This window comes from Frankia sp. AiPa1 (genome assembly GCF_023243075.1).
Lineage (GTDB): Bacteria > Actinomycetota > Actinomycetes > Frankiales > Frankiaceae > Frankia.
This window is the reverse complement of the sequence record NZ_JALKFZ020000002.1, coordinates 1-57,671: the sequence shown is the minus strand read 5'-3', so window position 1 is coordinate 57,671 and position 57,671 is coordinate 1. Positions and strand designations below refer to the sequence as shown.

The window sequence follows — 57,671 nt, the reverse complement described above, 5'->3', positions numbered from 1 at the left end:
GGCCGCCGGGCGGGTCTGCGACCAGGGGGAATCGGACGTGGACCGAGGGGTCGTCGACGTCGGCGTAGCCCTGGGAGACCTCGTGGTCGGACAGCGGCGTCTCGTCCCGTGGGCAGTAGGGGGTGACGCGGAAGTCCTCGACCAGCAGGCCCTTGTCGAAGATCTGCCGCAGAGACCACCAGACGCTCTCGATGTAGCTGGTGTCCATGGTGCGGTAGGCGGTGTCGAGGTCGACCCAGTAGCCCATCCGCTCGGTCATCGCGGCGAACTCTTCGACGTGGCGCTGCACCGACTCGCGGCAGCGGGCGTTGAACTCGGCGATCCCGTACGCCTCGATGTCGTTCTTGCTGGTGAAACCGAGCTCCTTCTCGACCGCGAGCTCGACGGGCAGCCCGTGGCAGTCCCAGCCGGCACGGCGGGGGACGTGGTAGCCCTTCATGGTCCGGTACCGGGGGAAGATGTCCTTGAAGACCCGTGCCTCGACGTGGTGGGCGCCGGGCTTGCCATTGGCGGTCGGCGGGCCCTCGTAGAACATCCACAGCGGCCGGTCGGTGCTGGCGGAAAGCGAACGGTCGAAGACCTTCGCGTCCCGCCAGCGGGCCAGCGTCTCGCGTTCGAAGGCGGGCAGGTCCACCTGCGCGGGCAACGGCGCGTAGGTCGGGCGGCGTGGGGCGTCGTTCATCGTGGCGGACCTGGTCTTCCTCGGTCGTGGTCGCTCCGTCGGTGGCCAACGGAGGGACGACGCCGCCGGATCTCCACGTGGGAGACCGGCGGTACCGCGGTACCACCCTCCTTGCGCGCCCCAGCGCCGGGTTCCCACACACAGCGGGTTCCGCGAGGCCTGGGACGGCCTCTCTGGTTTCACGCGCGCGACGACCGGGTCTACTAGGGGCCTGCGGCGGGCCGCGGGCGTGCTGCCACGCGCCGCGCCGGGCGGGCCCCGTTCTGCCGGCAGCTCGGGGGTGATCTTCGCAGGCGTGCTGGCCGCCGGGCTTCCACCAACCCCGGCTCGCTCGGGCTGCACCCGCCGCTACTCGTCCCCGTCGACGCCGTGTCGCGCGCTGCCGAGTCTAGTCGACCCGGCCGACGGATCCGTGGGGCGTGGGGCGGACGCACGTCATCGGGCGGGCCGTAGAGTGAACCCGATGGGGCAGTCGACAGCCATCGGGAGCAGCGTGTCCGAAGATCCCGCCGGCCGCGGGGCGGCCGACCCGAGCCACGCGGCGACGGCTGGTGCGTCCCCGCGTCCGGTCGCCATCCTGGCGGCCACCGCCGCCGTGCTGCTCGGGCTCGACGTGGTCACCAAGCATCTGGCGGTGGCGAGGCTTTCGGGTCGCGGCCCGTTCACGCTGATTCCCGGTGTGCTCGATCTTGAGCTCACCCGCAACTCCGGCGCCGCGTTCAGCCTGGCCGGAGGGGCCACCGTGGTACTGAGCCTGGTCGCCCTCGTGGTGATCGCGGTGGTGGTCTTCTCGGCCCGCCGACTGCGCTCGGCGGGCTGGGCCGTCGTGCTCGGCGCCCTGCTTGGCGGGGCCGTCGGCAACCTCGCCGACCGGATCTTCCGGGATCCCGGGCCGCTGCGCGGGCACGTCGTCGACTTTGTCCACCTGCACCACTGGCCGATCTTCAACGTCGCCGACTCGTCGATCGTCTGCGGCGGGATCCTCGCGGTGGTGCTGTCGCTGCGCGGCGTCGGCCTGGACGGCACCCGCTATGGCCAGGCCACCGCTGCCGCGGCGCCGGCCGGTGTGGGCGGTGAGGGCCGATCACCTGCTGGCCGCCCCCCCGAGGAAGGGCCACCCACCGGCCGGTCATCCGGGGGCCAGGCGTCCGAGGCCCGGTCGGGCGAAGCGTCCTCCGGCGATGTCCCCGGGTCCGACCTCCCCGAGTCCCAGGCCCGGTCGGCCGGGGGACAGCCGCCCGAGGGGAAGGTTCGCGGGCGGTGAGCGGCACTGAAGGTGATCTGCGCAGCGTGCCGGTGCCGGACGGTCTGGACGGCGTCCGCCTCGACGCGGCGATCGCGCGGATGTTCGGGCTGTCCCGCACGGCGGCCGCCACCCTCGTCGATGACGGGCAGGCAAGCCTGGACGGCCGGGTCCGCGGCCGTTCGGACCGGGTCCGCGGCGGGTCCTGGCTGGAGGTGTGCCTGCCGGGGCCGCCCCGGCGGGTCACCGTCGAGCCGACGCCGGTCGCGGGGCTCGGCATCCTGCACGACGACGAGGACATCGTCGTCGTCAACAAGCCGGTCGGCGTGGCAGCCCATCCGGCACCCGGGTTCACCGGGCCGACCGTGATCGGTGCGCTGGCCGCGATGGGATATCGCGTGTCGACGTCGGGGGCAGCCGAGCGTCAGGGCGTGGTGCACCGCCTCGATGTCGGCACCACCGGCGTGATGGTCGTCGCGAAGAGCGAGCGGGCCTACACGCTGCTCAAGCGCGCGTTCCGGGAACGTGAGGTCGACAAGCGCTACCGCGCGGTGGTGCAGGGGCATCCCGACCCCTCGAACGGCACGGTCGACGCACCCATCGATCGCCATCCCCGCCGGCCGGGCCTGTTCGCCGTGGTCGCGGACGGTCGGCCCAGCGTCACTCACTACGACCTGATCGAGGCCTTCCGGGCGGCATCGCTCCTGTCGATCCGGCTGGAGACGGGCCGTACTCATCAGATCCGGGTACACATGTCCGCACTGCGCCATCCATGCGTCGGCGATCTGGCCTACGGCGCGGATCCGACCCTTGCCGAGCGGCTGGGTCTTGCCCGCCAGTGGCTGCACGCGGCGTCACTGTCGTTCGAGCATCCGGGTCACGGCGGTCAGGTCACCTTCACCAGCCCCGATCCGGACGACCTCGCCGAAGCGCTGCAAAGGCTGCGGGACCAGGCGTGACGGAGACGGCGGCGGAGCACCGCCCCGGCGCGGGGCCCGCTCGCCTGCCTGCCACCGGCCACCCCGCTGCCACCGGCCATCCGGCTGCCACCGACCATCCGGCTGCCGTGGACAGGCCGGCCGCCGTGGGCGTCCCGGTCGCCGCGATCTCGGCCGGGCGCGGGCTGTTGGAGGCGCTGGACCGGCTTGACGCCGCGATGCTGGCGGGAACCCACCGTGTTCTCGAGGCCGGCCGGCGCAGGGTGCTCACCACCGCCGAGCCGGCGGTGGGCCGGGCCCAGAAGATCACGCGGCGGCTGCGGATCGACGAGGACGGCGACGGTCGCGAGCCTGGTTTCGCGCTGCCGGCCGGGCGGGGCGGGCGGATCGCGGTGCTCGGCCTGGTCGCGCTGATCGTGGTGAGCGCGGTCGCGGCGATCGTGCGGGGCGCCCGGGATCACGCCCCGCACCTGGTCTTCACCGGTCGAGCTCCCACCAGCGGCGCCTCCGCCGGTGGGACTGCCGTGGGGGGCGGATCGGCGGCTGGCTCGGCGTCCTCTTCGGGCTCGTCGTCCGCGGCGGGCGCGGTGACGCCGACGGTCCGGATCGGACCTGGCGTGCATGACGGGGTCGCGGACTATCTCGCTGCCAGCCGGGAGAACCTCGCCGCGCTGACCGCGGCCGCGCCCGCCGCGGACCTGTACGCCGTGGCCAGCCTGTACGCCCCGATCGTCCCCGACCGGCTGCTTGACGTCGTGGGCGGCTATCGGGTGGTTCAGGTGTTCTTCACCGCCGGCGTCGGTGGGGAGGTCGAGCAGGCCACCGTGCGTGATCCGGTGGGCGACGTGCGGGCCGCCTTCGCCTCCGCGGCGAGCCAGGCCGCGGCCCGGGCCGTCACCGACGGCCGGGCGGGCGACGCGCATGCCCAGGAGCGTGACGACCACACCGCGGCCGAGTTGCGCGGCGGCTGTGCCTGCCTGTTCTCCGTCGTGGTCCGCGCCCCGGCGGGACGGCTCTCGGAGCTTGCCGCCGACCCGCGGATCCGGGTGGTCGACCCCGCACCGCCCGGCACGGCTCCACCGGCTGTGACCTTCATCCCACTGTCGCCCGATCGGCGCTGACCTCGGCCGGGTCGTCCCGCATCATCGGCGCGGACCGCGGGCAGACCCGGCGCCGTCTGGCTGGTACTGGCAGGGCAGGATATGGGCAGGGACGGCTTCGGTTCCGGACCATGACGGGGTTTCGGGAAGCGGTTCCGACGGCGAGTGTCGGACGGCGACAATCGGACGGCCGCAACGGACGGCCGCAATCGGACGAGGACAAGGAGCCCAGGGGTGAAGCTGGCGAGAGGGACCCGGGAGGTCTTCGACGCGGAGAGCCTGCTGCAGGAGTACCTGGGCCCCCGTCGGCGCGGGCTTCGCTACGCCTACCCCTACTACGACGGCCTGGTCACCAACAACGACCCGGACCTGCTGTGCACCGGTGACCTGCTCGCACCGACCCTGCTCGGCGTGCACGTGGACGTCGACCGGATGCACACCCTGACCGCGCTCATCCCCCTGCTGCAGCGTGCGCTGGACAAACTGCCACCCGGCATCGACCTCATCGAGGCCGACGAGGTCACCCTGGATCTCGTCGCCGCCCTCTACGACCCGCTCGATGACCCGGACGTCTCCGACCGGGACGTCAAGGGCTCCCTGATCGCCAAGGTGCTGCACCGCAAGCGGCCGGCACTCGTCCCGCTGTTCGACTCCAAGGTGCGGATCTTCTACCAGCATGAGGACTGTGTCCCGCCGTCGCCGCGCGACGGGCGCAGCTGGCGGCAGTACATGGGGCTGCTGGTGCGGGCCATGCAGGACGACCTTCGGGAGAACGCCGAGGAGTTCCGCCGTCTCTCCGCCCTGGTGCCCACCGGCGGCCCGCCCGTCACCCCGCTGCGCATGCTCGACATCGTCGTCTGGATCAGCAGCGCCGTCTGAACAGCGGTGCCGGGCCGCGAGGCCGGGGCCGTCCCAGGGCGCCGGGCGAACGCTGGTGCCGCGGCTGTCGGGACGTCGCCGGACGTCTGTGGTGAACTGAAGGCCCAGTTGGGCGGCCCGTTCCGGAGGGTGTGAGGCTTCCCCGGCGCCCGGACGGGTCACCACGGCGGAGCGGCTGCGAGAATGGGCGGCGTGTTGAGCTACGCCATCCGCGGGCTCACCCGGCGACACGGGGTGGGCGAGCACTCCGTCCTCGCGAACGATCGCATCGACCTGGACGTGCGCCAGGGCGAGGTGTTCGGGGTCCTCGGGCCCAACGGCGCGGGCAAGACGACCCTGGTGCGCCTGCTGATGGGCCTGCTGCGGCCGGACGCCGGCACCATCATGATGTTCGGCCGGGACGTGCGCGCCGCCCCCGACCTGCCCGCCCGCCTCACCGGCTATCTCGGCCAGGCCGATCTGGCCCTCGCCGAACTGCCGGTGGCCACGGCGGTCGGCACCACCGCCCGGATGCGGGGCCTGTCCCGGGGCGAGGCCAGGGCAGCTCGCGACGCCGTTCTGGACGAGCTCGGCCTCACCGGCGTCGCGCACCGGCCGCTGGCGCGGCTGTCCGGCGGGCAACGGCGGCTGGCCTGCGTGGCGACCGCGCTGGTCGGCGACCGTCCGGTGCTCATTCTCGACGAGCCGACCACCGGCCTCGACCCGGTGGCGCGCCGGGCGGTATGGGGGGCGCTGGAACGCCGCCGCGACACCGCCGGCACCACCGTCGTGCTCATCACCCACAACGTTCTGGAGGCCGAATCGGTGCTCGACCGGGTCGCGGTGCTCGAGGCCGGGCGGGTCATCGCCTGCGACACGCCAGGCCAGCTCAAGGCGTCCGTCTCCGGCGACGTCCGGCTCGATCTCGCCTGGCGGCACGACCCACCCGCCGCCGACCCCACCGTCGCCATGCTCGCCGGGCTCGCGACGGTCAGCGGGCGGCGCTGGACGGTGCGGCTGGCGCCGGCCGCCGCCCGCGACGCGCTCGGCCGGCTCACCACCGGAGCGGCCCTCGCCGCATTGGACGACTTCAGCCTCGCCACGCCGTCCTTGGAGGACGTGTATCTCACCCTTGGCGGGGCCTCCCGAGACCTGGAGCGGACGTGACCGAACGTCTCTGTCGTCCGGGCCAGCAGGTGTGGTCCCGATGAGCATCGTTCCCGAGGCCCGTGGCACCGCGGTCAGCCGCGCCTCCCGCGAGGTCGTGGTGAGCGCGCCCGCGCGCGATGCCACGGTGGGCGCCGCCCGCGTCCGGTCGGAGCCGCACCCCGCGGCGAACCTGCCTGGGCTGGGCCTCGCGGACCGACCCCTGCCCGCCTCCGAGGAACTGGCCCCAGCTGACGAACCGGCCGCCGCCGAGGAGCTGGCCGCGGCGCAGGAGCGGTCAGCATCCCAGGGGCTGCTGGCGCCGGTGCCGCCGCGGATCCCGGCGGCCGCCGGGTTCGGGGCGGCTTTCGGCGCGGTGTACCGCGGTCAGCTCGCCCGTTCGAAGGTGGGACGGATCCCGCTGCTGTTCGTCGCCTCGTTCCAGTCGATCGGGATCCTGGTCCTGCTGCGCGGCATCCTCGACGTCGGGAACACCACGGCGGCCGGGCAGGTCGTCGCTGGCTCCACGGTGCTCGTCGTCGCGTTCGTCGCGCTGAACCTGCTGGCCCAGCGGTTCGGCGCGCTTCGGGCCGCCGGTGCCCTGGACTACTACCTGACGCTGCCCGTCCCGCCGGCGGCGGTGGTGCTCGGCACCGCCGCCTCGTATGCGACCTTCGCGGCTCCCGGCACCCTGGTCACCGCCGTGTTCGGCAGCCTGCTGTACGGGCTGTCGCTGTCGGGACTCTGGCTGCTGGCACCGGTCGTGCTGCTCGCCGGGGTGTGCCTGTCGGGAATCGGGGCGGCGGTCGGCCTGCTGGCGCCGCGTCCCGAGCTCGCGACGATCGCGGGCCAGCTCGGGATGAGCATCGTGCTGTTCCTCGGGGTCATCCCGGCCGACCGGCTACCCGAGGTCGGCCGCCTCGCCCGCGATGTCCTGCCGAGCACCTACGCCGTCGACGCGCTGGCCGCGGCCTTCCAACGCAACGTCGACTGGGCGACGGTGCTCGCCGATCTCGCCGTCTGTGCCGCGGTGGGCGCCGGCGCTCTGGCCGCGGCCGTCCTGGCCCTGCGCCGCGTCGGCACTTCCTGATTCCGCCCCGGCCGGGTTGGGCGGGTGCTGGCTGGGGCTCCTGGGCTGGGGCTCCTGGTCGGCACGGGAGGGTAACGTCGCTGGCACGATAGGGTCAGGTGTCGAGAGCGGCCATCCGGGGGTGCCCGCGATGTGGTCGTGCAGCGGGCAGGCGGTGGCGGGCATGCGGTGGCGGAGCGGGGCGACGTGACGGAAAGACCATCTGAATCCGGACGGGTCTCGGCCGGTTCCGTCGATCCCTCGGTGACACCCGCATCCCCCCTTGGCTCGCGCGGAGCAGATGAACGGTACGGATGGCCCGCCAGCACCGGGTGGTTCGGTCGCCCTGGGAGAGCCGGGCGGGCCGGGCGGGCCTGGCGGGCCGGGTCGCCGGGGCGAGGCGGGTATCTCGCCGGGTTGATCTGCGCTGTGGCGATGGCGGTGGCTGGCTTTCCGCTCGGCCTGCTGTGGGCGGCTGCGGCGCCGCATCTGAACATGGCGGGGGTGCTCGCCGGCAACGAGTCGGCGTTCGCGGTGCAGAGCGACATCGACGCCCGGTTCGGGCTGATCTGCGCGGTCGCCGGGGTGATCGGTGGCGGGGTGGCGCTGTGGCGAGCCCGGGACGCCGGCTGGCCGGTACCGCTCGGACTCGCCGCTGGCGGTCTCGGGGGTGCGCTCATCACCGGCTGGATCGGCCATCTGCGCCGCTCGGCAGGCGCCCTGCACGGGCTGCCGGCGAACGCGTCCTCGGTGCTGGTGGACCTGGTCGACGTGCGGGTCCGCGCGCACGGGCTCTACCTGGTGATGCCGGTGGCAGCACTGGCCGTGTTCGCGCTCGGCCTGTGGCTGGCGTCGCTGAAGGTCAGTTCGGGCTGGGGTCGACGCGGCGCAGCTCGCTCGACCCGATAGTGGTGATCTTCCCCAGCAGCCCGACCTCGCGGTGCAGCAGTGCCCGTTCGGCCCGCAGCCGCTGGGCCGCGTCGGTCTGCGCGAGCAGCCCCTGGCGTTCGGACAGGTCGGTGACGGCGGCGGCCGCGACCACGTAGGACAGCGCGATCGGGTCGTCCGGGAGGTCCGGCAGCGAGATCTGCACGGTGCCTGTGGCAGCGAGCCGCTCGGCGTATGTCCGCATCAGACGTTGCACCGGCGCGACCGTCTCCCGCGCCACCTGCTCGTCACCGACCTCGTCCGGCAGGAACTCCACCTCGCCGAGCAGGTAGGGCGCGCCCAACGGATCGAGCTCGTCGACGCGGAATCGCCGTCCGCCCACCGTGAGCAGGGAGAACCGCCCGTCCGGATGCTCCTGGACGCGCCGCAGCACCGCGGTGCAGCCGACCTGGTGGATCGCTGGCAGCGCCGGCCCCACCTCGCGCCCGCGGCGGATCGCCACGACGCCGAACTGGCGGATCTGGTCGTCGGGCTGGGCGAGCAGCTCGCGCACCAGCGTGCGGTACCGTTCCTCGAAGATCTCCAGCGGCAGCACGAGCCCCGGCAGCAGGACGGTTCCCAGCGGGAACAACGGCAGTCGGGTGCCCATCGCCGGTGTCCTCCCCCCTCCGGCGGCCCGCACCGGTGCACAGCCGAGCGTCACCGGCCCCGGCATTTCCTCAACCTTGTCCCTCGGCGGGCGTGGTGTCCACGCGGCCGACCCTGTGATTCTCCCCGATTCGCCGCCCACCGTCGTCCCACGCTCGTCCCAGGGTCTCGCGCCGTCCAGGACCGTCCCGCGCCAGCCGATCGGGGTGGCGCTACCGGGCGCGGAAGGTTCCCGCAGGGGCAGCCACGGGGATCGCCAATGGGAGCGGGTCCTGGTCCCCGGCTCCGGCCCGCCGGCGGGGACGCCGGTGGCCGCGGGATGGGGACGCCGGTGGGCGCGGGATGGGGACGCTCGGACGCGTCTCCGGGAAAGGCCGGGTCGATAGCCGGGACAACCGCCATCGTGCGCCGGACAATGGGCGCCGTGTGGGGAACCGAACCGGAGCTGCTCGTGGTCCTGACCCAACCAGGCGACCCGAGCCCGGACGTCCCGCCCGACGCCGCCGACTCGCGCCGTGACCGCGGTGCCGGCGTGCGGGATGTGGCCACGTTCGGGCGCATCACCTCGACGCTGCCGCCGCGCCTGGTGCTGCTGGCGGCGCCGGCCTCCCGGGCGCGGGAACTGGCCGCGCTGCCGGGTGTGCGTGCGGTCTGCGTGGACGACGTGCCGTGGGCACTGCGCGCGGTGCTCGACCCGGCCGAGACCATCTTCGTCGACGGTTGGCTCGCCCGGCACACTGACAAGTCCCGCGGCGAGTCCGACGGCATCCCCTGGGACGCGCCCGGCTTCCAGCCCCCTGACCCGACGGCCCGCTGACCGCCGAAGGCCTGAGGCGCCGGCGAATTCTCCGTTGAGGCCCATCCTCATCATGACCATGAAGGCGAGGTCGCCGAACCGGTACAGGCAGTTGTCGGTGCCGGGTACGCCGTTGAACTTCTCGGTTCCCAGGCAGCCTCGCAGGGCTATCGGGAGTGCTCTGGCGAGGCTGATCTGGGCCTGGGCCGGGTCTGTCCAGGCTTTCGGGACCGGCGGTCAGAAGACGCGGCGGGGGGTGGACCAGGCGGCGGTGGCGCCGGAGGAGCGCCAGATCATGTGCAGCTCGTCGCCGATGCGGGCGAGAACCTCCAGATGACCGTCGAAGTTGCTCTGGATCATGGCGACGGCATCGACCTTGCCGAGAGCGGCGCCGAACGGACGGGGGCCACTCCAGAACGGGGTGGAGGCGTTGTTGTTGCGGTAGTAGTGGATCAGGCCGCCGCCGGCGGCGGGGACGACGACCTCGAAGTTCCGCGCGCCGGGGAAGGTGCTCTGGATGAGCGCCGGGTTGCCCGAGACGCCTTCCCCGAAGGTCGGTCCGGTGCGCCACACGGCGGTGTTGTCCCGGGTGAGGTGAACCAGGCGGGTGCCGACGAGGGCGACGGCCTCGAGCATCCCGGTGCCGCCACCGAGGGTGCCGTGGATGAGGCTGACCGCGTCGACCTTGCCGAGGTTGGCGCCGAACCGGGCGGGGCCGCTCCACGGGTAGCCGTGCACGTCATGGTTGCGCCACAGGTGGATGAGGCCGACGTCGGCGGCCGGGACGAGCAGCTCGAAGTTGCCCTTGGTGCCCAGTCGGCTCTGGATCAGCGACGGGACACCGCGGACTCCCTGGGCAAGCGCGGTGGGCGCATGCCAGGCGAACGTCCCGGAGCTGTCGCGCCAGAGGAACGACAGCGCGTCACCGACCCGGATGACCATCTCCAGCGGACCGGGGTTCGCCAGCGTGCTCTGGATCATCGAGACGGCGTCGACGGGGCCGAGGGCCTGCGCGGTCTGCCAGGGATCGCGCCACGGGTAGTTGGTGGCGTCGTTGTCCCGCCAGACGTGGGTGAGCCCGGAGAACGCGGACGGGACGACGACCTCGAAGTTGCCGGCCTTGCCGAGGCCCTTCGACTGGATGAGCGCCGGGTTGCCGGCGACGCCGTGACCCCAGCCGACCTGGCCGGGGGTGAAGCGGCACAGCGCGAAGCTGTTGGAGCGCATCAGGCAGTCGGCCGGGGTGGGGGCGCAGCCGTCGCAGTTGCCGTTCGGGGTCTGGAAGACCCCCCACTGGCCGCCACAGTCGCAGCCGGCGCCGGCGTATTCGTCGGGAGCGCCGAAGATGTGCCCGGTCTCGTGGGTGAAGACCCGGTCGATGTTGTCGGGGCCCCAGCCGTCGTTCTCGTAGGACAGGACGATTCGCGGGCCGCCGATCGACGAGTACGCGAAGTAGCTCACCGGGTACTTCGTGAAGAACGCGCAGTAGGCCCAGGTCGTTCCCAGCCGGCCGCGCAGCGCGTCGACATAGTCGTAGACACCGTCGAAGTTGGCCTTGTGGCCGAGCCGGTCCATCGTCGGGTCGCGCCAGAGGGCCTCGAGGTCGGTCGCGTTCGGGTTGGCCGCGACCGACAGGCGCACGATCTGGATGTCGTAGTGGAACGCGAGCCCGGCCGCCGGGTTGGTGCTCGCGTACCAGGACAGCCCGTTCTGCACCTCGGCGACGACCTTGGTCCGCTCGGCGGCGGTGAACTGCAGGTCGGCGGTGGGGCCTTCGACGAGGATGAGCCCGACGGCGACCGAACCCTCGAGCCGGGAGCTCGTTGGCGTGCTGGCGGCGCCGGCCGAGATGCCCTGGCCGTCGGCGGGGGTGGCATGGGCGATCGTGCCCGTGCCAAGGGCGCCCGCGCTGCCGTTCGCCACGCCGCCGTTCGCACCGGTGCCGTTCGCCGTGCTGGTGGTCGTGGCCCCGCCAGGGATGAGGGCGGCGGTGGGGGACAGCGCCGCGGCCGGGGCCGCGTGCGGTGGGGCGCTCGGCGGGGACGTCCGCGGTGGGGGGACGTCGGTGCAGGGCCGGTCCATGTCCCAGCCGTGACCGTCGCGGGGGCGGTCGGCCTTGATCTGCCGGTAGGCGGAGCTCGCCCGCAGCCGGAAGGCGTCCAGGCCCAGGGTCTCGGCCCGGCTCAGGCCCGGGGACACCCCGGTCGTCGACACGACGCTGCCGTCGGCCGGGGGCATCAGGGCAGCCAGGCCACGCACGCCGGGCTGGCCGGGCGTCGCCGGCGGGCGCGAGGCGCCGCCCGCGTCCCTGGGCCGGCCGAGCACCTGGACTCGTCCGTAGTGGTGCAGGGCCCGCTCGCCCCGCAGGTCTGCCGGGGTCCCCGCCGCGGGGCCGTCACCCGCCGGGCCCGCTGGCGTGGTCGGTGTGCTCGCTGTCCACTGTGCCTGGTCGGGACTCGCCGCCGCTCGCAGCACGCCGGCGGTGCCGGCGACGGAAGGAGTGATCAGCGCACGCTCGTCGACTGGTACGTCCCCCGCCATGCGTGATCATTGTCCTTTCGGTGGGAATGGCTGTGCGGAGTTGTATCGCGCTGGGCGGTCGTTGTGTCGGGTTTTTGCGGAAGCGAGCGCGTTCCGTGGCCGATCCCGCCCGTTCGCCAGCCTGAATCCGCTGGTGCGCCGGCGGGTGGCTCTCCCGCCGTCTCGGCGGTGGCTGGCCCGCTGGATCGGCAGGTGAGGGCGGCGGCGCCGTTCACCGAGTGGGCGGCATTCCCTGCCCCGAAGGAGGAATCTCCGGCCAGGTCGGGCCCACCGCGGCCCGCTGCACGCCCAGCTGCTGGCCGCCCATGCCCGGATTCCCCAGCGCCTGTCCGCCCGGCGCCGGATTGCCGAGGCCCGAGCCGCTCATGGCCTCGGCGACCTTGCGCATGATGGCCTCCACCAGGCGGACCGCCTCGGCTGTCCCGAGGTTCAGCACGATCTCCGAATCTCCCGCGACCTGGAACCGCACCGACACGTCCGCCATGACCGAGCACCCCTTCGCCGTGGCCGCCCGCACCGGTGCGGGCCTGTTGCCATCGGTGACGTTACGGGGGGAACCGGACGACGCGCACGGCGCCTCGGCATCCGGGTCGCGCCGGAGCGGCATCTGCCCGGCGCCGGTGCTGCCGGCGTGACCACCCGCCAGATCGCTGCGACGGTCCGGGTAGGGTCTTCCCGATGGACGAGGCAGCGGCGACGGTCCGTGACTGTATCGCGGTGTTGGAGAGCGTCTACCCGTCGAGCTGGGCCGAGGGGTGGGACGCGGTTGGGCTGGTGGTCGGCAACCTCGACGCACAGGTCGGCTCGGTGCTGTTCGCGGTCGACCCGACACCGGAGGTGGCCGCCGAGGCGGCGCGGGGCGCGGGTCTGCTCGTCACCCACCACCCCCTGTTCCTGCGCGGGGTACACGGTGTCGCCGAGACGTCCCCCGGGGGCCGGGTGGTCGCGACGCTGGTGCGTGCCGGCGCGGCGTTGTTCACCGCGCACACCAACGCCGACGTCGCCGCGCCCGGCGTGAGTGACGCGCTTGCCACGGCCCTCGGGCTTCGTGACGTTCTTCCCCTGGAAGTCGAGCACGCCGCCGAGCCCATACCCACCGCCGACGCTCCCACGATGTGCCGGGGCCTGGGGCGGATCGGGCAGCTGCCGGCGCCGGAGCCGCTCGGGGAGTTCTGCGCCCGGGTAGCCAGGGCGCTGCCCGCCACCGCCGGCGGGGTGCGGGCGACCGGTCCGGCGGACGCCCCGGTGCACCGGGTGGCGGTATGCGGCGGCGCCGGTGGTGAGCTCGCCGGCGCGGCCCGGGCCGCCGGCGCCGATGTGCTGGTCACCGCGGACGGCCGACACCATCACGTGCTCGACGCGGTCAGCGCCCATCCGATCGCGGTCGTGGACGTGGCGCACTGGGCCAGCGAATGGCCGTGGCTCGAACAGGCCGCGGCCCGGCTGACGGCGGGTCTGGCCGCCCGGGGACGTACGGTGAGTACGGCGGTCTCCACTCTCGTGACCGATCCCTGGCGCCTGCACGTTCCGTCCCACTAAGCCCGTAAGCCCGGCTCCGCGTCGCCGGTGGAGCGTCACCCGAGGAGTCGTCACCCGTCGAGTCGTCGACGTCGTTCGTCGCCAGCAGTTGTCCGTCAGACGTCAGGCCGTGTCGGCGAGGGCACGCCGCATCCCGAGGGCGCGCCGCATCCGAGGGCACATTGGTGAGGAGTCCATGAAGGCCGATCCAGCAACCCAGCTCCGCCTGCTCGACCTGCAGGCGCTTGACTCCGGGCTCGACCGGCTGGCCGCGCGCCGCCGTTCGCTGCCGGAGCTCAAAGTGATCACCGCGCGCACCATCGATCTGGACGCGGTCGGCGACGACCTCGTCGGGGTGCGTACCGAACTCGGCGACGTCGCCCGCGCCCAGCGCCGGCTCGAGGACGAGATCGAGCTGGTCCGCACCCGCGCTGCCCGCGACACCGACCGGCTCGGGTCCGGCGCTGTCACCAACGCTCGCGAGCTCGAGAACCTCCAGTCCGAGGTCACCTCGCTCGCCCGCCGCCAAGGTGTCCTCGAAGACGAGGCGCTGGAGCGGATGGAGACGGTGGAGGGCCTACAGCGCCGCGTCGCCGAGCTCGAGCGCCGCCAGGCCGACCTGCAGGCCGAGGTCGACGCGGCGAGCACCGCCCGGGACAAGGCGAACGGCGAGATCGACGCGGAGGCCGTTCGGCTGCGGGAACGGCGCGCCACGCTCGTCCCGTCGCTGCCCGAGCCACTGGTCGCCCTGTACGAGCGCATCCGCACGTCGTCGGGCGGCGTCGGGGCGGCGCCCCTGGTGCATCGGCGCTGCCAGGGCTGTCACCTGGAACTGTCCGGAGGTGACCTGCGCGAGGTCGCCGCGGCACCCGCCGACGAGGTGGTGCGATGCGAGGAATGTCGGCGCATCCTGGTTCGTACCGCCGAGTCAGGGCTGTAGGCGAGTCGATGTCGCCGGCCGGGCGGCCGATGTCGCCGGCCGGGCCGTCGTCCGCCGGGCAGTGTCGCCGGTCGGGCAGTGTCGCCGGTCGGGCAGTGTCCGACCTCGGGGCGGTGTCGTCAGACGGACGGTGTCGGTGGCAGGGTTGCGGTCAGGCACGGTGTGAGGGGAGTTGCAGATGGGCGCCGAGCGCACACTGATCGTCGAGGCTGATGGCGGGTCCCGCGGCAACCCGGGACCGGCCGGCTACGGCGCCCTTGTCCGGGACGCCGCCGACGGCCAGGTGCTCGCCGAGCGCGCCGCCTCGATCGGGACGGCGACGAACAACGTCGCCGAGTACTCCGGGCTGATCGCGGGCCTGCGGGCCGCCGCCGACCTCGATTCGTCCGCCGTTATCGAGGTCCGGATGGACTCCAAGCTCGTCGTCGAGCAGATGAGCGGCCGGTGGAAGATCAAGCACCCGTCGATGCGCCCGCTGGCCGAGGAGGCCGCCGGGCTCGCGCGCGGTTTCGCCACCGTCCGCTACCGGTGGGTGCCGCGCGCCCGCAACGCCGACGCCGACCGTCTCGCCAACGAGGCGATGGACGCGGCCGCCGCCGGCCGTACCTGGGAGCCCTCCGTCCCCCAGTCGCCCGACCCGATGCCCCACCGCGCCCCCACCACGAACCGTCTCTCCGGCTGGATGGCCCCCCCGGCCCCGCCGACCACCACCGTGCTGCTGCGCCACGGCCAGACCCCGCTGTCCGCGGAGAAGCGGTTCAGCGGCACCGTGGAGGCTTCCCTGACCGACCTTGGCCTCGAGCAGGCCGCCGCCGCGGCTCGCCGGCTGCGCGACGAGCCGTTCGACCTGATCGTCAGCTCCCCGCTCAAACGCGCCCGCCAGACCGCCGAGGCTCTCGGCTGCGACTACACCGTCGACGACGACCTGCGTGAGTCCAGCTTCGGCGCCTGGGAGGGCCTGACGTTCGCTGAGGTGCGCGAACGTTTCCCCGAGGATCTGAACGCCTGGCTCGCCGATCCCGCCGTCCCGCCGCCCGGCGGCGAGAGCCTGCTGGACACGGTCGCCCGGGTCGGACGGGTCCGGGACCGCCTGCTCACCGCGCATCCCGGGGGCCGGATCCTGGTCGTCTCGCACGTCACCCCGATCAAGGGCCTCACCCAGCTGGCCCTGGCCGCCGAGCCCACCGTCCTCTACCGCCTGCACCTCGACCTCGTCGCCCTGACCACGATCGACTGGTACTCCGACGGCCCCGCCGTCCTGCGCGGCTTCAACGACGCCCACCACGTCGCCGGTCTCACCACTCCCGGCGAATAGCCCCGCTGGCCCGCTCGTCCGCCCGCCCGCTCCCCCGGGCAGCCCGGCGAGGGCATCCGAGTCCCATGATCGACACGCTGCGTCGCCAGTCGTCGAGCAAGATCAGCCCAAGTAGGTCGCCGTGGGGGGCAAATCGGACAGAAACAGCCCCACGACGACCTGTTTGGATCTTGGCTCCAGCACCTCCGTCGCAGAGGGTGACTTTTGGCTGCGAGGGAGCTCTGTCGCGCCTGCTGAGGGGATGAGGGCCCTTGGCCCCGCGATTCTTTCCATCGGGCGCCGAGTGTCCGATTCGCGATGGTGGTGCGAATCTCGGCCGGGAGCCGGGAGCCGGGAGCCGGGAGCCGGGAGCCGGGAGCCGGGAGCCGGGAGCCGGGGTAGGGGCGTTGGTGGCGTCAAGCTGGTGCCAACGGACCTAGAAATGGCGCCAGAGCGCGGTTGACTTGGCGCCATCCATGGCGCCATTATGGCGTCATGGACCTCACGCCGTATGTGGAGAACCTCCGAGGCGAGCTGTTGGCCGCGGCGGATTCGGGCGAGGCTCGGGCGCTGGCCGAACGGCTGACGGCGGTGGTGGCCTCGGCGTCTCGGCTCACCATCCTCGAGGTGCTGTCCGCCGCCGCCGAGGAGGTCACCCGTGACCTTGCTCCCGGCTCGGTGGAAATCCGGTTGCGCGGGCGAAACCCCTACTTCGTCGTGACCCCGCCGGGCTCGTCCGCTTCCTCGGGCGGCCAGTGGGCGCCGGACGACCAGCGGGTGTCGGGCGGCCGAGGAGCGGATCCGGGGCTGGCGGACGGCCCTGGAACGCAGAACGCTCGCGGCGCGTCCGGCCCGCCCGCTGGTTGGGACGAGCCGGACGCGGAGGACTGGCGGGCCGCGCCGGACTGGCGGGACACGTCGGGAACATGGGTCCGGTCGGCCCCGCAGGGGCGGGGTGGTGGACCGGGCGGTGCCGGTGCGTCGTCGGCCGGGCTGCCGCCGATGCCAACGGAGTTCGCCGACGGTCGGGACGGCGCTGTCTCGCGGATCAACTTCCGGCCGCCCGAGCAGCTGAAGCTACGGATCGAGGCGGCTGCCGCGCAGGAGGGGCTGTCGGTCAACGCCTGGCTTGTCCGGGTGACCAGCGCTGCGGTGACCTCTGGCATCCCCGCGGATTCGGGCCGCCCGGACTCGGGCCGGCGCCGCCCGCGGCGCGACTCGGGTGGTGGCGGTCGTTTCGTCGGCTGGGTCGGCTGACTCGCCCGAGATCGCCCGCAGGTCGCCGGGAACCGCAGTCGCCGACGGCCGGGAACCGCTGCCGGCCGCAGGCAGACATCGCAAACGTGGCACATCGAGAAGTGCTGGAGAGATCGAGAAGTGCTGGAGAGATGGAAGAGGGAGGTCGTCGCATGCCCACGTTCAACACGCCTGATCCGATCACGGTGGACGTCAAACTGGTAGGCGGCCGCGTGCGGATCATCGCCAGTGATCGTCAGGACTCGGTCGTGCGGGTCGAGCCCGACCTGCCCAGTGCCACGTCCGGACGGGTGCGGGTCAACCTCACGGGCAGCACGTTGAAGATCAGGTCAGCCCAGTCCGGTGGGATCGTCGACAAGCGTGGCGCGGTCGAGGTGACCGTGGAGGTTCCGAGCCGGTCCAGCCTGGTGGCGAGGACGGCGAACGCCGAGATCCGCGCGCGTGGGGTTCTCGGCACCTGCCGCCTGCACGGTACGGCCGGGCTGGTCGAGCTTGATCGGACGACGGGCCCGGTGCACGCGCACGTTGCCGACGGCACGCTGCGGATCGGCCACGCTGGCGGGGACGTCGACGTGCGCAGCGGCCGTAGCGCGGTGCACATCGACGAAGTGCGCGGCGACGTCACGGTGAGGGCCGCGACCGGCCCGGTCGTCATCGGCACGGCTGGCGGCGACCTGACCGTGGCAACCGCCGGTGGGGATGTCGCGGTCGAACGCGCCGCCGCGAACGTGACCTTCCGCACCGCCTGGGGCAACCTGCGGGTCGGCGAGGTGGCCGGCGGACGGGTCGACGTCGCGACCGGAACCGGCAACATCGAGATCGGCATCCGGGCGGGTCTGGCGGCCTGGGTGGACGCCTCCAGTAAGAGTGGCGAGGTCCGCAGCCTGTTGCCGGCCCGCGGTGGCCCCCCGTCCACCGAGCACAAGGCCGAGGTCCGCGCCCGCACCCAGCACGGTGACATCCTCATCCGCTCCGCCGTCGACCCCGCCGCGCCGTCGGGTTCCGCGGAGCCGGACGGTCCCACCACGCCGCGGGGAGGTGGCGAGCCCGCTGCCTCGGCCGGTCCCGTGGTGGCAGGCCGCGCCGTCAAGACCTTGTGACGGACGGTTCCGCGGAACCTGGGTGGCCGCGCGGGCGGAGGCGGTAGGTGCTGCTCGGCCGTTTCGGCCCGTGGCTACCGTGACCGGGTTGCGGCCAAGGCGGCGGCGACGCGTTCTTTGGATGGCGCCTCATATCGAAAATCCCGCCCGCGCAGATACTCGAGGAATGCCGGTTCCGGCGGCAGGTCATGCTCCTCAAGATAGTAGACGACGGATGCGGTCCAGATCCATTCGCCATCGGTGAGGGCGACGATGGGGACCTGCTTTCCACGGTTCGGCTCCAGCTGATCTGTACCGAGCCCTGCGGCGCGGAAAACAAGTGCTCCGGCGTTGAGATACCTCAGGAATCGGCCGCGTTCAGGTCCGGGTGGCAACAGCGGCCGGTCGATTATATACGGAACGCCATCCGCGGTACCGTCGAAGACGTTCGCCAACCTGAATTCGCCGCGGATGTCAGGCATTCCACTCGCCTTCTGCTCTGGGATGGAAATCGAGCCAGACGCCATCATGGGGCTCGGTCTGCTCCGGGAACCCCCGGTCGTTTTCGCGGACGGACGTGGTCCATATCCTACCGGTGTCATCGGAGAAGGCGATTTCGGTGGGTGCCGTCACTGTGACACCGAGTTTGTCGGCAAGTCGTTGCGCGACCGGATTGTCGCCCTGGCCGGTCTCGCATGACATCAGGCGGACGGGCCGTCCACCCCACGTTTCGTCCGCCCGGATGAGTTTGGCGAGCTGGCCGGCGTCGAGAGTGCGTTTGCCGACCTGGAAGGCATCAGGTGAGCCGTGCAGGTCGGCGGTGAATCGTTCTTCCTCCGGCTCGACTCTCGACGCGTAAAAGTGCATATTTTCGTCGTCTTTTTCGAAGAAAGCTCGGCCGGCGTCGGTGGGGCGACTTTCGTTCCAGACACGTGACAGTTTCCAGCCCAGGCGGTCCGTGCCCGGTGTGTCGTCCCGGGGACGCTCCTCGGCCTGGGCCCGCAGAGCTGCGGCTTCGAAGAGCGCGAGCTTCTTCTCGAGGGCCGAGGCAGGTTGCGGGTCCTTCGCGGCGACACGGTCGGCGGGGCCATCGGTGGCGTCGGTGGAGGTGGCGGCCCGGTCGGCAGGCCGTACGGCAGATTCGATGGGACGCGTTTTGCCGAGATCTGTCGCCGGTTCCTGGGCGCTGCCCTCAAACCTGACCGGGGATGGGGGACCGGGACGTTCGGTGCGTGTGGCGGGCAACTCGGGAGCGTCACCGCTGGTGCCGTCACGTCCGTCGGAACTGTCGGAACTATCGGAACTATCGGAACTGTCGAGCGCGCGCACGGCTGCGTGCTCGAGCAGCTGGGCCTTCAGCTCCGCCCGGCTCGGCTCACGTTCCGGCGTGGCGGAAGGTGAAGGCCCGGTCGGGCCGTCCGGCTCGGCATGCGGTCGATCGATCGCCATTGATGCATAACGTAGCAAAGACGTCACCCTGGCGCGGGGAGAACGGAGTACAGGTGCGCGGTGCCGTGGCTGGCATCGCCGGGCGGGTCGGTGCCGATGGGCCCGGGTCCGGAGAAGGCGATTGGCCCAGGGGCACCGACCTGGCCGGCCAGCGACGGTGTGGCATTGCGGACGGGTCAGGCAGTGACAGCAGGCAGGTCCCAGGTGTCGAGACGGGTGGCGATGTCAGCCAGGCCACGGTGGTGGCCGACACGCCGCCGGGCGTCGGCCAGGAAGCGGCGGGCGCGACGGGTCATAACCGCGTTGGGGCGGTGGGCGGAGATGTCGAGCGCCTCGATGACCAGGGCCTCGGCCCGGTCGGCGTCGCCTTGGTGCAGTTCGGCGGTGGCGGCGGCGATCCGGGCCATCGAGCGCAGGCCGGTGGCGCCGGCCCGGTCGAGACGGGCCAGCGCGGCATCGGTGTAGATGCGGGCGGCGTCGGGCTGACCGAGCTCCACATAGGCGGCGGCGGACAGTTCGGCGAGGGTGAGCGGATTCAGCGTGTCGATGGAGAAGCCGGGTTCGCCCTTCTGCTCATCGCTCAGTGCGCCCTCGATGCGCCATGCCCGGTTGATCGCCAGATGGACTCCGGCCCGGTCTCCCCTCGCACCCAGTACTCGGGCCTCGATTGCGGCCGCCCGGCCCGCGACCGCCGATTGACGTCCGACGTGGGCCGATGCGTCCCGCGCGAGCTGCAGCGCCTCGTCGAGCCGTCCGGCCTTGCGGGCCAGCGACGACTGCCACAGCCGCACCCAGGCCTGCAGCGAGCGGTCCCGCGCGAGTTCCGCGTGCTCGAACGCCTCCGTGAACGCGATCCCGGCGTAGTGGGTGTCACCGAGGTCGTGTCGCGCGGTGGCCCATAGCGCGGTCAGACGGCCGGCGGCCCACTGCAGGCGCTCGTCGACGGCGCTGGGATGCCCGCCCTCGACGAGCGCCGTCCGTATGGCCGGAAGATGGCGCCGCAGATAGACCGCTGTTGCACCGATGGGAGCCCTTTCGTAACCAGCCGTGATTTGGCCGATTCGGTTCTCGACGTGAGTGAGCACATCGTGTGATGGGATCACGCGGATACCCCGAACAGCGAGGAGGCTCGCGGGCACCGCTGCGGCCGCGCCCGCGGACAGACGGAAGAACCGCCGTCGACTGATCTCACCCATGGTTTACCTGTGCCCTGGTAGTTTGCCCGCTTGGCGGGAAAGCCGTCCGTCTGCGGACGGACCCAGACCGGAACAACTTCCATGTGCGCCCCCGTACGATGCCTGACCACGTACTGTGTTGAACGTTAGCTGGGCCCGGGTGCCGTCCACGACAATTACGCGTAGCCGCCTGTGGTCTCCTGGCTTGGTCGGAGTGACGCGTGACTCGTTTCGCTGACTGATTTGTTTCTATGTAATGAACGGGCAGAGGAGTGGCGGTTTCCGTCGTGCTTCGGCGGGCGGAGATCGGGTCGTGATTGGCATCGCGCCCTTTCGGGAAGGCGACGGCGACGCTTGGCTGCGGTAGCCGTCCGGGCGCGGTCCTACTACCTGCTGAAGGGGAGTTCGACCCTCTGAGCTGGATGGACGCCATTCTCCTTGGTGAGATTCGGGACTTTCCGAAATGGTTCGGAGCGCAGTCGAGTCGGTCCGGCTGCCCGTTGCCGGCAGCACCCGCGAGCGGGTCGTCGCCCTGGTCGAGGCCGCCTGGGCGGCGTTCTCGGCGCCGACGTCCATGGCCAGCCTGGAGATCTCCCTTGCCACCCGGACCGGGCGCTCCGCCGCCCAGGATGCCCACCTGAACAACATCGCCCGCCAGCTCCACCAGCTCGGTGCCCGGCTGACCGGCCAGCCCGACGACCGTCTCGGCGACGTGCTCTGGGCCGCCCTGCGGGGCATGGTCCTCAGTCAGATGGTCGCCCGCGAGCCAGTGGAGTTCGGCCAGGAGCGAGCCGTGCTCGTCGACGTCCTGGTCGCCTACCTCGAACTGCGGCTTGACCAGGAGCGCTCGGCGGCGCTCGTCGGCGGTGCCGCCGGAGACGGCGCGGACGCAGTCACCTGAGGGTGGTCATCGCGGGCCAGGACAGGCATGCGTACTGGTGGCTGGGCAACGGGTGCCGCGGGTCAGTCGGTCGTCGTCGCTCGGGCGCGGGAGACGGTTCCGCGCGCCCTGGCCACCAGCACCCGTCCGGTGCCGCGCAGGCAGCTGGCCAGGAACGTGGTCCAGTCGAAGTAGTCGCGCCAGAGCGTCACACGGCCGTCGTGGACCTCGAAGGTGCCGCACACCCAGAACTCGGCCTGCCATGAGCCGATCCGCAGGACGTCGGTGCGTTCGGTGAGGACGACCGGCCCGTCCGCGGCCAGGTGATGGGTGCGGGCCTCGAACCCGGTGCAGCGCCGGAACAGCCCGCGCAGCTGCCGGTCCACCGCGGCGCGGCCACGGGCGGGCGGCAGCGGGACGTTCTGGTAGACGACGTCGTCGGAGGTGAGCCGCAGCGCCGCGTCCAGGTCGAGGCGCTCCAGTGCCGCCAGGAATGCGATCACCGTCTCCCTGGGATCCGGCGAGATGTGCGGATGTGACGCTGCCTTCGGATCTGGCATCACGGGTCCTCTTGTGGCTGCGGACGGATGGCGGGTGGAGGTTCCGGTGGTCACGGCGACGCCGGCGAGCCCGCCGAGCGCCTCGGCCGCCTCGGCCGCCTCGGCCGCGATCCGTCGCGCCTCACCCGGGCGGCTGACGCGGATGCCGAGAACCAACGCGCTCTGCAGCCTCTGTGGCTCGCCTTGGCCGACTGGCTCCAGTCTGAAGGGAAAATATCTAGATGTTAGGCATCCTGGCGGCGGTGCGGGTATCGGTGCAACGCGTCTCGCCGGGTCCACCGGGGACGTGGTGTGGCTGTGCGCCTGGGAGCGGGCGCCGGTATGAGGATCAGCTCAGCCACCAGCGCGTTGCAGCAGCAGAACGCCGGAGGGCGTGCCGCCGCCCGTCGTCACGACGGCGGTCCGGGCGTCGGTGACCTGGCGGGCGTCGGCCTCGTGGCGAAGCTGGGCGACCGCCTCGTAGACGAAGCCGAACCCGTGTGTGCGGCCCTCGGAGAGCTGGCCGCCGTGCGGGTTGACCGGTAGCTCGCCGTCCAGGGCGATCCGCCGGCCGCCCTCGAGCCAGTCCTGGGCCTCGCCCAGTCCGCAGAAGCCGAGCGCTTCGAGCCAGGAGATGGCGTTGAAGGTGAAGCCGTCGTAGAGCAGGGCGACGTCGACGTCCGCGGGGCGCAGGTCGGTGCGGGTCCACAGGTGCGCGGCCTGGCCGAGAACCTGCGGCTCGTGGGTGATCGTGCCCTGGTCCCAGGAGACCCGCTCCAGGATCTGGGTGCCCACGGCCTCGACGCGGATGGCTGGCCGGGGCCGGTCGGCCGCGGTCTCGGCGGCCGAGACGATCACCGCGATCGACCCGTCGCAGGGGACGTCGCAGTCGTAGAGCCCGAACGGCGAGCTGATCGGCCGGGCGGAGAGATACTCGTCCATGGTCAGCGGCTCGCGGTAGATCGCCGCGGGGTTGCGGGCGGCGTTCGCCCGCCCGTTGAGCGCGATGGCGCCCAGCATCTCCCGGGTCGCGCCGTAGCGGTGCAGGTACTGGTTCGCGTTCACGCCGATCCAGTTCGCCGCCGACATCGCCCCGAACGGCGCGCGGTATTCGAACATCCCGCCCACCCGTGAGCCCATGCCGCCACCGAGCCGGAGCGCGGCGTGCGTCGACGCCCAGACGGTGCGAAAGCACAGCACGTGCCGGCACAGCCCGTTCGCCACCGCCAGCATCGCGGCGACCACGGCACCACCCGGGCCCGGCAGGTCACCCCCGCCGTTGATCCAGGTCGGTTGGAGGCGCAGCGCCTCCTCGAGGGCGCTCACCCCGCCCTCGGACATGCCACCGGCGGTGCCATCTCCGCCCGGGTAGGTCGAAAGCCCGTCGATGTCGGCGAGGGCGAGGCCGGCGTCCGCGACGGCCTCCAGACAGGCATCGACGGTCAGCGACAGCGGGTCGACCATCAGCCGCCGGCCCAGCGCGGAGCGCCCGATTCCGGACAGGACCACGCGGTGCTCGAACCGGTCCGCGCTCGCCGGCGGCCGTGGGACCGGCCGGCGCGGCGCGGGGACGCGGTCGGTCGAGTCGATGGCGCCGGTCGGCTCGAACAGTGGCAGCCATACGTCCTCATGCTGCTCGAACCGGACGGCGACCTCCTGGCCGATCCGCACGTCCTGGGGCGAGCAGCCGACGATGTTCGTCGTGAGCCGCACGTCAGGCTGCTCCGCCAGCGCGACGACCGCGACCACGTAGGGCGGCTCGAAGCCGGGAAGCCACTGGTGCGCGTTCACCGTGTAACCGACGACAGTGCCACGTCCGGACACCTCGATTGGCGTGGATCTCCGGCCGCGGCAGTGCGGGCAGATGGGCACGGGTGGGTGGACGAGCGTGCCGCAGTCGTCACAGCCCTGGATGCGCAGCCGGCCGTCGGATCCCGAGGTCCAGAACCATGTGTTCGCGGGTGTCAGCTGGGGAAGAGGCCGCACGTCTTCACTCCTCAGGAAACCGTGTGCGGAAGGCGCGGCCCGCCGTGGGGCCTTCCACCATCGAACTTATGCACATCGGGAGACCGGCGTCGCCGGGCGCCTGTGACCCTCGCCGAGAGTGGGTGCGCTGCGCTGGACGGGCCGCTCACCGTCCTTCTACACCGCATCGCCACCGTTGTGACCCTCGCCGAGCGTGGGCGCCCGGCGCTGCTCCACGACCCGAACGGCGCCCCCGTGATCGGCCAGTGGGTTGTGACCCTCGCCGAGCGTGGGCGCCCGGCGCTGCGTGATGGAGCGCATCCAGACGGTGTACGACCGGGAGGTTGTGACCCTCGCCGAGCGTGGGCGCCCGGCGCTGCATCAGCGATGCCATCCACGTCGGTCGCGAACCGCGCGTTGTGACCCTCGCCGAGCGTGGGCGCCCGGCGCTGCCGCTGTAACAGGGGTGGTGCTGCGCTTCTCCCGACTGGTTGTGACCCTCGCCGAGCGTGGGCGCCCGGCGCTGCCTCGCGACAACGACGAGATGTGAGGGAACGAAGTCGTTGTGACCCTCGCCGAGCGTGGGCGCCCGGCGCTGCTGGGATGCCCTATCTACCACGTACAGACGCCGGTTGGTTGTGACCCTCGCCGAGCGTGGGCGCCCGGCGCTGCATTGTTTCGTGAATTGCCACCCGCATTGGTAGTGGATGTTGTGACCCTCGCCGAGCGTGGGCGCCCGGCGCTGCTGGGTGGGGGTCCGGTCGGAGACGTGGCAGGCGACGGAGTTGTGACCCTCGCCGAGCGTGGGCGCCCGGCGCTGCTGGCGCGGCTGCGGGTGCCGTCGGGGTCGTCGTCGTGGCCGTTGTGACCCTCGCCGAGCGTGGGCGCCCGGCGCTGCCCGGTCATCGGGCGCAGCGTCTGCCACCGACGCAGGTTGTGACCCTCGCCGAGCGTGGGCGCCCGGCGCTGCTACACACTCTGCCGAGAGGACTGCCCCGGGTAGCGCCGTTGTGACCCTCGCCGAGCGTGGGCGCCCGGCGCTGCTCGCACCAAGAGGACGCGCCATCACGGGCGTAGGCGTTGTGACCCTCGCCGAGCGTGGGCGCCCGGCGCTGCACCCGAGGCACCGATCTGGGGCGGCGGGCATACGCGGTTGTGACCCTCGCCGAGCGTGGGCGCCCGGCGCTGCATGCTCTCGGCGAGAACGGCGCGCACCTGCTCCTGGGTGTTGTGACCCTCGCCGAGCGTGGGCGCCCGGCGCTGCTGGTCGAACGAATCCGCACGCCCGCAGCGTGCGAATGTTGTGACCCTCGCCGAGCGTGGGCGCCCGGCGCTGCTAGAGGAGGAGGGTCCGTGGCGTCTGCCGAATACATGGTTGTGACCCTCGCCGAGCGTGGGCGCCCGGCGCTGCCTCGCGCACTTCGCCCCCGATGGTTACCTCACCGCCGTGTTGTGACCCTCGCCGAGCGTGGGCGCCCGGCGCTGCCCTCAAGGTCGGCGTATGACGGGGCCAGTTCGAACCGTTGTGACCCTCGCCGAGCGTGGGCGCCCGGCGCTGCCTGTGCGCCAAGTTCTCGTCGTCGTCTTCGGGGATGTTGTGACCCTCGCCGAGCGTGGGCGCCCGGCGCTGCGAGCGTAAAGGTGGTGGCGCCGGTCCTCGTGATGGTGTTGTGACCCTCGCCGAGCGTGGGCGCCCGGCGCTGCCCGTCTCCCGGGGTGGAGCGTGGCGATCGATCTCGTTGTGACCCTCGCCGAGCGTGGGCGCCCGGCGCTGCCCTGCCTGGGCAGGGGTTTCGTCTGTCAGCCGATGGGGGTGTCACCAATCTGGCAGCTTTTCGGTCCGTTTTGGGTGTTTTCTGGGTTCGGGGGGTGGCGGTGGGTGGGCGGGTGCTTGGGGTTCCGAGGTGGTCAGATGATGTGGTCGGCGCGGTGGGTGGGGTGGGGGCCGGTGCCGAGGTGGTGGACGGTGTCGAGGGTGTGGTGGGGGAGTTGGTAGATGCGGATGCTGTCGAGGGTGTCGTCGATGACCTGGCGGATTGTGTGTTCGAGCTGGATGCGTTGGGGTTCGGTGCAGACGATTTCGAAGACGGATTTTTGGACGCGGATGCCGTGGCCTTCGCAGATTTTTGCGACTTTGCGTAGGCGGCGGTTGCCGTCGGGGGTGGTGGTGTCGACGTCGTAGGTGAGGAGGAGGTCCATCAGGTGGGGCTCCAGGGGATGTACTGGGGGATGTCGCCGCGGAGGTGGCGGGCGAGGATGCGTGCCTGGAGCAGGGGGAGGGTGGCGGCGGGGGTGTCGTGGGCGAGGAGGGTGTGGGGCCAGGGGCGTGCGCGGGCGGTGCTCCAGAGCGCGAGGTAGTTTTTCCGGCCTTTCTCGGTGAGTTCGCAGGATCCGCCGGGGCGGTTTTCGAAGTCGGTGTCGGTGAGTTGGCGTTGGTTGAAGGCGGTGAAGACGAGCCGGTCGACGAGGAGAGCGCGGAACTCTTCCATGAGGTCGAGGGCGAGGGCGGGTTTTCCGGGGCGGATGCCGTGGAGGTAGCCGATGTGGGGGTCGAGGCCGACCTGGTCGAGGGCGCCGTGGACGGCGACGCGCAGGATTCCGTATCCGAAGGAGAGGGCGGCGTTGAGGGGGTCGGTGGCGGGTCGGCTGGCGCGGCCGGGTGGGGCGCTGATGGTGGCGTGGCTGGTGAGCAGGTGCGGCCAGGTGGCGATGTAGCGGCGGGCGGCCTGTCCTTCGACGCCCATGGTTTCGGTGATGCTGGTGGTGTCGCGCAGGGTGGGGAGGGCGTCGGCGAGGTGGGTGGCGGTGTCGCGTAGGGCGGTTTGGCGGGTGCTGGTGGCGTCTCGGGCGGCGCGTAGGAGGACCTGGCGGCTGTTGTGGAGTTTGCCGGCGACGAAGGCTTTGGCGAGGGCGAGTCGCTGGGCCGGGTCGCGGTGATGGTCGTGCTGGGCGATGCGTAGGTGCGGGTTGCCGCCGGTGGGGCCTTCGACGCGGGCGCGGAACCGTCCGTTGCCGGTGAGCCAGGTGACGGAGCGCCGGTCGGTGGCGCAACGTTGCAGAAGATCGTCGGTCACGGTCACACCGCCGAAGGCGACGATGTGATCGATGCGGATGAGGGGGAGGCGCCGGCGGCCTTTCTCGTCGTCGGGGTGCCAGATGCGCACGGCGTCGCCGTCGAGGTGGAGGCTGGTGCCAGGCGTGGTGGCGTACAGGGTGTTGAGGAGTTCAGCCATGCCAGCGTCCCGCGGGTCGTGGGGTGAACAGATCGTCGGTCTCGGCCGCTCGGGTGGTGAGGCCGGGCAGGCAGTCGGGTTCGAGGGAGCAGCGCCGGCACCGCCGATCGGCGACGGCGCCTGGCAGGACGGCGTCGGTGAGGATGTCGCGCATCTGCTCGGCGGTGCGCAGGATCTGGGCGGTGAGGCTGTCGGTGAGCTCGACGCGGTGGCGGCGCCGGTCGGCGTGGGAGAACACCTCGGCGTAGGGGACGTCGAGGGGCAGCATGTCGCGCAGGCAGAGGGCCTGGGCGCCGGCTTGCAGGTCGGCGGGTCCGCCGGGAACGTAGCGGCCGACTTTGTGTTCGACGGGGATCGCGGTGGTGGCGTTGATCTCGACGACGTCGCAGATTCCGTACAGGCCGAGCCGGTCGCTCCACACTCGTAGCCCGGTGACCTGCCGCATCCCGCTGGTGGGCGGTATGGGCAGGGCGGGGGAGGGCTCGTGGACCTGGGCGTGGGCGACGTTGCCGCGCATGGTTTCGACGTTGTCGGCGAAGACGTTGTCGAGGTGGATGAGGGCGGCCTGGCGGGGGCAGTAGGCGTGGTGCTCCAACGCGGAGATCGCAAGCCGCGCGGCCTGCCGGTCCCCGTCGGGCCACCAGGTGGCCGGGTTCATCCCAGGATGCGGGTGAGGGTGACGCCGTCGGGCAGACCCGTCTCGTCGACCTCGATCTTGTAGTCGTTGAAGCCGCGGGGTTCGCCGGTGGAGATCTTCTGGCCGGTGATGCGGGCGGACAGCGTGTGGGCGGGGGCGACGCCGAAGGCGTTTCGGTGGCTGAACACGTACAGGCCGCGGGTGGCCATCTCGCCGCGGGTCGCCGACCGGTCGTGGTCGAACATGTTGACCAGGGTGGTCAGGAACAGGTCGAGGTCCTCGGCGCTGACACCGGTCTGCTGGCCGCGGACGGCGGAGTAGTGGATCTCCGCCCGGTACAGGCCGTAGGGGACGGTCCACTTGCCGCCCATCTCGGTGCTTTCTCCCTTGTCGATGTCGGCCTGGGTGGTCTGGGTGACCCGGGTGATGGCATGGTCGACGGTCAGGACCGGGTCGAGGGAACGGGCCATGCCAACCTGCAGCGGCCCGCGGATCTGGCCGAGGGACTGGGTCTTACCGGTCGACATCACCGCCCCGAACAGGCGGATGTCGACGTACCGGTCGGTGAGCCAGGCGCGGGCCTTCGCCGCCTTCGCCTCGTCGATCTTCTTGCCGAGTTCGAGTCCCTTGACGACGTAGGACTCCTCCAGACGGGTGTTCAGCGCGTGCCCGGCCTCGACGAAGATCTGGAACCGGGCCAGGTCCAGACCCTGCGCCTGGGCGGCAAGTCCGATGGTGTCACGGACTTTGCGCTTGAGGGCGACGTCGGTGATGAGGCCGTGGCCGGTCTCGTCGTCGACCCGCGGGCGGTTTCCCTCGTCCGGGTTGCCGTTCGGGTTCCCGTCGGTGACGTCGATCAGGAGGGTCAGGTCGTGCTTGACACTCGGGTCAAGGGCGATGCTCATCGGTTGTGCTCCTTGAAGCAGAATCGGCGCCGGTCTAGCCGGCTGGTCCACAGGTGCTGTTATTCCGAGCGCGATCTAGGAAGGTCGGCGAAGTGGCGGGAGAGGCGGCACTCAGGCTGCGGGAGGCTGCGCGGTGGCTCCGGGCGTCGCGGGGCCGGCCGGCGGGGGCGTGAGCTTCGCCGCGTTTGCCGCTTGGCCGCGCCGCATCGAGTCGGACTTGTGATGGTGATAGCCCAGGACGAACCGGCCCTGTTCGTCCAGGGTCGCGCGGCCGGGAAGACCCCCGGTGGCGTGGAACATCGCGAACAGGTCGGACAGCTGCCGGCCGAGCGCGATGGCGGTGTCGGGTCGGCCGCGGCCGATCTTCTTCAGCCACGGCTGCGCGAGCTTCTGCCCCTGGATGATCGAAGCTGCGGGGTTGGCGATAGCGCCGGCGAGGTAGCGGTCGGCGAAGGTGGCGTTGAGCCGGTCCTCCTTCTTCCGGCCGACCCGGGCGGCGTAGTACTGGATGGTCTCGAGCTGGGCGAAGACCCTGCCGGCGAGATAGGCGGGATCGTGGTTGTCGGGGTCGAGTCCAGGGCCGGGCACGGGGAACGTCCTTTCAGGCTGGGTGCGCGGGCGGGCACGGCGGACCAGGGCCAGGCGGATAAGCGCGGCGCGAGGGTCGTCGATGTGCCCGTCGGTGCGGATCCTGGTCAGCAGATGCGCGAACAGCGCGGGCGGCAGCGGGAAGCCTTTGATCGCTGTTCGCAACAGGTGGCGTTGCACGTCGTCGGGCCGCTGGGCGTTCTTGGCGCCGAACCGGGCGTACTCCCCGGCCAGGCCTGTGCCCGCCTCCGTGCCCTTGGCGCGGGTGGGGATCCATCGGCCGGTGGCCAGCTCCAGGCGGACGAGTGGTAGATAGCCCTCGCGGGAGGTGTCGACGCCGAGCATCCGGTGGTCCTCGAACCACCGGCCGATGTTGGCCTCCAGCGCTGGCAGGGGCATGTCGATCCAGTCCCGGACCACCACCCGGGACACGTTCCCGCTGATCGTCACCGAGCAGAACCGCTCGCGCTGGTCGAGCTTCGCCGGGCCGGCCCCGGTCCGCGTGCGGTTGATCAGCTCGGTGACAAGAGCCGGCGGCGGGTTACCGAGCGTGCTGGTGAGGTCGAACTCCGAGTCGATGGTCCACCAGGTCATCCGGCTGTCGCCGCCGACGAAGGCATGGTTGGTGTCGTCGAGGAGGTACTGCAGGTTGGCCACCGACCGCTGCGCACAGTCCAGGCAGATTGGGACCGTGGTCAGATTCTCGCCAAAGTCGTAGGTGTGGATTCGCTTGTTCGCCGACACGAGCGCTGCCGATGCCTGGGTGCAGCCGGGCACCAGCCGCCGCGGGATCTGCTGGGGGAACCGGTCGACCAGTACCGCGACACGCCCGCAGACCAGGCAGGGACCGCGTCGCTGGCCACCACTCCCACTATCGTCGCCGTCGGTGCCAGTCGAGCCGCCGCCGGCCTTGCGGCGCTGGACCTCCAGCCCCCAGTAGGCCCGTAGCGACGGCTCCTCCGTCACTGGATGCGCATCGGCTCCGACCAGCAGGATCACCCCCTGCTTCGACGTCCAGGTCGCCGGGCGAGCTACCGCCGCGTACGCGCCGGTTTGATAGAAGCGGGCGCAGGCCTGCGCGACGGGATCGTCGGGCGCGGCTCTTGCCCAGCCCTGAACCAGCGCGATGGACGCGGCATGGCATTTCGCGACTCGGTCCGGCTTCGCCGCGTCGTCCGCCCAGCCCAACGCGTACTGGATGTCGTCCGCACCAAGAAGCGGCGAGATCCCAGCGGCCCGGGCGATGTACGGAACGGCGAAGGCCTCGCCGTTCTTTCGCGCACGATCGGTCGAATCGGACAGATCGATCAGATCGGAAGCGCCAAGTTCACCCGACGATGTGACACGCAGTCCCCACTTCATGGGCCGCACCTGGAAGAACGGCGGAAGCGCCGCATCCTCGAAACCGACGACGACCGGTTGCTCGAAAGCAGCGAGCCTGGCCAACAGCATCACGCCACCACCGGAACGTCACCACGCACCCCGCGGCGCGGGATCACTATCACGCCCGACTCGAGGCGGGCCTGAAACCAGTCAAAGGTCGGCGGAGTGGTGTGATGAATGCGGTGTAGCATCAGACCCAAATCCTCAGTGTGCTCAAGACGAGGCGAGTCGTCCGGGGGCCCGAAGTACGCCGGGAACTCGCGGGTGCCCATGCTCGGCTGCTGGAAACAGGCACCCCGATCCACCCGTCGACGGAACTGGTCACGGTAGGCGGCGGCCGTCTTCGTCGCGTGGGCACGAAGCTCGACATGCGCATGGATGCGGTAGGCGACATCCTTCAGGCACACTGCGTTCCGCTGATCCCGACTGCCCACCGTGTCGATTCGCCGTCGGCCCGTCGCTGCCTCCGCGAGCGAGGGAAGGTCATGGGTCTCGTTGCGCCGCAGCAGAAACTGCTTGATCGGCTTCAGAACCTCGATCGCCACCGGCACCCAGCTGAACTCCGGCTTCCAGAAGATCGACTCCAGGATTCCGATCGCTGCCGTCGGCGTCAGTGCCGGATAACTCACCCGCTCAACCCCATGCTCCGGCCGCGTGAACAGCCCGCCCTCGGACCAGACCTGCACCGAGACCGGCGGCTCCCCTGACGGCGACCGCGACAGGAACGACTCCATTCGCCCCAACTCCCTTCACCTGAGAAGAAACACAGGCGCAGCAGAATGCCATGACCTGGTATCGAATCGATGCGCCCGTCTGGCGAGCGCACTCAAAACTCGGGCCGACAAGCGTGAAACGCGCCTGATGGGCCCGCGAACCGAAGGCTGGGACTGCCCTTGCAACCCTGCCTGCAATCGTCTATCGATATGCGCTACTCGCGGATATCCCCGATCGGTGGCCGGCCAGGAACGAACATGCTCCTTGGCTGCGTGAGCGAGAGTCTCGGTGTTGACGAGCCCGAGCCTCTCGCCGTGCCCGTGCCCGTGCCGAAGGAGGCAACTGTTATGAGCCTCGCCTGACCGGTAGCCAGTCGGCGCTGGGCGCCGCCCAAGAAAGACCCGCCATGGGCAGTGTGGCATACCTCTGGGTGAACTTGCCAGGCACCCCATCGAGATAGTGCCGGATGAGACAACTGAAGTAGGAACGTCTTCTGAGCTTTGGGTACTGTGACCAGGCGCGATGTACCTCCGTAGCCTTGGGACGGCGTCATGCGATGAAGTCCTCACCGGTTGGGGTGAGGACGAGGCCGGCGCCGTCGTATGTGCCGACCCACTCGACGAGGTCACCGACCAGCGGTCTGCACAGCGCGGCGACGTCGGCTCGCTCTCGGGTCCGCCGTTTGACCATGGCGAGGTACGGCTGCAGCTGGCGGAACAACTCGGGTTCTGGCCGCGGACTGGCACGCAGCTCGGCGACGAGGTCGTCGATGACCTGCTGCGCAGGCTCGTAGGGCACCACGATCGGCACCGTGTCGTCTTCGATCATCCGGAAGGCGCGGGACCGGTCCCTCCCCTCGCGGCCATCCACGCGTCGTGGACCCTCAGTCACCGTGTGGAAGTCGAGGCTTCCCCGTGCGGCCTGGACCGCGTAACCCCGGCTTTCGGGTCCCTTGACCGGCGGCTGCCCGAAGTAGCTGCGGTAGTAGTCGCGCAGGGCCTTCAAGTCGTCCGGGTCCGCGGAACCTGGGCCGATCCGTTCCCGGGTCAGTCGCACCGGCAGCGTGTAGCTGGGTGGGGATCCGACCTCATCTGGGTCGAACACGACGACCCGTCCACCGGCCTGGCCCAGGACGCCTTCGCGGTTGGCCCGGCCGGCGGCCTGCTGAAGCGAGTCCGCCGGGGCCATCGCCCGGTAGACGGTGGGGAAATCGACGTCGACGCCAGCCTCGATCAACTGCGTGCTGACCAGCCGGACCGGTTTGCCATCCGCCAGCAGGTCGCGCACCTCGGTGAGGACGTCTCGGCGATGCGCCGGGCACATCGCCGTCGACAGGTGGAACACGGACATGTCCGCCGCGACCTGCTCTCTCAGGAGCTCCCACATCCGACGGGCGCTGCCGATCGTGTTCATGATCGTCAGAATTTGGTCGTGTCCAGAGGGATTGGGAGCGGACACCCGCTCGGCGACCTGCTCCAGTGAGGGCTTCGGATCCGTCCACCATTCGTAGCGCACACGTCGCAGAGCGTCATATAGCCGCTGCGGCTCGTTGATGATCTCTGTTGGTTGGGTGTTCTTCAGCGGGTTCAGTGACCACAGGTCCGGCTGTGTCGCTGATGCCAGCAGAACCGTGGTTCCGAACCGGTTGGTCAGCTGCCGCAACCCGTGGACGATCGGAACCAGCAACGGCGCGGGCAACGCCTGCACCTCGTCCAGCACGATCACCGCGTTTGCCAGCCGATGGACCTTGCGCATCGCCGCTGGCCGCCGGCCAAACAGCGATTCGAACAGCTGCACCGTCGTGGTCACGACGAACGGCGCGTCCCAGTTCTCCGCTGCCAGCCGGGCCCACCACGGCCCCGGCCCGTCCTCACCCAGACGAACCTGGGAATGATGTTCCAACACCACCGGGTCGCCGCCGCCCGGACCGTCCGGGTCCAACAGCTGCCGGTAGACCGCCGCGTTCTGCTCGGTGATCGTGATGAACGGCACCGCCACGATCACCCGAGACTTGCCGTGCTCCAACGCGTGCCGAAGCCCGAACGCGCCCGCCGCGATCGTTTTCCCTGATCCGGTCGGAGCTGGCAGTCGGAAGAATCCCCCAGGCCCCGAGGCGGCCGCCACGCAGGCATGGAAGACTTCTTCCCGCCACTTGTCCACTGTGGACGCGCCCCGACCTGCCAGCATCCGTTCGCGGCGCCGGACGAACCGGTCCCACAACATCGCCATGTCCGCGGGCGGCGTGACATGCGCCTGCCCGCCGGCGCGATGCGCGGCCGTGTCCAGCCCGTCGGCATCCACCAGCGCCGAATACAGCAGGCGGAGCAGCATGTCGAGCTCTACCTTCACGGAGAAGCCGGGCGGCAGCGGCACCTGCGGACCCTCGAACAGAGCAGGCAGCAACGGCCGCAGTGCCGCTTCGGCCTCCAACCGTGCCCGCGCATGCTCCGCGGGTGCGTTGTTCACCTCGGTGTCGACGAAGGCCGGGCTGGTCAACCCACCGTGATGGCCGTGCAAAGGGAGCCCCAGGGCGGCTGCTCCGCGGCGTCGGGCCAGCAGAACTCCCAGCGACTTGTGTTCGAAGCCCACCCGGCCACCCGTCGACTCCGCCAGCAGCAGACGCTGCTGCCACGCACACGACGCCTTGCCCGTGTCATGGGCCAGCCCGAGGAACCGGCCCGCCGGCCCTGCCCCGAACACCGATGCGAACCGCTCGGCCAGCGACGCCGTCCCCTCAAGATGATCGACAAGGTGATGGCGAACTCCCGTCGAGTTGACACTGTGTGCCCACATCTCCAGACCCCCGATCCAGAACATCATCCGGCAGCTCATGGCACGGACGGCGATCACAACCTCACGTGCGCCATCCAATCTGGCGGGTCTGACAAAAACGCCGCCCCGTTGAGACCGGACGGTCACCACAGGCGCATCCACTCGAGGTGATCGACACGACGGCTTGATCTACCCGTCAGGGATCTCGAGCTCCCACCGGGTGCCCGTGCCGTCGTCAGGGCCCCCGAGCTGCCAGCTCACAGCTTCGGAACCCCAAGCACGCCGCTAAGCCCCGGCACCTTCCGAACCCAGAATCTGCACAAAGCGGACAGATATAGTGCCAGAACGCTGCCATCCACAGCGGGATCGAAGCGAATAACCTGTTCAAGCAGGGCAGCGCCGGACGACCACGCCCGGCGAGGATCACAACACCCTGTCCTCGCAGGCCGCGCCGACCGGCTCGGCAGCGCCGGACGACCACGCCCGGCGAGGATCACAACTCCATGAGCTTCGTTGCCCATTCGGGTACATCGTCAGCAGCGCCGGACGACCACGCCCGGCGAGGATCACAACTGCATGCGGATGGTGATCTGGTGTCCCGTGTGATCAGCAGCGCCGGACGACCACGCCCGGCGAGGATCACAACAGCGCCCTGCTCCCGGATCTGGTGCGTGTCCTGGAGGGCAGCGCCGGACGACCACGCCCGGCGAGGATCACAACGTCGGCGGCGGCGGCGAGCTCGGCGGACATCGCCTGCAGCGCCGGACGACCACGCCCGGCGAGGATCACAACTGGCTGGTCGTGATCTGCAGGCCGGCAGCGAGGGGCAGCGCCGGACGACCACGCCCGGCGAGGATCACAACTCGATCTGCCAGCGGAGGGCGTAGCCGAGGACCGCGCGCAGCGCCGGACGACCACGCCCGGCGAGGATCACAACCAGGTCGCCGCTGCGGGCGCGGAGCCGGCCGGCCCGGGCAGCGCCGGACGACCACGCCCGGCGAGGATCACAACTTCGGGAGTCTTGGACCGCCTGGCCGGTGGCTCAACGAGGCAGCGCCGGACGACCACGCCCGGCGAGGATCACAACGACTACGCCGACAGCCAGCAGCAGGACGGCGCCGCGCAGCGCCGGACGACCACGCCCGGCGAGGATCACAACGACGTGGGCGAGTTGTGTGGGCGGTGCGGGGATGGCCGGCAGCGCCGGACGACCACGCCCGGCGAGGATCACAACGGCACCAGTGTTGTCGACCCCATCATCAACCTGTTCGAGCAGCGCCGGACGACCACGCCCGGCGAGGATCACAACTATTTGTGGCGTCCGGCGCCTACCTCGATAGACGGCAGCGCCGGACGACCACGCCCGGCGAGGATCACAACCCTGCGATGGTCCTCGTAGTAGACCCGTTTCGGGGTCGCAGCGCCGGACGACCACGCCCGGCGAGGATCACAACGCCGTCTCGGGCTGTACGACGACGTGGGCCCCGGGGGCAGCGCCGGACGACCACGCCCGGCGAGGATCACAACTGTGCGTCGAGCACGCGGCGCGGATTCGGGCGTTGCGGGCAGCGCCGGACGACCACGCCCGGCGAGGATCACAACCGATCTGAACGTCGATCTTTTCGGTGTTGCTGGCGGCAGCGCCGGACGACCACGCCCGGCGAGGATCACAACCGGTGGTACTGACGTGACCCGGGCACTCAATGGCCAGCAGCGCCGGACGACCACGCCCGGCGAGGATCACAACTTTGTTCGCCGCGCAGCGTCGACCGCTGCGGTGCGCTGGCAGCGCCGGACGACCACGCCCGGCGAGGATCACAACGACGAGATCGCCGACCGGGAGGGCGAGACGGTGGAGCAGCGCCGGACGACCACGCCCGGCGATGATCACAACGCTGTTACGGCCGGGTCCACACGTGCAACTCGATCCCAGCAGCGCCGGACGACCACGCCCGGCGAGGATCACAACCCAGCCGGCCGGGGTGGCGTGATGCGGGAGACCCTGGCAGCGCCGGACGACCACGCCCGGCGAGGATCACAACCCTGGTCGCGCGGGTCGGCGGCGACGAGTTCCTGGCGGCAGCGCCGGACGACCACGCCCGGCGAGGATCACAACCAGGCCGCGTTCGCCACCAACGCCGCCATCGGAGTGCAGCGCCGGACGACCACGCCCGGCGAGGATCACAACGACGAGATCATTGCGGGCTTCGGCGATGTGGCGGCAGCGCCGGACGACCACGCCCGGCGAGGATCACAACGGCCGGCCCGGCGGGGGGCCTCCCCCCACCCCACAGCAGCGCCGGACGACCACGCCCGGCGAGGATCACAACGACCGTAGGAAGGCCAACGAGGTCGAGACGTCGATGGCAGCGCCGGACGACCACGCCCGGCGAGGATCACAACCTCGCGGTTGGTGGCGGAATGTCGGTGGCGGCTGCCTGCAGCGCCGGACGACCACGCCCGGCGAGGATCACAACGTCGCCGCTGATCTCGCCGTCGACGAGGGCCAGGAGGGGCAGCGCCGGACGACCACGCCCGGCGAGGATCACAACGGTGCCTGGGGCGCGACGCTGGCGGTATCCAGTGGCCTGCAGCGCCGGACGACCACGCCCGGCGAGGATCACAACCGTCTCGCCGAGCCCGGCCAGGCCGGCGTCACGCGCCAGCAGCGCCGGACGACCACGCCCGGCGAGGATCACAACCTCGCCGCCACCAACACGCTCGACGTCCTCGGACAACGCAGCGCCGGACGACCACGCCCGGCGAGGATCACAACGGCGAAACGGTCCTCGCGGCACCACCCATCGACGAGCAGCGCCGGACGACCACGCCCGGCGAGGATCACAACGGCACGACCAACTACGCAGCAAGATCCTTCGGAAGCGCAGCGCCGGGCGACCATGCCCGACGAGGATCACAACCACAGTGGAGCAGGACGAGGCCACCCGGACGGCTGTTGACTCTGGTCCTGGGCAAGGTGTTCTCCGGCGAAACGGCCCAGGAATGGCCCAGCGCCGCCCAGTAGATGCTCCGCCGCAGGTCAGCGGCGGTGAAGCGGACGAGGTGGCCTGTAAGCCGGGTTCTGTGGCCGGGGCGCCTTGCGGCTTCCCGGTGGCGGCCATCTCTCTAGGACTGCCGTTGCCGGCAGCCTCCAGCGGTCCACCCGCAGGCTCGGGCGGGCAGCCCTCGGACACCTGCGCGGTCCGCGGCCTGGACGGCCACGGACCTTATTGACCTTGCTCCGGGCGGGGTTTACCTAGCCGCCCAGGTCACCCTGGGCGCTGGTGCGCTCTTACCGCACCGTTTCACCCTTACCGGCGCCGTCACCGGCGCCGGCGGTCTGTTTTCTGTGGCACTGTCCCGCGGGTCACCCCGGGTGGGGATTACCCACCGCCCTGCCCTGTGGAGCCCGGACTTTCCTCGGCGACGCCGGGGCGGACCCCGACGCCGACGCGGCCGCCCGGCCACCTCGTCCGCGTTCTTCAGCATAGGGCACCACACGGCCTAGACTCGCAGGGCACAAGGGGATGACCTGGACGGCTCGGGGCTCGAGCGGACAGGCGACGCACACGGGCGACGCACACGATGGGGCGGGACGATGGCGGGACCTGAGCAGCCGGGCAAGGGGATCAACTACACGCGTCCGGCGCAGTCCGCACCGGCTGCCGGCGCCGGGGTTCCACCCGCTGGCCAGGCATCGGCGCCTGGTAGCGTCCCCGCACCCGGCGCGGGTGCGCCGTCCGCTGCGTACCCGTCTCCGGCGACGGCGCCCACGGGCGTTCGCGGGGCCGGGCCCGGCCCCGCACCTCAGCCCGGTGTCCCGGGTGTCCCGGGTGTGCCGGGTGTGCCGGGCCAGGTCGGGGGCGGGCCCGGCGGCCCGGTCGATCCGTCCGGTGGACGGCCTGGGCGTCGCGGGATCGGCTACACCACCTACGCGATCACCGTGCTGGTGGCGGTCATCGCGATTCTGGTCGTCGTGTTCGTGGTCAAGAACGACGCACAGGTCAGCATCTGGCTGTTCGGCAATACCCGGCGCATGTCGGTTGCCGGGGCGCTCGCCGCCTCCGCCGGTGCCGGGCTGGTCGTCGGACTGCTCGTCGGGGTGATCCCGCAGATCCGACTGCGCCGCGAGCTCCGCCAGCTACGCCGCTCCGCCCGCCACTGATCTCCGCCCGCCACGCCACGCGGACCGCTATACCGCCACGCCATGCGGGCCGCTATACCGCGCCGCCACCTGGGGGTCGTGGTGATCGCGTGTACTTTCCGTGACTGCCCTGCGCCGCGCCCATGTCGCTTTCGGTGTGCGTTCGGTCGCCCGTGCGGGGTGGGGGTGCCATACGCGTGAAGTGGTGTGGGGTGCCGGTATAGCCAGTCGTAATGTTCGCGGACTCCCTGATTCACCGGGACGAGCGCCGTGGCCGGGCGACATTCGCCCTGGCGGTCCGATGGTGCGCAGGGGAGTCGAGCGGCGCCGACCGGGTCGTGGCGAAAGATAACGCGGTTGGGTTGCCGTCGCTCTTTGTGTGGTCGCGTTGACCTGAAAAGGCATCCTGATCTGGGAGGGGTTTCATGGCGGATACACGCGCCATTCGCCGACTGGGTCGATCCCCGGTCCGGCACGTATTGACCCACGCGGGTACGTCGGGCGTCACCGGCGGATCATCGAGGGTAATTTCGCCCGTCGGCCGAGGTCCGATTGAGCGGGTCGTGGGGGCCGAGGGGACCGGGCGGGACGGCTGGGTCGAACGGGCTGGACGGGCCGAACAGGACGGCCGGGTCGAGGGCGACCGGCGGACGGCGGCCTTGCCGGCCGGGTCGTCCACTGGGGCTGCTACCAGGGCAGGCGTCGCTGCCAGCGCCGCTGTCGCCCCGGTTGCCTCATCCCCTGTCGCGCCAGGCACAGCGGCCACGGCAGAGCCCGGGAGTTCGGCGGCGCGACCGGGAGTCGGATCGGCTCCGGGAGCGGTGCGGGGGCTGCCGCGGGTGGCGGTGCCGATACAGCGGGCGGCCGGGCCGGACCGTGAGCAGGGCGAGTTCGTGGAACGGTTCATTCTGGTGAAGAACCGCCGGGATCCTCGTTCGAACTGAGTACACAGGCACTTCGGCGGCGGCGTCCACGGACGTCGCCGCCGGCATTTCTGACACCTTCTCATCGCGTTTGTGCAGAACGGCCCCCAGATCACCGCGACCAGTAGCCGGTTGGGGTAACCGATAGGTGTGGCCGCCGGGAGCCGAATGGCCGGGTAGCTGCGGTTCCATCGGTACAGTCCAATTTGTGACGCCGCTGCGAACCGATCCGTCCATTGGGGTCATCCGCCCCCCGTGGCCGGCGACTGCGCCGGTACCCGCGGTCCCGCGTTCCCCGCGCCCACGTGCGGTGCACCTGGCCGCCCACCATGCCTTCTCCGGTAAGGGCTCGTCCCGTGCGTCGGCGTGCACCGCACAAGCAGTGTAGGCCGGGGTCACATCCGCACCACAGGTTGCGGGGGCACGGTGGGCTGCGCGGCCACGGCGAAGCACGGCCCCAGGATGCTCGGCCCCGGCCGTGCGGCCGGGCCGCGGCGTACAGGCACGGCAGGGTGAACCGGCAGGGGACCTTCGGCCCGCGACCGGCGCCGTCACCGGGCCGGCCGGCCGGGTTCGTGCACAGGACGACGGGAGGTGGGCGACGTGCCGCCGAGGCCGCTGCGCGCGGGTGATCCCCAGCGGGTCGCCCGGTTCGCGCTGAAGGCGCGGCTTGGTTCCGGCGGCATGGGCGTGGTCTACCTCGGGTCGGACGAAGGTACCGGGCAGGCGGTGGCCATCAAGGTCATCCGGTCGGATTTCGCCGCCGACCCGGAGTTCCGCTCCCGGTTCCGCCGCGAGATCGAGGCCGCCCGCGCGGTCGGCGGTGCCTGCACCGCCCGGCTCGTCGACGCCGACCCGGACGCCGACGACCCGTGGATGGCCACCGAGCTCATCGGCGGCCAGAGCCTGGCCGAGGCGATCGCGACCAAGGGCGCGATGGACACCCCGGTCGTCGTCGCCCTGGCTGCGGGTCTGGCCGAGGCGCTGACCGCGATCCACGGCGCCGGCATCGTCCACCGTGATCTCAAGCCCGGAAACGTCATCCTCAGTGGCGACGGACCCAAGGTGATCGACTTCGGGATCGCCGCCGCCGTCGACGCCACCGCCGCCACCCGCACCGGCGTCCTGCTCGGCAGCCCCGGCTACATGGCCCCCGAGCAGGTCACCGGGCACGGCGAGATCGGTCCCGCCGCGGACGTGTTCGCCTGGGGGCTCACCGTCCTGTACGCGGCCACCGGACGCCCGCCGTTCGGCACGGGTCGGGCCGACGCGCTGCTCTACCGGGTCGTGCACAGCGAGGCCGACACCGGGGACGTCCCCGGCCGGCTGCGCAAGGTCGTGCGCTCGGCGCTGGCGAAGGACCCATCGGCCCGGCCCCCCGCCGCCGCCCTGCTGCGCGAACTGATCGGACGCACCGACGACCCGGCTGCCGCCACCCGCCGCCTGCTGGACGAGGCCTGGGACATCCCCTCCGTCGATCCCGCGGAGCTCCTGGCCGTCGCGGCCCGCGCTCCCGGGTCAGGCTCGGCCGGCTATTCCGGATTCTCCGGTTCCGGCACGGGCGGTTCGGCGCAGGGCGACGGCATGCGTGACCTCGACTTCCACGACAGCCAGACGCTGGTGGGCCTGCCGATGCCGCGCCCGTCGGTCAGCATGGACACGCCTGGTCGGCAGGCGCCGGAGGCCGGACGACCGGTCGCGCGCGCGGCCCGCCGGCTGCGGGCCTGGGGCCCAGGTGGATACACCCCGCCGGACGGCGAACCGGCACAGCCAGGCGCCTTTGGCCGGAACCGGACGGACCAGGTGCTCGGGGCGGGAACCGGAATCGGCGCCGGGTCGACGGGCCTCGGCGCGCCACCGGCTCCGCCGGCACCGGTCGCGCCCGGGGTGACGGGCTCGCCGGCCGGTTGGCGCACCAACGCCGGACGTCGCGGCCGACCTGGCCGCCGCTCGCCCGCCGGCCGTGACGCGGCCCTGGCCGCCGCCCGCCAGGTGGGCGTCGACGCCGAGGGCGGCAGCGGTCAGCCTGTCGGGTCGGACAGCGGCGGACCTGACGGCGGTGTGAACGCGGACGTCGGCGCCGGGGCTGGCGCCGGGACACCGGCGGATGTCGCCGGCCTGCTCGATCCCCAGGGGCTCAGTCCGTGGCACACCCTCGGCGGGTCGGTGAACCGCGCCGCTGCCCGGGACGGGAATGGCGACCGGGCTGACGAGGCTCCCCCGGGCGGCGAGGCACTCGATGTCCACGGCACGGCTCCCGAGGGTGATGCCGCACGCGACAGTGACGCCCCACGGGGCGAGGAAGCCTCGCGGGACGGGCAGGCGGTCGGGAAGAAGACCCGACGGGGTCGCGTCCCCGGTCAGCGGCGCGGCACCGACCGGCCGGCCGACCCGCCGCACCCCGCGGTGGTGGCCGGTGCGTCCGTCCAGGCGGCCTGGGAGGGCGCGGAGCATCCGGACGCCGCACACCGGTCCAGGTCCGGCGGCGACGGGCCGGCGGTGGTCGACGCGGTTCCGGTGGGCGAGGCAGCGTCAGTAGGCGAGGCAGCGTCGGTGGGCGTCGCAGCGTCAGTAGGCCACTCGGCGTCAAGAGGCCACTCGGCGTCGGTAGGCGGGGCGGCGTCGGTGGGCGAGGCTCTGTCGGTGCCCGAGGGCGGGTCGGCCGGCGAGGCCGTGTCGGCGGGCTACCCGGCGATGGAGGCGGCGGGCGCCGGGGGCTGGCTGCCCAGCATCTCGCCGGCGCCCGGGTCGACCTCGCTGGTGGGGTCGACGGACGACGACGTCGAGGCGCGAGATCTCGAGGACATCGACGTGGTGGATCCGGCCTGGGCACGGGAGCCCGGCCGCGCGTCAACGCACGAGGCCGCACGGGCGGTGTCGGACCAGACGCCGGCGTCGGCGGCGCTCGCGCAGGCCGGCTTCGAGGGCGGGCCGGCGGGGGGCATGGGCGGGGACGCGCCGTGGCCGGCGGATCGCGCGGGCGGCGTGCCGTCCTCGACCGAACCGCGCAGGCGTTCGTCCCGGCGTAACGCCATGCTCGCGGCGTTGGCAGCCGCGGTCGCGGCGCTGACAGCGCTCGGCGCCGCCCACGCGTCCGGCGACTCCGACGGCAAGGGCACGACCGGTCCGGGCGGCTCCCGGCCTACGCCGGTGGTCCGCGAGGTCTCCCCGGGCATGGCGGGCTCCGTGCCGTACCCGCGGGTCGGGACGCGCCTGAGTGGACCGGCGGCCAAGGGTGCCGCGCTGGCGAGCGGCTCGACGACGGTGAGCGGCGCGACGTCGGTGAACGGATCGTCGCCGACCGACGCGCCGCTGCCGGCCCTGGACCACGTGCCGGCGTACCGCGGGGCCATCGGGCAGCTCGCGTCCGGTCAGGCGTTCGTCGCCTTCGTCGCCGACCGTGAGGCCGAGGTCGTCCTGCTGGACCTGTTCGCGCCGACGGCCGGCAACAGCCAGGCCTTCTTCGCCGGCCCGGACCTCGGCGGCGACACGGTGCCGAACTTCACCGTCTACGACTCCTGCGACGGCCTTGGCTTCGGCCAGGCCCCGGGGCCCGATCCCTCCCTGGGCTGTACCGGCACCACCTACCGCCTGCGCGACCTGGCCGCGGGCGGCGCCACCTTCGAGAAGGTCCAGGGTTACTACCGGCTGCACGGCTACTTCCGCGTCCACGTCGACGGCACGACCGCCACGGGCATCACGTCCGTCAACCTGCTGGCCATCGACCCCGACAGCCTCCCGGGACGTTCGAGTCCCTGACGGGCCGCCCGGGCCACGGACCGGCCAATCGGGACCGACGGGGTGGGACAGCGGGATCGACGGGCCGGTGCGACGGGCGGGGCAGCGGGATCGACCTGCGGGTTTGTGCACGAGGCGCGGCGGAGAGAAACGGAGCAAGGAACTCCACCTGGAGGGTGCATGATGTTCCAAGTCATCTGGATCATCCTTGCCGGCGTTGTGATCGGCATCCTGGCTCGTCTGATCGTGCGGGGGCGACAGGATCTCCCGCTCTGGCTCACCGTCGTGATCGGCATCGTGGGCGCACTCGTCGGCAACGTCCTCGCCAGCGCGTTCGGGGTGCGCAACACCGGCGGGGTCGACTGGATCCGCCACGTCCTGCAGGTCGGGGTCGCCGTCGGCCTGGTGCTCCTCGCCGCGCCGCTGTGGGCGGCCCGCGGGCCGCACGCCACCCACCACGACCGCCATCACACCGCCGGCAGACTCTGACGCCCGGCGGACGAGCGTCTGCCGTCGCCTGGCGGACGAGCGTCCGTCGTCAGTGACCGCGGCGGGCCCAGTCGTCGGCGTCGACAGCCTCCTCGCCGATGGTGGTGTCGTCGCCGTGGCCGGTGTGGACGATCGTCGCGCTGGGCAGGATGAGCAGGCGGGTGCGGATCGAGGTCAGGATGGTTGGGAAGTCGGAGAACGACCGGCCGGTGGCACCCGGGCCACCCCGGAACAGCGTGTCGCCGCTGAACAGCACGGAGTTGCCGCCGAGCGGGCCGTAGAGGCAGATGCCGCCGGGGGAGTGGCCGGGGGTGTGCAACACCTGCAGAGTGCCGCCCCCGGGCAGGCCCAGGTGCTGTCCGTCGGCGAGCGCCCGGTCCGGAGCCCGGTGCGGGTAGACCATCCGCCAGAGCTCGGCGTCGGCCGGATGCAGCGCGATCGGGGCGCGGACCAGGTCGGCGAGCTCAGCAGCGGCGTTGATGTGGTCGTTGTGGCCGTGGGTGGCGACGATTCCGGTGACCGTGCGGGCGCCGACCGCGGCCGCGATCACGGATGGGTCGTGCGCCGCGTCAATGATCATGACCTCCTGATCGTTGCCGACCAGCCAGACATTGTTGTCGACCATGAACGTCTGGCCGTCCAGAGTGAACTCACCCCGGGTGATGACCCGGTCCACCCGGAGACTCGCACTGCCGGTCATGCCGTCTGCTCCCCACCCCGTACTCTGACTCCGGACCTGGATCCGCCCGCCACCCAGGACGGCCCACGGTGCGCCCGGCCGTCCTGGGCCGGGCGGTGACGATCCCCGTGGCCCGACCGTATCCGGCGCGTCTTCGCCTCATGTGCTCCCACGGCACCGACACGCCTCCCCACCGGGCCAGCGCAGGTCAACGGCCCCCGTTCGGGGTAGCTCCGCTGTGTCCATGGTGAGTCTGGTTCCGGTGGGATGTCACGCCTCGTGGGCGTCGACGCGGTCGGCCCGATCGCGGGCGGGGGACGCCCGCGGCCCACTCCGATCCTGCCGGGCGCGGGCGGGGCGCCAGTCGGAGCACCGATGGTGCGGGCGCCGGGAGCACCAACGGTGCGGGCGTGGGCGGCCCGAAGGTCGAACAGTGGAAGGCCGCGAGGCCCGTCGGCGGGGCGGGATGGAGCCGGCGTGGGGCCGGCCCGGCGGCAGTGCTCACGGGCGGTGACATCGGGAGACGCAGGTCAGATCGCATCCAATTGGTGACAACCGGTACCCGATTCCGGTCCCGCCGGACGCGGTCGTGGCAACGCGCACACGCCTCCCATCACGCGACACGCCGCTTTGTGGCCACCCGGGAACGCCGAGAACGGGTCCGGGTCGGTACGCTCCTACCGGTCCGTTTCTGCTCTTTGTAGAAGGAGCAACCCCTCCGTGGTCCCTTCCGCCGACGCCCCCCCCGTCAATCCGCCGACCCGCCGCTCCTATGGCGAGGTGACTGTCGGTGATCCCCGGCTGTCCGGGGACGCGCAGCATGACACCGGCGGCGAGAGCGTCGACGCGGGGGTCGGCGAGCCCGGCCCGACCGGCCGCCCGCTGCCGTCCTTTCCGGTGCCCGCGCCGCTCACCTCGCACGGTCCCGCCTGGATCGTGGCCATGTGTAACCAGAAGGGTGGGGTCGGCAAGACCACCAGCACCATCAATCTCGGCGCGGCGCTCGCCGAGTACGGCCGCCGCGTGCTGCTTGTCGACTTCGACCCGCAGGGCGCGCTCTCGGTCGGCCTGGGCATCAACCCGATGCAGTTCGAGCTGACCGTGCACGACCTGCTGCTCGGTGGCACGAACGACGTCCGGGAGGTCATCGTCGAGACCCAGGTCGACCGGCTCGACCTGCTGCCGAGCAACATCGACCTGTCCGCGGCCGAGGTGCTGCTGGTCACCGAGGTCGGCCGGGAGCACTCCCTGGCCCGCGCGCTCGCGCCGATCCTCGACGAGTACGACATCATCCTCGTCGACTGCCAGCCCTCGCTTGGCCTGCTCACCGTCAACGCACTGACCGCCGCCGACGCCGTCATCGTGCCGCTGGAATGCGAGTACTTCGCGCTGCGTGGGGTGGCGCTGCTGCTGCAGACCATCGACAAGGTCCGTGAGCGGCTCAACTCCCGCCTCGAGCTCGCGGGGATCCTCGCCACCATGTACGACGCACGCACCCTGCACGCCCGCGAGGTGCTCGCCCGGGTCGTCGAGCGCTTCCCCGACGAGGTGTTCCACACGGTGATCAACCGGACGGTGCGCTTCCCGGAGACGACGGTGGCCGGCGAACCGATCACCACCTACGCCCCGACCTCGGTCGGCGCGGCCGGCTACCGCAGGCTGGCCCGCGAGGTGATGGTCCGCCACCACACCCAGCCTGCCGTCGGCTGAGTCCCGCCCGCGCTCGGTTGACTCCCGCCTGCCCTCGGCGCGGGCCCTCATCGGCGGCCCCGGCGGGGTGGGCGGGAGTACCCGGCGGGGCGTACGTGAAAAGGTGGCAGCGTGCTGTTCCATCTCGCCGAACCGGCGATTCTGCTCGGCATTGCCGTTGCCTTCGTCGTCGGCGTGTTCGTCCATGACGCCGCCCAGGTACTCGCCGCCCGCCTCGTGCGGGACCCGACCCCGATGCGGGCCGGGCGGCTCACCACCGGCGTCAAGACGCGGCTGACCCCGTTCAGCGGCCTGGCCGTGTTCATCGTCGGGCATGGCTGGTCCGAATCGGTGCCGATGAACGATGTGTGGCGCCGTCGCCGCTTCCACGTGGCGGGTGCCATCCTCGCTGGCCCGCTTGCCTACCTGCTGCTCGCGCTCGGCTCGCTGGCCCTGTTCGGGCAGCTCGGCGACCAGGCGGAGATTCAGTCCGGCGACCGGGTGGCCAAGGTGACTCTGGTGAACGGATTCGCCGCCGAGTTCACGCTCTGGCTTGCCGTGACGTTCGGATCGATGTTCATCATCAGCCTGATCCCCGTCCCACCGACGGACGGCGGGCGGCTGGTTTTCCTGCTCGGCGGCACCAGCCCCGGGTGGCGCAACACCCACTACCGGCTTACCGAGGGCAACATCGGCCTGGTCATCCTGCTCGCGCTGCTGTTGCTGCCGGTTCTGTTCCTCGGCTTTCCGTCCGTCGTCGGCCAGCTCATCGGCCCGCTGCTACGCGGCCTTGGCTCGCTCATCGGCCTGAACCTGTACTGAGCCTGTTCTGACGGCTCGGCCCCGAGCGGTCGATCATGTCCGGGGAGGTGGGGCGTAGCGTTGCGGCATGACCCGCTCCGGAATCGCCGCGCAGGCTGGCGACGTGGCCGGCACATCCGCGGGATTGGGTGGGTCGGCGGGATCCCGGAAATCCGCGACGGCCGGGTCCGCGACGGCCGGGTCCATAGCGGCGATGACGGCCCGTGGCGGGCGCACCGAGCCGTTCGTCGTCGAGCTCGCCAATTTCAGCGGACCGTTCGATCTGTTGCTCTCGCTCATCGCCAAGCACCGCCTGGACGTGACCGAGGTGGCGCTGGCCCAGGTCACCGACGACTTCGTCGCGCACATCCGCCGCCTCGGCGACCAGTTCGACCTCGGCCAGGCCACCGAGTTCCTCGTCATCGCGGCGACCCTGCTCGACCTGAAGGCCGCACGGCTGCTTCCCGGCGCGCTGTCCGAGGACGAGTCGGAGGACTTCGCTCTGCTCGAGGCCCGCGACCTGCTGTTCGCCCGGCTGCTGCAGTACCGGGCGTACAAGGAGGCGTCGGCCCTGTTCACCGGACTGATGGCCCTGGAGTCCCGCTACCTTCCCCGCGCCGTGCCGTTGGAGGCCCGTTACGCCGACGCCCTGCCAGAGGTGCAGATCGGCATCGGGCCGACCGAACTCGCCGCCCTGGCCGCCCGGCTGCGGGAGCCACCGCTGCCCCCGCTGGTCGCCACCGACCATGTCCACCTGCCGCGGGTCAGCGTCCGCGAACACATGATCGCTATCATCGGGCTGCTGCGTGAGCTCGGCACCGCGGACTTTCGCACCCTGTGCGCCGGCTGCCGTCAGACCATCGAGGTGGTGGCGCGCTTCCTCGCCCTACTGGAGCTGTTCCGCGAGGGCAGGGTGTCGTTCGACCAGGAGGTTCCCCTGGGGGAGCTGATCGTGCGCTGGACCACCACCGACGACACGGCCGGCGATCTGCACGCCATCGGTCGAGGCCTGTACGGGGACGACGCCGCGTACGGCGGCGACGACGCGCACCCGGATCCCCAGGGCCTCGCGCGCCAGGAGGCATTGTGAGCCGGCCCCACCCGCCGGACGGTACGCACGGTGGCATGCCGTCGGACGATGTCCTGTCGTCGGACAGTGCCGTGTCGTCGGACAGTGCCGTGTCGTCAGTCGACGCCGTGCCACTCATCGCATCCGTGGCCTCGGACACTTCCCGGCCAGCGGCCCCGGCCCAGCGTTCGGCGCAGCGGCCGCCGTTGGCCGCGCTGCTGGAGGCGGTGCTCATGGTCGCCGAGCGGCCGATCGGCGTCGCGGAGCTTGCCACCGGGCTCGGCGGGTCCGCCCGGGAGATCGAACGACTCCTGCCCGAGCTCGCCGAGGCGTACGTCCGGGATGGGCGCGGATTCCGGCTGCGTCACGTCGGCGCCGGCTGGCGGTTCTACACCGCCGACGAGTGCGCGCCCTGGGTCGAGGATTTCGTGCTCGCGGGCCAGTCGGCGCGCCTGAGCCAGGCGGCGCTGGAGACCCTCGCGGTCGTCGCCTACCAGCAGCCGGTCAGCCGTGGGCGGATCTCCGCGGTGCGCGGGGTGTCCGCCGACGGCGTCATTCGCACCCTCACCGCCCGTAGGCTGGTCGAGGAAGTGGGCAACGACCCGGAGACGGGTGCGATCCTTTACGGCACGACCGACTACTTCCTGGAACGGATGGGCCTGCGCAGCCTCGAGGAGCTGCCACCGCTGGCCCCCCTGCTGCCAGGACTCGACGATCTGGATGACTTTGTCTCACCCTGAACAGCCTGGCTCCCACCGTGAACACCGGGCTTCCCACCGTGACCGCCCGGCTCCCCATCGAGACCGGCACGGCGCCCGCGACAGCGGCACCGTGACCGCTGCCGATCGTCCTCGGCAGCCGACCGGGTCCCGTCCCACGCGCGCGTCGCGTCCACCGGCGGCGGGCCGGGACGAGAACGCACGGGGACGTGCCACTGGCCGTGCCCGCGCCGACTCCCGCCCGTCCGGGAACCCTCGACGTGGCGACGACCGTGATCGGGATGATCGAGCCAGGGGCGACCGTCCGCGTGGCGACGCTGGCCCCCGCCGCGATGACCGTCCGCGTGGCGATGCCCGCCCACGCCGGGAGGATGCGCCCCGCGCAGGTGACCCAGCGCGTCGGGATGACCGTCCGCGTGGCGAGTTCCGCGCTCGCCAGGATGATCCCCGCCGCCGAGGCGACGCCGCTCGCCAGAACGGCGCCGCGTACCGGGGTGACAGCACCCGACGGGACGGCCCTGCCCGCCGGGGTGACTCCGCTGGCCGGGGTGACTTTGCTGGCCGGGGTGACTTTGTTCGCCGGGATGACTCTGCTCGCCGGAATGACCCTGTTCGCCGGAATGACCCTGTTCGCCGAGGTGACTCCGTTGGTCGGGGTGGCCCTGTTCGTCGAGATGACCCCACTCGCCGGGACGGCGCCGCCAACCGAAGTGACTCTGCGTACCGAGGTGACTCTGCCCGTCGGGCCGGCCCTGCTCGCCGGGACGATGTTCGCCGCGACGATCCCGCTCGGCGGGACGGCCCCGCTCGGCGGGACGATCCCGCCCGCCGCGGTGGCCCTGCTCGCCGGGACGATCGCGACCGGCCTGCCTACCGGGACGATCGGGCCCGCCGGGACGGCCACGGTGCGGGCGACCGTCCGCGCCAGGATGATCGGCCCCGTCAGGACGATCGGCCGCGGGGCGAGTCGGAGCAGGAGGGCATCCGGCTACAGAAGGTGCTGGCCGCGGCCGGAGTGGGCTCGCGGAGGGCCAGCGAGGAGCTGATCGACGAGGGGCGGGTCCGCGTCGACGGCGCGGTCGTGCGGGAGCAGGGCCGGCGGGTCGACCCGGAGACGGCCGTCATCGAGGTCGATGGTGTGCGGATCGTCACCCGCGCCGGGCTCGTCCACCTGGCGCTGAACAAGCCGCTCGGGGTGATCACCGCGATGTCGGACGACCGCGGCCGGCCGATCATCGCCGATCTGCTCACCGAGTTCGGCGGCGGGTTGTTCCACGTCGGTCGGCTCGACATTGACAGCGAGGGACTGCTGCTGGTCACCAACGACGGCGATCTCGCCCACCGGCTGACCCATCCGTCCTACGAGGTCGCCAAGACCTACCTCGTGGAAGTGTCCGGGCCGTTGCGCCGTGAGGTACCGCGCCGGCTGCAGGGTGGCGTCGAGCTGGATGACGGCCTGGCTCGCGCCGACTCGGTGCGGATTCTCGACAACGCCTCCGGCCGGGTGATGCTCGAGGTCATCGTGCACGAGGGTCGCAAGCGCATCGTGCGCCGGATGCTCGCCGCCGTCGGTCACCCGGTGCACCGGCTGGTGCGTACCCAGATGGGCCCGGTCAACCTCGGGACGCTGCGCGCCGGACGGGCCCGCCACCTCACCAGAGGCGAGGTCGGCGCGCTCTACCGCGACGTAGGCCTGTGAGCGCCGGCCCGACGGCCGCCGCGGGCGGGCCGGCGCCTGCGGATGACGCGGCGTTCGAAGCCGGGTCGGCGGGGTGGGATCCGGCACAGCTGCCGACATTGCGGCGGGTCGGGATCGTCGGCGCGGGGCTGATCGGCACCAGCATCGGACTCGCGCTGTCCGCGCAGGGCGTCGAGGTGCTGCTGCGCGATGCCGACGACGCTCAGGTCACGATCGCCGAGAAGATGGGCGCCGGGCGGCGCTGGGAGGGGGAGCGGGTCGACCATGCCGTCGTCGCCACCCCCCTGCCGACCATCGCCCGCGAGGTCCGGGCGCTGGTGCTCGCGGGGCTGGCCGACTCGGTCAGCGACGCCGGCAGCGTGAAGACCCGTCCATGGGTCGAGGTCGAGCGGCTCGGTGCCGACCGCTCGCCTGCCGACCTCTCGATCTGGTGCCCCGCGCATCCCATCGCCGGACGGGAACGGCACGGCGCCGTCTCAGCGCGCCCCGACCTGTTCGCCGAACGGGTCTGGGCGGTCTGCCCGTTGCCGGGGACCGCGCCGGCGGCCCTGCACGCCACCGTGGCCCTCGCGCTGGCCTGCGGCGCGACGCCGGTGCGCACGACACCCGACCGCCATGACGAGGCGATGGCGACGGTCTCCCACGTGCCACAGCTTGTGGCGAGTGTGCTGGCGGGCACGCTGACGCGGCTGTCGGCGCGTGACGTTCCGCTGGCCGGCCAGGGTTTCCGCGACACCACCCGGCTCGCCGACAGCGACGCGTCGCTGTGGGCCGGCATCATCGAGGGCAACCGGGAACCGATCGCACGCCGCGTGCGCGAGCTCGGCACCCGCCTCACCGCGCTCGCCGACATCCTCGACGCGGGGGTCCCCACCGGGGTTACCTCCGCGGTCACCGGGCTGATGCGCGACGGGCACTCGGGCCGGGCGCGGCTGCCGCGTAAGGCCGGTGCCGCCGTGCGGGAGTGGGGCTGGGTCGGTGTGGTGCTCGACGACCGTCCCGGCCAGCTCGCCGCGATCGTCGGCCTGATCAGCGCCTGGGAGGTGAACATCGAGGATGTGGGTCCGTTCGAGCACAGCCTGGATGCTCCGGCCGGCATCGTCGAGCTCGCCGTGGACCCGGCGCTCGCCGACGAGGTCGTCGACCGGCTGACGGCCACCGGATGGACGGCATACCGACGATCGTGACGCGGCACCGAGTAGCCTGATCCGGGTCGCACGTGACGGACGGTGTCACGTCTCGGTCGACAGACACAGGTGGCCGACGGGCGGTGCCCAGGGCAGCTGGGGGACAGGCGGTGGTTGCCGCAGGCCCCTGGCCACCCGCGTGGTGCGCGGCCCGATGACTCGTACGCGTCCGGGACGGAGGAATCGGGTGGAGCCCGAGCACGGGTCTGCGTTGTCCACTGGCGAGATCGCCGACGGCGGGGCGCAGGGAGAGGCGCCAGGAACGGCCGCATCGCGCGGCGTCCGGCGTGGCGGTGACCCAGACGGGCTGCCCGGCAACCGGCTGTCCGCCGAGGGCTCGCGGGAGGTGGTCGCGTCGGGGCTGGTCGTCGCGGTCGACGGCCCTGGCGGGTCGGGCAAGAGCACTGTGGCCCGTGAGCTCGCGCGCCGCCTCGGCCTGCGTTACCTCGATACCGGCGCGATGTACCGGGCGCTCACCCAGCTGGCGCTGGAGCAGCGCATCGACATCGAGGACGCGGTCGCCGTCAGCGAGCTCGCCGAGCGGGCGGTGATCACAGCCGGGGTGGATCCGGACGCGCCGACGATCGCCGTCGACGGTACCCGGGTCGACGAGGAGATCCGCACCCGCGCGGTCACCAACGCGGTCAGCGCCATTGCCGCCGTGCCCGCGGTGCGTACCCGCCTGGTCGCCCAGCAGCGCCAGATCATCGAGGCCGCCGGCCCCGGCGGCGGCATCGTCGTGGAAGGCCGTGACATCGGGTCCGTCGTCGCGCCGGACGCGTTGATCAAGGTGTTCCTCACCGCGTCGACCGAGGTCCGTGCGCTGCGCCGGTCGCGTCAGCTGGGCGAGAAGGGGATGGACGACGTCGCCCGTACCCTGGCCGAGCTCGACCGCCGTGACGTCCTCGACTCGACCCGCGCCGCCGACCCGCTGGCGATCCCGGACGGCGCGATCGTGCTCGACTCGACGGCGATGGGCGTCCCCGAGGTGGTCGAGGAGGTCCTGCGCCACTGCCCTGCGCCGACCGGTGTGGGCCAGCCGACCCACCTAGCCCGATGACCGCACCCGCCCCCGCCCCCGCCCCCGAGCCCATGCCCGGTGGCCCGCCGGCCGCTCCGAGGGCGCCAGCGCATCGGGGGGCCGCGTCGCCGGTCTACAACGACCTGCCGCACCGGGTGCTCAAGCCCGGGGTCCGCGCGGTGCTCAACCGCCTGGTCATGCGGGTCACGCTCGAAGGCGTGGAGAACGTCCCGCACGACGAGCCGTTGATCTTCGCGGGCAATCACAGCAGCTGGCTGGACGGCCCGCTTGTCGTGATCGAGGCGCCACGCACCGTACGCTGTCTGGTGAAGTCCGAGATGTACACTCGGATCGTCGGCCGGCTGCTGCTGATCAGCGGGCAGATCCCGATCGATCGCGGCCGGGCCGACCGGGATGCTCTGCACACCGCGCTCGACGAGCTGTCTCGCGGCGGCGCGGTCGGAGTCTTTCCCGAGGGCACCCGCGGCAGCGGGGAAATGGCTGCCGTCCAGCATGGCATCGCCTACCTGGCGGTGCACGGCCGCTGCCGGGTGCAGCCCGTTGCCTGCATCAACACCGGAGCGGCGCTGCCGAAGGGCGCGCGCTGGCCGCGGCGTTCGGTGCAGGTGCGCGTTGTGTTCGGAAAGCCGTTCGAGGTGGAGGTGCCGGCAAACCCACGCTCGCGCCGGGCGCTCGCCGCCGTCGCCGAGGACATCCGGGTCCGTCTGCTCGAGCATCTCGAGGCCGCCCGCGCCGCCTGATCCACGGCACGCCGCTGGGGCATCGTCGATGCCGCCGCCGGACGGCCCTCCGCGGCGTGGCCCGGTCATCGTGGGCAGCGCCGCGGCGATCGGCGGCGCCCTGGCCCGCGGCCACCGCGCACCACCGTGTGATCGATCGCGATCACCGGACCCGACGACAGGTATGGCAGCGATGCCAGTGACGAGACGATGGCAGTGACACACGAACTGGACGACCTCGAGTGGGACGGCATCGCGCCAGGTGATGTCGAGGACGCCGACCTGGGCGACGCGGGCGGGTTCGCCGGATCGCCCCTCGGGCAGCCGGTGGTGGCCGTGGTCGGCCGGCCGAACGTCGGTAAGTCGACGCTGGTCAACCGGATCCTCGGCCGCCGCGCCGCCGTCGTGGAGGACGTCCCCGGCGTCACCCGCGACCGGATCGCCTACGACGCGACGTGGAACGGCCGGCGGTTCACCCTGGTCGACACCGGCGGCTGGGAACCGGACGCCTCCGGGCTCGCCGCCCAGGTCTCGGAGCAGGCCCGCGCGGCCCTGGACACCGCGGACGCGGTGCTGTTCATCGTCGACGTCACCACTGGCGCGACCGACGCCGACGAGGCCGTCGCCCGGGTGCTGCACCGCAGCGGTCTGCCCGTCATCCTCGTCGCGAACAAGGTCGACGACAACCGGTTCGAGGCGGACGCGGCGGCGTTGTGGGGTCTCGGCCTCGGCGAGCCGCATCCGGTGTCCGCGCTGCACGGCCGGGGCAGCGGCGATCTGCTCGACGCCGTGCTCGCCGTGCTGCCCGAGGCGCCCCGCGAGGTGTTCGCTGAGACCACCGGCCCGCGCCGGGTCGCGCTGATCGGGCGGCCCAACGTCGGCAAGTCCAGCCTGCTCAACAAGATCGCCGGCAGTCGGCGAGCCCTCGTGCACGACGTCGCCGGAACCACCCGCGACCCGGTCGACGAGCTCGTCACCGTCGGCGGCGAGGAGTGGATGTTCATCGACACCGCCGGTCTGCGCCGCCGGGTGCGCGAGGCGTCCGGCGCCGAGTACTACTCCTCGCTGCGTACCGCCTCCGCGCTCGAGGCCGCCGAGGTGGCGATCGTCCTGCTCGACGGCGGCGAGCCGCTCACCGAGCAGGACCAGCGGGTCATCTCGATGGTCGTCGACGCCGGCCGCGCCCTCGTGCTGGCGTTCAACAAGTGGGACCTGGTCGACGAGGACCGCCGGCTGACGCTGGAACGGGAGGTCGTGCGCGATCTCGGCCGGGTCGCCTGGGCGCCGCGGGTGAACGTCTCCGCCCGCACCGGCCGTGCCACCGACCGGCTCGCCCCCGCCCTGCGTACGGCCCTCGAATCGTGGGGGACCCGGATCCCGACCGGGCGGCTCAACACCTGGCTCGGTGAGGTGGTGGGCGCAACCCCGCCGCCGGCGCGTGGCGGTCGGGTGCCCAAGGTCCTTTTCGCCACCCAGGCCGGGGTGCGTCCGCCGCGGTTCGTCGTCTTCACCACAGGCTTCCTGGAGCCCACTTACCGCCGGTTCCTCGAACGCCGCCTGCGGGAGGACTTCGGTTTCGCCGGCTCCCCGATCTCCATCTCGGTTCGCGTGCGCGAGCGCGGTGACCGCCGCCGCCCCAGCTGACTCCCCGGTTCCGTCTCCGCGTTCGTGTCCCACCCGTCTGCCGTCTGCCGTCGGCTGTGGGCCGTCCGCCGGGCCGAAATATCGCGCTCCGTGACGGAAGCTCGGCGGGCAAGATCCAAATAGGTCGTTGTGGGCGTGTCGTGTCCGATATATCCCCCCACGGCGACCTGGATAGGCGGATCTTGCTTGGTCACCCGCGGCGCGGAGTGGCGATCATGGGCGGAGCGGGTCCTCTGCGCGGGGCTGGGACGGAGGTACAGAGGATGGGCCGCTCGAGGCCGCGGCGGGCCCGCCGGCGATGCTCACTCCCGCTGTTCCCGCTGTTCCCGCTGGCGGGGCCGGCGGGGCTGGCGGGGGCAGCGCGGCGGGGCCTGTGTCGGCGTGGGCGTAGACGACCAGGTTGCTCAGGTAGTGGTGGGTGTGGAAGTCGAAGGCGCCGCCGCAGGTGATCAGCCGTAGTTCGGGACGGGTTACCGGACCGTAGACCCGTTGGGCCGGGAACGTCGCCTTGGTCACCTCCTCGGAGCGGTCGACGACGAAGGCCTGGCTGGCCCCCGACGCCCCGACAACCACCACCCGGTCACCGGGGACCAGCAGGTTCAGGCGGTAGAACGCCGCCGGACCGGTCGTGGAGTCGTAGTGCCCGACGAGCACCGACGGCCCGATTCCGCCGGGCGCCGGCCCGCGGTCAAACCAGCCCACGTCCCCCCAGGCGGTTGGCACCGCGATCGTGCCGTCCCGGTTCTGGCCGAGATGGACAATCGGCGCGTTGACGCTCAACCGCGGGATCTGTAGCCGCGTGGGATCGTTGATGGTCACCGCTGGTCGGGCGGCGGCGCTGGGTGCGACGGCGGGCGCGAACGGGACCGGCGGAGGCGGAGCGGGAATCGGTGGCAGTTCGTTCGCCGCATCCGTGCGGGAATCGCCGCGCAGGGCGTCGAAGGCCGGTTCGGCCAGCCGGAATCCGCTTGCCAGCACGAGCACGAGGCCGATCAGCAGCAGCCCGTGCCACGCTGACAGCCGCCGCCGATATACCTGAACGCCCCCGAAGCGATGGGCCGCCGGGCCGACGATTCCCGCGGCAACGGCCCTCGCATTCGCGCCGATGGCCTTGGGGTCGAAGGCGTTCGTGTCCAGGGCATTCGGACCAGTCGTCTTCGTGGGGACGGTCCTCGCGCGGGTCGCGGTCGCCTGCCGGACGACGGCTCCTGTCCCGGCGCTCACCCCGGCCTTTGCCCCAGTGCTCGCCCCGGCCTTCGCTTCGGCGCTCGCCCCAGTGCTCGCTGCGGCGCTCACTGAGAGAGCGTCGGTATCGACGGCGCCCGCGTGACCGGAGCCGGCGCCGGTGCTCTGCGCGTCGGTCCCCCCCATACCGCGGGGGAGGTCGAATTCGTGCGCGCGCCTGACGATACTTCGGCTGCCGCAGCCGCAGGCACAGGTGTCGCCGCGTCCGGCGGGTCCCTCATGGCCGCGGTCGCAGCCGCGGAGCACTGTTCTTTCCACCTCGCACCCCTGTCCTCGCCACCGCCGCGCGGGCTACGGCTTGTTCCTGCCGGGGTTCCGCGCTGGTCGGGCTCCGGGCTGGCCGGGCCTCTCCCGCCAGGCCGTGCTGATGGGCCCGGACAGCAGGATCCGGCTGGTCGGACCCCGTTACCCGGCCCCGTCACCCGGCCCCGTCACCCGGGCCGTGCTGGCCGGGACCGGATGACGGCCGCGATCGGAATCGCGCCGCGGTCGACCCCTGACCGAGCGTCACTCTAGCGAGCAAGGTGGCAACAATGGGTGACCGGGACGCGCTCGGCGGCGGTGGCTTTCCGTTCGGTGCACGAATCGGGCCAAGGTCTGGCATCCGCTCACGCGGCGGCACTCCCACCACGGTGTTTGGTGCCGGAACCGGCCGCACCACGCCCGGTGCGGTTGGCGCGCATCCCTACAGGCAGTCGCTATGGTGTCACTCGCAGTGATGAATCGATCACCGTCAGTGAGAGAGGGGACCGAATGACGAAGGGTATGGGTCGCCGTGCCGCCGCGCTCGCGATCTCGGGTGCGGCGAGCATCGCCTTCACTCTGGGGGGTGCAGGCACCGCCCACGCGTTTGACGACAAGGATTCCCACGGCGGGAGGGACAACTGCGCCTCGAGGGACGGCAAGGACGACAAAGACGACTGGGACATCTTTGGTGACAAGAACAAGGATGACCACGGCAAGGATGACCACGGCAAGGATGACCACGGCAAGGATGACCACGGCAAGGATGGCAGGGACGGCGTCGACGGCAAGGACGACAGGGACGACAGGGGCCTTGGCGACAAGGCCGACGGCGACAGGAAGGCCCAGGCCGACAACCTTGGCGACAAGGACGACAAGGACGGCGACTGGTTCAACTGGGACGACAAGGACAAGGACAGGGACAAGGACAGGGACTGCGTGGCTGGTGTCGGCGTCGTCGCTGGCGCCGGCGTCGGTGTGGGCGTCGGCGGCGGCGGTGTGGCGGCCGGCGGCGGCGGCATGGCCGACCGTGCCACGTCCTCCGATGTCCTCCCGATCGCCGGTGCGGCCATCGGCGTCCTGATGATCGCGGCCGGAGCCGGTCGTCGGCGCAGCCAGGGTGCGGGCTGAAACTCCCTGCCCAGCGGCCGCGCGCTGTATGACCCTGGCAGCACTGACAAGCCGCACCTCCCGGGCGGCGACCGGCCTGGCGGCCGCGGGCCGCACGGGCACCCTCGTGGGTGACGGCCTCGGCCTGGTCCCACGCGGGGCCGCGCACGAGGGTCGGGGGGGGGGGGGGGGCGCCCCCCCCCCCCCCCCCCCCCCCCCAAAACAACCACCCCCCCCCCCCCCGCGGCCGCCCCCCCCCCCCCCCCCCCCCCCCCCCCCCCCCACCCCCCCCCC

48 protein-coding genes, 1 other RNA gene and 2 CRISPR repeat arrays (1 of these 51 running past the window's edge) are annotated in these 57,671 nt (G+C 71.9%); of the genes, 30 read left to right on the top strand and 19 right to left on the bottom strand.

What is annotated here, in order from left to right:
* Positions 1 to 682: the beginning of an isoleucine--tRNA ligase gene (gene ileS, locus MXD95_RS01525; RefSeq protein ID WP_250638675.1), read on the bottom strand. It extends 2,588 nt beyond the left edge of the window; only the first 682 of its 3,270 coding nucleotides appear in the window; its start codon is at positions 680 to 682; the stop codon falls past the left edge of the window.
* A gap of 463 nt (positions 683 to 1,145) precedes the next feature.
* Between ileS and lspA the strand changes: the two genes are divergently transcribed.
* The 7 genes from lspA (at position 1,146) to MXD95_RS01490 (ending at position 7,945) form a co-directional block, all read left to right on the top strand.
* A complete protein-coding gene (gene lspA, locus MXD95_RS01520; RefSeq protein ID WP_250638674.1) occupies positions 1,146 to 1,946 on the top strand; it encodes a signal peptidase II in 801 nt (266 codons plus the stop codon).
* Positions 1,943 to 2,884, top strand: coding sequence for an RluA family pseudouridine synthase (locus MXD95_RS01515; protein ID WP_250638673.1), 942 nt, complete (start codon positions 1,943 to 1,945; stop codon positions 2,882 to 2,884). Before lspA ends, MXD95_RS01515 begins: the two co-directional genes overlap by 4 nt.
* Positions 2,881 to 3,984: a hypothetical protein gene (locus tag MXD95_RS01510; RefSeq protein ID WP_250638672.1), complete on the top strand. Its 1,104-nt coding sequence runs from the start codon at positions 2,881 to 2,883 to the stop codon at positions 3,982 to 3,984. Before MXD95_RS01515 ends, MXD95_RS01510 begins: the two co-directional genes overlap by 4 nt.
* A 213-nt stretch (positions 3,985 to 4,197) precedes the next feature.
* Positions 4,198 to 4,842 (top strand): DUF6308 family protein, encoded by a 645-nt coding sequence (locus MXD95_RS01505; RefSeq protein WP_250638671.1) that lies wholly within the window; start codon positions 4,198 to 4,200, stop codon positions 4,840 to 4,842.
* Between the two features lie 183 nt (positions 4,843 to 5,025).
* Positions 5,026 to 5,988 (top strand): ABC transporter ATP-binding protein, encoded by a 963-nt coding sequence (locus tag MXD95_RS01500; RefSeq protein ID WP_250638670.1) that lies wholly within the window; start codon positions 5,026 to 5,028, stop codon positions 5,986 to 5,988.
* Positions 5,989 to 6,028: 40 nt separating this feature from the next.
* A complete protein-coding gene (locus MXD95_RS01495; RefSeq protein ID WP_250638669.1) occupies positions 6,029 to 7,057 on the top strand; it encodes an ABC transporter permease in 1,029 nt (342 codons plus the stop codon).
* A gap of 420 nt (positions 7,058 to 7,477) precedes the next feature.
* Positions 7,478 to 7,945, top strand: coding sequence for a hypothetical protein (locus tag MXD95_RS01490; protein WP_250638668.1), 468 nt, complete (start codon positions 7,478 to 7,480; stop codon positions 7,943 to 7,945).
* Here the strand turns inward: MXD95_RS01490 and MXD95_RS01485 are convergent.
* Positions 7,899 to 8,573, bottom strand: a complete 675-nt coding sequence (locus tag MXD95_RS01485; protein WP_250638667.1) for an LON peptidase substrate-binding domain-containing protein — start codon at positions 8,571 to 8,573, stop codon at positions 7,899 to 7,901. The two genes, MXD95_RS01490 and MXD95_RS01485, sit on opposite strands and share 47 nt — an antisense overlap.
* Positions 8,574 to 8,996: 423 nt before the next feature.
* Here MXD95_RS01485 and MXD95_RS01480 point away from each other — a divergent pair, with 423 nt between their 5' ends.
* A complete protein-coding gene (locus tag MXD95_RS01480; protein WP_250638666.1) occupies positions 8,997 to 9,389 on the top strand; it encodes a hypothetical protein in 393 nt (130 codons plus the stop codon).
* Positions 9,390 to 9,605: 216 nt separating this feature from the next.
* On the opposite strand, the gene MXD95_RS01475 is transcribed toward MXD95_RS01480, so the two are convergent.
* Positions 9,606 to 11,909 (bottom strand): DUF8189 domain-containing protein, encoded by a 2,304-nt coding sequence (locus MXD95_RS01475; protein ID WP_250638665.1) that lies wholly within the window; start codon positions 11,907 to 11,909, stop codon positions 9,606 to 9,608.
* Between the two features lie 211 nt (positions 11,910 to 12,120).
* Positions 12,121 to 12,393 (bottom strand): hypothetical protein, encoded by a 273-nt coding sequence (locus MXD95_RS01470; protein ID WP_250638664.1) that lies wholly within the window; start codon positions 12,391 to 12,393, stop codon positions 12,121 to 12,123.
* Here MXD95_RS01470 and MXD95_RS01465 point away from each other — a divergent pair.
* The 6 genes from MXD95_RS01465 (at position 12,392) to MXD95_RS01440 (ending at position 18,018) form a co-directional block, all read left to right on the top strand.
* The gene (locus MXD95_RS01465) at positions 12,392 to 12,544 is read left to right on the top strand and encodes a hypothetical protein (protein WP_250638663.1); all 153 of its coding nucleotides are present in this window, start codon (positions 12,392 to 12,394) and stop codon (positions 12,542 to 12,544) included. The genes MXD95_RS01470 and MXD95_RS01465 overlap by 2 nt on opposite strands.
* A gap of 43 nt (positions 12,545 to 12,587) precedes the next feature.
* Positions 12,588 to 13,448, top strand: coding sequence for a Nif3-like dinuclear metal center hexameric protein (locus MXD95_RS01460; RefSeq protein WP_250638662.1), 861 nt, complete (start codon positions 12,588 to 12,590; stop codon positions 13,446 to 13,448).
* A 175-nt stretch (positions 13,449 to 13,623) separates the two neighbouring features.
* A complete protein-coding gene (locus MXD95_RS01455; RefSeq protein ID WP_250638661.1) occupies positions 13,624 to 14,367 on the top strand; it encodes a zinc ribbon domain-containing protein in 744 nt (247 codons plus the stop codon).
* Between the two features lie 178 nt (positions 14,368 to 14,545).
* The gene (locus MXD95_RS01450; protein WP_250638660.1) at positions 14,546 to 15,682 is read left to right on the top strand and encodes a bifunctional RNase H/acid phosphatase; all 1,137 of its coding nucleotides are present in this window, start codon (positions 14,546 to 14,548) and stop codon (positions 15,680 to 15,682) included.
* Positions 15,683 to 16,156: 474 nt separating this feature from the next.
* Entirely contained in the window at positions 16,157 to 16,918 is a 762-nt protein-coding gene (locus MXD95_RS01445) for a hypothetical protein (protein WP_250638659.1), read from the top strand.
* Between the two features lie 152 nt (positions 16,919 to 17,070).
* Complete coding sequence (locus MXD95_RS01440; protein ID WP_250638658.1) at positions 17,071 to 18,018, top strand: DUF4097 family beta strand repeat-containing protein; 948 nt, start codon at positions 17,071 to 17,073, stop codon at positions 18,016 to 18,018.
* Between the two features lie 74 nt (positions 18,019 to 18,092).
* On the opposite strand, the gene MXD95_RS01435 is transcribed toward MXD95_RS01440, so the two are convergent.
* The 3 genes from MXD95_RS01435 to MXD95_RS01425 form a co-directional block, all read right to left on the bottom strand.
* Complete coding sequence (locus MXD95_RS01435) at positions 18,093 to 18,479, bottom strand: hypothetical protein (protein ID WP_250638657.1); 387 nt, start codon at positions 18,477 to 18,479, stop codon at positions 18,093 to 18,095.
* Positions 18,472 to 19,326 (bottom strand): DUF8616 domain-containing protein, encoded by an 855-nt coding sequence (locus MXD95_RS01430; protein ID WP_250638656.1) that lies wholly within the window; start codon positions 19,324 to 19,326, stop codon positions 18,472 to 18,474. The genes MXD95_RS01435 and MXD95_RS01430 overlap by 8 nt, the downstream gene beginning before the upstream one ends.
* Positions 19,327 to 19,622: 296 nt before the next feature.
* Positions 19,623 to 20,642, bottom strand: coding sequence for an NsdA family TPR-like regulatory protein (locus tag MXD95_RS01425; RefSeq protein ID WP_250638655.1), 1,020 nt, complete (start codon positions 20,640 to 20,642; stop codon positions 19,623 to 19,625).
* 442 nt (positions 20,643 to 21,084) lie between these two features.
* Between MXD95_RS01425 and MXD95_RS01420 the strand changes: the two genes are divergently transcribed.
* Complete coding sequence (locus tag MXD95_RS01420; protein ID WP_250638654.1) at positions 21,085 to 21,522, top strand: hypothetical protein; 438 nt, start codon at positions 21,085 to 21,087, stop codon at positions 21,520 to 21,522.
* Positions 21,523 to 21,584: 62 nt separating this feature from the next.
* On the opposite strand, the gene MXD95_RS01415 is transcribed toward MXD95_RS01420, so the two are convergent.
* The 10 genes from MXD95_RS01415 to rnpB all read right to left on the bottom strand — a co-directional run bounded on the left by MXD95_RS01415 (position 21,585) and on the right by rnpB (position 37,709).
* The gene (locus MXD95_RS01415; RefSeq protein ID WP_285223480.1) at positions 21,585 to 22,217 is read right to left on the bottom strand and encodes a limonene-1,2-epoxide hydrolase family protein; all 633 of its coding nucleotides are present in this window, start codon (positions 22,215 to 22,217) and stop codon (positions 21,585 to 21,587) included.
* Positions 22,218 to 22,394: 177 nt separating this feature from the next.
* Positions 22,395 to 24,026, bottom strand: a complete 1,632-nt coding sequence (locus MXD95_RS01410) for a thiolase C-terminal domain-containing protein (RefSeq protein WP_250638653.1) — start codon at positions 24,024 to 24,026, stop codon at positions 22,395 to 22,397.
* Positions 24,027 to 24,125: 99 nt separating this feature from the next.
* Positions 24,126 to 25,780: a CRISPR direct-repeat array (repeat unit 37 nt; unit sequence GTTGTGACCCTCGCCGAGCGTGGGCGCCCGGCGCTGC).
* A 133-nt stretch (positions 25,781 to 25,913) separates the two neighbouring features.
* On the bottom strand, positions 25,914 to 26,204 hold the full coding sequence (gene cas2 / locus MXD95_RS01405) for a CRISPR-associated endonuclease Cas2 (RefSeq protein WP_250638652.1): 291 nt from the start codon (positions 26,202 to 26,204) through the stop codon (positions 25,914 to 25,916).
* Positions 26,204 to 27,238 (bottom strand): type I-C CRISPR-associated endonuclease Cas1c, encoded by a 1,035-nt coding sequence (gene cas1c / locus MXD95_RS01400; protein WP_250638651.1) that lies wholly within the window; start codon positions 27,236 to 27,238, stop codon positions 26,204 to 26,206. The genes cas2 and cas1c overlap by 1 nt, the downstream gene beginning before the upstream one ends.
* Positions 27,231 to 27,896 (bottom strand): CRISPR-associated protein Cas4, encoded by a 666-nt coding sequence (cas4, locus tag MXD95_RS01395; protein WP_250638650.1) that lies wholly within the window; start codon positions 27,894 to 27,896, stop codon positions 27,231 to 27,233. Before cas4 ends, cas1c begins: the two co-directional genes overlap by 8 nt.
* Positions 27,893 to 28,780, bottom strand: a complete 888-nt coding sequence (cas7c, locus tag MXD95_RS01390; RefSeq protein ID WP_250638649.1) for a type I-C CRISPR-associated protein Cas7/Csd2 — start codon at positions 28,778 to 28,780, stop codon at positions 27,893 to 27,895. Before cas7c ends, cas4 begins: the two co-directional genes overlap by 4 nt.
* Positions 28,781 to 28,891: 111 nt before the next feature.
* Complete coding sequence (gene cas8c, locus MXD95_RS01385; RefSeq protein WP_250638648.1) at positions 28,892 to 30,820, bottom strand: type I-C CRISPR-associated protein Cas8c/Csd1; 1,929 nt, start codon at positions 30,818 to 30,820, stop codon at positions 28,892 to 28,894.
* Positions 30,820 to 31,485 carry a type I-C CRISPR-associated protein Cas5c gene (gene cas5c / locus MXD95_RS01380; protein WP_250638647.1) on the bottom strand — a complete coding sequence of 222 codons (666 nt, stop codon included), beginning with the start codon at positions 31,483 to 31,485 and terminating at the stop codon, positions 30,820 to 30,822. Before cas5c ends, cas8c begins: the two co-directional genes overlap by 1 nt.
* A gap of 529 nt (positions 31,486 to 32,014) precedes the next feature.
* Positions 32,015 to 34,258, bottom strand: coding sequence for a CRISPR-associated helicase Cas3' (gene cas3 / locus MXD95_RS01375; protein WP_250638646.1), 2,244 nt, complete (start codon positions 34,256 to 34,258; stop codon positions 32,015 to 32,017).
* A 372-nt stretch (positions 34,259 to 34,630) separates the two neighbouring features.
* Positions 34,631 to 37,158: direct repeats of the CRISPR family, unit length 37 nt; unit sequence GCAGCGCCGGACGACCACGCCCGGCGAGGATCACAAC.
* A gap of 134 nt (positions 37,159 to 37,292) precedes the next feature.
* Positions 37,293 to 37,709: RNase P RNA component class A (gene rnpB, locus MXD95_RS01370), an RNA gene on the bottom strand.
* Positions 37,710 to 38,081: 372 nt separating this feature from the next.
* Here rnpB and MXD95_RS28785 point away from each other — a divergent pair.
* From MXD95_RS28785 to MXD95_RS01355, 3 genes are all read left to right on the top strand, one after another.
* Positions 38,082 to 38,402 (top strand): lipopolysaccharide assembly protein LapA domain-containing protein, encoded by a 321-nt coding sequence (locus MXD95_RS28785; protein ID WP_308301423.1) that lies wholly within the window; start codon positions 38,082 to 38,084, stop codon positions 38,400 to 38,402.
* Positions 38,403 to 39,907: 1,505 nt separating this feature from the next.
* A complete protein-coding gene (locus tag MXD95_RS01360; protein ID WP_250638644.1) occupies positions 39,908 to 43,063 on the top strand; it encodes a serine/threonine-protein kinase in 3,156 nt (1,051 codons plus the stop codon).
* 162 nt (positions 43,064 to 43,225) lie between these two features.
* A complete protein-coding gene (locus tag MXD95_RS01355) occupies positions 43,226 to 43,531 on the top strand; it encodes a GlsB/YeaQ/YmgE family stress response membrane protein (protein ID WP_250638643.1) in 306 nt (101 codons plus the stop codon).
* Positions 43,532 to 43,580: 49 nt separating this feature from the next.
* Here MXD95_RS01355 and MXD95_RS01350 read toward each other — a convergent pair whose 3' ends face one another.
* A complete protein-coding gene (locus tag MXD95_RS01350; RefSeq protein ID WP_250638642.1) occupies positions 43,581 to 44,231 on the bottom strand; it encodes an MBL fold metallo-hydrolase in 651 nt (216 codons plus the stop codon).
* A 699-nt stretch (positions 44,232 to 44,930) separates the two neighbouring features.
* Here MXD95_RS01350 and MXD95_RS01345 point away from each other — a divergent pair.
* From MXD95_RS01345 to der, 10 genes are all read left to right on the top strand, one after another.
* Complete coding sequence (locus MXD95_RS01345) at positions 44,931 to 45,920, top strand: ParA family protein (RefSeq protein ID WP_250638641.1); 990 nt, start codon at positions 44,931 to 44,933, stop codon at positions 45,918 to 45,920.
* A 111-nt stretch (positions 45,921 to 46,031) separates the two neighbouring features.
* Positions 46,032 to 46,721, top strand: coding sequence for a zinc metalloprotease (locus MXD95_RS01340; protein WP_250638640.1), 690 nt, complete (start codon positions 46,032 to 46,034; stop codon positions 46,719 to 46,721).
* A gap of 67 nt (positions 46,722 to 46,788) precedes the next feature.
* Positions 46,789 to 47,790: a segregation and condensation protein A gene (locus tag MXD95_RS01335; RefSeq protein WP_374121935.1), complete on the top strand. Its 1,002-nt coding sequence runs from the start codon at positions 46,789 to 46,791 to the stop codon at positions 47,788 to 47,790.
* 35 nt (positions 47,791 to 47,825) lie between these two features.
* The gene (scpB, locus tag MXD95_RS01330) at positions 47,826 to 48,509 is read left to right on the top strand and encodes an SMC-Scp complex subunit ScpB (RefSeq protein ID WP_250638639.1); all 684 of its coding nucleotides are present in this window, start codon (positions 47,826 to 47,828) and stop codon (positions 48,507 to 48,509) included.
* 188 nt (positions 48,510 to 48,697) lie between these two features.
* Positions 48,698 to 49,534: a hypothetical protein gene (locus tag MXD95_RS01325; protein ID WP_250638825.1), complete on the top strand. Its 837-nt coding sequence runs from the start codon at positions 48,698 to 48,700 to the stop codon at positions 49,532 to 49,534.
* Positions 49,471 to 50,187 carry a pseudouridine synthase gene (locus MXD95_RS01320; RefSeq protein ID WP_250638803.1) on the top strand — a complete coding sequence of 239 codons (717 nt, stop codon included), beginning with the start codon at positions 49,471 to 49,473 and terminating at the stop codon, positions 50,185 to 50,187. Before MXD95_RS01325 ends, MXD95_RS01320 begins: the two co-directional genes overlap by 64 nt.
* Entirely contained in the window at positions 50,184 to 51,374 is a 1,191-nt protein-coding gene (locus MXD95_RS01315) for a prephenate dehydrogenase/arogenate dehydrogenase family protein (protein WP_374121934.1), read from the top strand. Before MXD95_RS01320 ends, MXD95_RS01315 begins: the two co-directional genes overlap by 4 nt.
* Positions 51,375 to 51,681: 307 nt before the next feature.
* A complete protein-coding gene (gene cmk, locus MXD95_RS01310) occupies positions 51,682 to 52,434 on the top strand; it encodes a (d)CMP kinase (protein WP_250638801.1) in 753 nt (250 codons plus the stop codon).
* Positions 52,431 to 53,156 carry a lysophospholipid acyltransferase family protein gene (locus MXD95_RS01305; protein ID WP_250638638.1) on the top strand — a complete coding sequence of 242 codons (726 nt, stop codon included), beginning with the start codon at positions 52,431 to 52,433 and terminating at the stop codon, positions 53,154 to 53,156. The genes cmk and MXD95_RS01305 overlap by 4 nt, the downstream gene beginning before the upstream one ends.
* A 261-nt stretch (positions 53,157 to 53,417) precedes the next feature.
* Positions 53,418 to 54,779, top strand: a complete 1,362-nt coding sequence (gene der / locus MXD95_RS01300; protein ID WP_250638800.1) for a ribosome biogenesis GTPase Der — start codon at positions 53,418 to 53,420, stop codon at positions 54,777 to 54,779.
* A 213-nt stretch (positions 54,780 to 54,992) separates the two neighbouring features.
* Here the strand turns inward: der and MXD95_RS01295 are convergent, their stop codons facing one another.
* On the bottom strand, positions 54,993 to 56,075 hold the full coding sequence (locus MXD95_RS01295; protein WP_250638637.1) for a class F sortase: 1,083 nt from the start codon (positions 56,073 to 56,075) through the stop codon (positions 54,993 to 54,995).
* A 714-nt stretch (positions 56,076 to 56,789) separates the two neighbouring features.
* On the opposite strand from MXD95_RS01295, the gene MXD95_RS01290 reads away from it, so the two are divergent.
* Both MXD95_RS01290 and MXD95_RS01285 read left to right on the top strand, forming a co-directional pair.
* Positions 56,790 to 57,398, top strand: a complete 609-nt coding sequence (locus MXD95_RS01290) for a hypothetical protein (protein WP_250638636.1) — start codon at positions 56,790 to 56,792, stop codon at positions 57,396 to 57,398.
* A gap of 28 nt (positions 57,399 to 57,426) precedes the next feature.
* Positions 57,427 to 57,671: hypothetical protein (locus MXD95_RS01285; RefSeq protein WP_250638635.1), on the top strand; the 245-nt coding region annotated here is incomplete at its 3' end.

Bases quoted from the DNA above. Each gene is read 5' to 3' on its own strand.
- lspA (WP_250638674.1), top strand. From the start codon at position 1,146: ATGGGGCAGTCGACAGCCATCGGGAGCAGCGTGTCCGAAGATCCCGCC.
- MXD95_RS01500 (WP_250638670.1), top strand. From the start codon at position 5,026: ATGGGCGGCGTGTTGAGCTACGCCATCCGCGGGCTCACCCGGCGACAC.
- MXD95_RS01495 (WP_250638669.1), top strand. From the start codon at position 6,029: ATGAGCATCGTTCCCGAGGCCCGTGGCACCGCGGTCAGCCGCGCCTCC.
- MXD95_RS01485 (WP_250638667.1), bottom strand. From the start codon at position 8,573: ATGGGCACCCGACTGCCGTTGTTCCCGCTGGGAACCGTCCTGCTGCCG.
- MXD95_RS01475 (WP_250638665.1), bottom strand. From the start codon at position 11,909: ATGGCGGGGGACGTACCAGTCGACGAGCGTGCGCTGATCACTCCTTCC.
- MXD95_RS01465 (WP_250638663.1), top strand. From the start codon at position 12,392: ATGACCGAGCACCCCTTCGCCGTGGCCGCCCGCACCGGTGCGGGCCTG.
- MXD95_RS01470 (WP_250638664.1), bottom strand. From the start codon at position 12,393: ATGGCGGACGTGTCGGTGCGGTTCCAGGTCGCGGGAGATTCGGAGATC.
- MXD95_RS01460 (WP_250638662.1), top strand. From the start codon at position 12,588: ATGGACGAGGCAGCGGCGACGGTCCGTGACTGTATCGCGGTGTTGGAG.
- MXD95_RS01455 (WP_250638661.1), top strand. From the start codon at position 13,624: ATGAAGGCCGATCCAGCAACCCAGCTCCGCCTGCTCGACCTGCAGGCG.
- MXD95_RS01450 (WP_250638660.1), top strand. From the start codon at position 14,546: ATGGGCGCCGAGCGCACACTGATCGTCGAGGCTGATGGCGGGTCCCGC.
- MXD95_RS01445 (WP_250638659.1), top strand. From the start codon at position 16,157: ATGGACCTCACGCCGTATGTGGAGAACCTCCGAGGCGAGCTGTTGGCC.
- MXD95_RS01440 (WP_250638658.1), top strand. From the start codon at position 17,071: ATGCCCACGTTCAACACGCCTGATCCGATCACGGTGGACGTCAAACTG.
- MXD95_RS01435 (WP_250638657.1), bottom strand. From the start codon at position 18,479: ATGCCTGACATCCGCGGCGAATTCAGGTTGGCGAACGTCTTCGACGGT.
- MXD95_RS01425 (WP_250638655.1), bottom strand. From the start codon at position 20,642: ATGGGTGAGATCAGTCGACGGCGGTTCTTCCGTCTGTCCGCGGGCGCG.
- MXD95_RS01420 (WP_250638654.1), top strand. From the start codon at position 21,085: ATGGTTCGGAGCGCAGTCGAGTCGGTCCGGCTGCCCGTTGCCGGCAGC.
- cas2 (WP_250638652.1), bottom strand. From the start codon at position 26,204: ATGGACCTCCTCCTCACCTACGACGTCGACACCACCACCCCCGACGGC.
- cas1c (WP_250638651.1), bottom strand. From the start codon at position 27,238: ATGGCTGAACTCCTCAACACCCTGTACGCCACCACGCCTGGCACCAGC.
- cas4 (WP_250638650.1), bottom strand. From the start codon at position 27,896: ATGAACCCGGCCACCTGGTGGCCCGACGGGGACCGGCAGGCCGCGCGG.
- cas7c (WP_250638649.1), bottom strand. From the start codon at position 28,780: ATGAGCATCGCCCTTGACCCGAGTGTCAAGCACGACCTGACCCTCCTG.
- cas8c (WP_250638648.1), bottom strand. From the start codon at position 30,820: ATGCTGTTGGCCAGGCTCGCTGCTTTCGAGCAACCGGTCGTCGTCGGT.
- cas5c (WP_250638647.1), bottom strand. From the start codon at position 31,485: ATGGAGTCGTTCCTGTCGCGGTCGCCGTCAGGGGAGCCGCCGGTCTCG.
- cas3 (WP_250638646.1), bottom strand. From the start codon at position 34,258: ATGTGGGCACACAGTGTCAACTCGACGGGAGTTCGCCATCACCTTGTC.
- MXD95_RS01355 (WP_250638643.1), top strand. From the start codon at position 43,226: ATGTTCCAAGTCATCTGGATCATCCTTGCCGGCGTTGTGATCGGCATC.
- MXD95_RS01350 (WP_250638642.1), bottom strand. From the start codon at position 44,231: ATGACCGGCAGTGCGAGTCTCCGGGTGGACCGGGTCATCACCCGGGGT.
- MXD95_RS01335 (WP_374121935.1), top strand. From the start codon at position 46,789: ATGACCCGCTCCGGAATCGCCGCGCAGGCTGGCGACGTGGCCGGCACA.
- scpB (WP_250638639.1), top strand. From the start codon at position 47,826: ATGCCGTCGGACGATGTCCTGTCGTCGGACAGTGCCGTGTCGTCGGAC.
- MXD95_RS01305 (WP_250638638.1), top strand. From the start codon at position 52,431: ATGACCGCACCCGCCCCCGCCCCCGCCCCCGAGCCCATGCCCGGTGGC.
- MXD95_RS01290 (WP_250638636.1), top strand. From the start codon at position 56,790: ATGGGTCGCCGTGCCGCCGCGCTCGCGATCTCGGGTGCGGCGAGCATC.